This window comes from Chitinophaga sp. Cy-1792 (assembly GCF_011752935.1).
Classification (GTDB): domain Bacteria; phylum Bacteroidota; class Bacteroidia; order Chitinophagales; family Chitinophagaceae; genus Chitinophaga.
This window is the reverse complement of record NZ_VWWO01000002.1, coordinates 865,072-922,742: the sequence shown is the minus strand read 5'-3', so window position 1 is coordinate 922,742 and position 57,671 is coordinate 865,072. Positions and strand designations below refer to the sequence as shown.

At 48.6% G+C, this 57,671-nt stretch carries 29 protein-coding genes (2 of these 29 only partly in view); 1 reads left to right on the top strand and 28 read right to left on the bottom strand.

Annotated features, from left to right (window positions below; all coding sequences use genetic code 11):
• The 4 genes from F3J22_RS17915 to F3J22_RS17900 all read right to left on the bottom strand — a co-directional run.
• A protein-coding gene (locus F3J22_RS17915; protein ID WP_167019315.1) for a RagB/SusD family nutrient uptake outer membrane protein crosses the window boundary here: on the bottom strand, positions 1-1,165 show its 5' portion. The gene continues 521 nt to the left of window position 1, outside the view; only the first 1,165 of its 1,686 coding nucleotides appear in the window; its start codon is at positions 1,163-1,165; its stop codon lies beyond the left edge, outside the window.
• Between the two features lie 41 nt (positions 1,166-1,206).
• Positions 1,207-4,548 (bottom strand): TonB-dependent receptor, encoded by a 3,342-nt coding sequence (locus F3J22_RS17910; RefSeq protein ID WP_167019314.1) that lies wholly within the window; start codon positions 4,546-4,548, stop codon positions 1,207-1,209.
• Between the two features lie 240 nt (positions 4,549-4,788).
• Entirely contained in the window at positions 4,789-5,985 is a 1,197-nt protein-coding gene (locus tag F3J22_RS17905) for a FecR family protein (protein ID WP_167019313.1), read from the bottom strand.
• Between the two features lie 89 nt (positions 5,986-6,074).
• Complete coding sequence (locus F3J22_RS17900) at positions 6,075-6,686, bottom strand: RNA polymerase sigma-70 factor (protein WP_167019312.1); 612 nt, start codon at positions 6,684-6,686, stop codon at positions 6,075-6,077.
• Between the two features lie 327 nt (positions 6,687-7,013).
• Here F3J22_RS17900 and F3J22_RS17895 point away from each other — a divergent pair, with 327 nt between their 5' ends.
• Positions 7,014-7,970 (top strand): AraC family transcriptional regulator, encoded by a 957-nt coding sequence (locus tag F3J22_RS17895; protein ID WP_167019311.1) that lies wholly within the window; start codon positions 7,014-7,016, stop codon positions 7,968-7,970.
• On the opposite strand, the gene F3J22_RS17890 is transcribed toward F3J22_RS17895, so the two are convergent.
• From F3J22_RS17890 to F3J22_RS17770, 24 genes are all read right to left on the bottom strand, one after another.
• A complete protein-coding gene (locus F3J22_RS17890) occupies positions 7,971-10,268 on the bottom strand; it encodes a DUF5703 domain-containing protein (protein WP_167019310.1) in 2,298 nt (765 codons plus the stop codon).
• Positions 10,265-13,582, bottom strand: a complete 3,318-nt coding sequence (locus tag F3J22_RS17885) for a glycosyl hydrolase (protein WP_167019309.1) — start codon at positions 13,580-13,582, stop codon at positions 10,265-10,267. The genes F3J22_RS17890 and F3J22_RS17885 overlap by 4 nt, the downstream gene beginning before the upstream one ends.
• A gap of 9 nt (positions 13,583-13,591) precedes the next feature.
• Entirely contained in the window at positions 13,592-14,695 is a 1,104-nt protein-coding gene (locus tag F3J22_RS17880) for a glycosylase (protein WP_167019308.1), read from the bottom strand.
• 2 nt (positions 14,696-14,697) lie between these two features.
• Complete coding sequence (locus F3J22_RS17875) at positions 14,698-16,698, bottom strand: glycoside hydrolase family 127 protein (protein ID WP_167019307.1); 2,001 nt, start codon at positions 16,696-16,698, stop codon at positions 14,698-14,700.
• On the bottom strand, positions 16,695-18,845 hold the full coding sequence (locus F3J22_RS17870; RefSeq protein WP_205195404.1) for an alpha-L-rhamnosidase C-terminal domain-containing protein: 2,151 nt from the start codon (positions 18,843-18,845) through the stop codon (positions 16,695-16,697). Before F3J22_RS17870 ends, F3J22_RS17875 begins: the two co-directional genes overlap by 4 nt.
• A gap of 13 nt (positions 18,846-18,858) precedes the next feature.
• Positions 18,859-20,436, bottom strand: a complete 1,578-nt coding sequence (locus tag F3J22_RS17865) for a sodium/solute symporter (RefSeq protein WP_167019305.1) — start codon at positions 20,434-20,436, stop codon at positions 18,859-18,861.
• Positions 20,433-21,566 carry a Gfo/Idh/MocA family protein gene (locus F3J22_RS17860; RefSeq protein ID WP_167019304.1) on the bottom strand — a complete coding sequence of 378 codons (1,134 nt, stop codon included), beginning with the start codon at positions 21,564-21,566 and terminating at the stop codon, positions 20,433-20,435. The genes F3J22_RS17865 and F3J22_RS17860 overlap by 4 nt, the downstream gene beginning before the upstream one ends.
• A gap of 11 nt (positions 21,567-21,577) precedes the next feature.
• On the bottom strand, positions 21,578-23,485 hold the full coding sequence (locus F3J22_RS17855; RefSeq protein ID WP_167019303.1) for a right-handed parallel beta-helix repeat-containing protein: 1,908 nt from the start codon (positions 23,483-23,485) through the stop codon (positions 21,578-21,580).
• Positions 23,486-23,583: 98 nt separating this feature from the next.
• On the bottom strand, positions 23,584-25,785 hold the full coding sequence (locus F3J22_RS30570; protein ID WP_240155123.1) for a sugar phosphate isomerase/epimerase family protein: 2,202 nt from the start codon (positions 25,783-25,785) through the stop codon (positions 23,584-23,586).
• Positions 25,786-25,800: 15 nt separating this feature from the next.
• Complete coding sequence (locus tag F3J22_RS17840; protein WP_167019302.1) at positions 25,801-29,601, bottom strand: family 78 glycoside hydrolase catalytic domain; 3,801 nt, start codon at positions 29,599-29,601, stop codon at positions 25,801-25,803.
• Entirely contained in the window at positions 29,598-32,351 is a 2,754-nt protein-coding gene (locus tag F3J22_RS17835; protein WP_167019301.1) for a glycoside hydrolase family 2 TIM barrel-domain containing protein, read from the bottom strand. Before F3J22_RS17835 ends, F3J22_RS17840 begins: the two co-directional genes overlap by 4 nt.
• Complete coding sequence (locus F3J22_RS17830; RefSeq protein WP_167019300.1) at positions 32,348-33,874, bottom strand: glycosyl hydrolase family 65 protein; 1,527 nt, start codon at positions 33,872-33,874, stop codon at positions 32,348-32,350. Before F3J22_RS17830 ends, F3J22_RS17835 begins: the two co-directional genes overlap by 4 nt.
• On the bottom strand, positions 33,871-35,694 hold the full coding sequence (locus F3J22_RS17825) for an exo-alpha-sialidase (RefSeq protein WP_240155122.1): 1,824 nt from the start codon (positions 35,692-35,694) through the stop codon (positions 33,871-33,873). The genes F3J22_RS17830 and F3J22_RS17825 overlap by 4 nt, the downstream gene beginning before the upstream one ends.
• Entirely contained in the window at positions 35,691-36,611 is a 921-nt protein-coding gene (locus F3J22_RS17820; protein WP_167019299.1) for a glycoside hydrolase family 43 protein, read from the bottom strand. Before F3J22_RS17820 ends, F3J22_RS17825 begins: the two co-directional genes overlap by 4 nt.
• A gap of 10 nt (positions 36,612-36,621) precedes the next feature.
• Positions 36,622-37,983, bottom strand: coding sequence for a glycoside hydrolase family 140 protein (locus F3J22_RS17815; protein WP_167019298.1), 1,362 nt, complete (start codon positions 37,981-37,983; stop codon positions 36,622-36,624).
• Positions 37,984-37,985: 2 nt separating this feature from the next.
• Positions 37,986-41,111 (bottom strand): DUF6298 domain-containing protein, encoded by a 3,126-nt coding sequence (locus F3J22_RS17810; RefSeq protein WP_205195402.1) that lies wholly within the window; start codon positions 41,109-41,111, stop codon positions 37,986-37,988.
• A 38-nt stretch (positions 41,112-41,149) separates the two neighbouring features.
• Positions 41,150-42,793: a polysaccharide lyase gene (locus tag F3J22_RS17805; protein ID WP_167019296.1), complete on the bottom strand. Its 1,644-nt coding sequence runs from the start codon at positions 42,791-42,793 to the stop codon at positions 41,150-41,152.
• A gap of 44 nt (positions 42,794-42,837) precedes the next feature.
• A complete protein-coding gene (locus F3J22_RS17800; protein ID WP_167019295.1) occupies positions 42,838-43,758 on the bottom strand; it encodes a hypothetical protein in 921 nt (306 codons plus the stop codon).
• Positions 43,759-43,782: 24 nt separating this feature from the next.
• Positions 43,783-45,597 carry a RagB/SusD family nutrient uptake outer membrane protein gene (locus F3J22_RS17795; protein ID WP_167019294.1) on the bottom strand — a complete coding sequence of 605 codons (1,815 nt, stop codon included), beginning with the start codon at positions 45,595-45,597 and terminating at the stop codon, positions 43,783-43,785.
• Between the two features lie 31 nt (positions 45,598-45,628).
• A complete protein-coding gene (locus tag F3J22_RS17790) occupies positions 45,629-48,820 on the bottom strand; it encodes a SusC/RagA family TonB-linked outer membrane protein (RefSeq protein WP_167019293.1) in 3,192 nt (1,063 codons plus the stop codon).
• A gap of 352 nt (positions 48,821-49,172) precedes the next feature.
• A complete protein-coding gene (locus F3J22_RS17785) occupies positions 49,173-49,919 on the bottom strand; it encodes a DUF3826 domain-containing protein (RefSeq protein WP_167019292.1) in 747 nt (248 codons plus the stop codon).
• A 173-nt stretch (positions 49,920-50,092) separates the two neighbouring features.
• Positions 50,093-52,519: a glycoside hydrolase family 2 TIM barrel-domain containing protein gene (locus F3J22_RS17780; protein ID WP_167019291.1), complete on the bottom strand. Its 2,427-nt coding sequence runs from the start codon at positions 52,517-52,519 to the stop codon at positions 50,093-50,095.
• Between the two features lie 14 nt (positions 52,520-52,533).
• On the bottom strand, positions 52,534-54,939 hold the full coding sequence (locus F3J22_RS17775) for a family 78 glycoside hydrolase catalytic domain (RefSeq protein WP_167019290.1): 2,406 nt from the start codon (positions 54,937-54,939) through the stop codon (positions 52,534-52,536).
• 13 nt (positions 54,940-54,952) lie between these two features.
• On the bottom strand, positions 54,953-57,671 hold the 3' portion of the coding sequence (locus tag F3J22_RS17770; RefSeq protein WP_167019289.1) for a glycoside hydrolase N-terminal domain-containing protein. Its footprint extends 59 nt past the window's final position; the window shows 2,719 of its 2,778 coding nt (coding positions 60-2,778); its start codon lies beyond the right edge, outside the window; its stop codon occupies positions 54,953-54,955.

The following is a 57,671-nucleotide window of genomic DNA, read 5'->3' as shown; positions in this document are numbered from 1 at the left end:
GCTGCGAATCAAGGCCACCCTCGTACATTTCAGCCATGTTGGAATGTCCGGCTTTGTACCTGTCCTGGAAGAAATCCGGGCGGCCATAAGGCATACCATCGGAAATAATATCCTGGTAGAAACGGGGATCACGGTTGCTGTAAGGATGCTGTGGGTCATACCCGGAAGATGGATCGGTAATATCTTTTCCATCGGCGGTACCGAAGGCATCTACCAGGTTCTGGCTAGGTGCAAAGGAAGACCAGCCATGGTAGCCGCATGGCGCGAGGAACATTTCCACGCCCTGGAAAGAACTCCACTGGTATTGCTTGTTACCAAGTCTTACCATGATCAGCTCTGTATTAGGTACGGTACAAACACCTACATAGCTGCCGGTATACAACTGAAAGGCAGAGAGGTCTATCACTGCTTTGGCTGCATCTGCTGCCAGCTGCCATTTAACTTTATCGCCGGTGGGATTCCAGAACGGACTGGCAGCGTATAGCAAAGCTCTTGATTTAAGTGCCATGGCAGCGGCTTTGGTGGCACGGCCGTATTCAGCGGCACCGGTAGGATAGTTTAGTGGCAGTACAGCAGCGGCAGAATCACATTGTGCCGCTACAAATGCAACACAATCATCAAAGCTGCTGCGACTAAAATCATATTTACTGTTGAGATCAAAAGGTTTGGTTACCAGTGGCACACCACCATAATCACTGATCAGCTTAAAATAGGCATAGGCACGCAGGTAGGTAATCTCTGCTTTCAGCCTGTTACGGGTAGCGGCATCGCCGGGAACCCCATCTATTTTTGATAAAAAGAGATTACAGTCCTGTATTCTTTTATAGGTATCTGCCCATATATCGAAGTTACCCAGGTTATCAGGCGTAAGGGAACCAGAGTTCATAATGGAAGCATTATAGTCGTCGAAGCGGTTATAAGCCTCATCTGTGGCGGATGACAATGCCCAGGTACGGTTGGTGAGGTTATCCCAGTAATGTCCGGGGCCGGGTAATACATTGTATTGAAAATCGGCAAAGGCTTCCGCCAGTTTGAGATCTTTCCATACGGAGCCATCGGAGAAGGAGTCCAACGGTACTTTATTCAATACATCTTTCTGACAGGCCACTAAAAAGGAAGTGGCAAACAATAATGCGGTACCTATTTTCCAGTATATTCTTTTCACTGTAAGTAAGTTTAAATGTCCGGGAATCTTATAAAAATCAATTACAGGCCAACGTTGATGCCGACACGGTAAATCCTCGTCTGCGGATAGTTTACGCCTGTAACGTTATTGGTTTCAGGGTCGCGGTTGAATTGTTTCATCTTATCAATGGAGAAAAGATTGAATCCGCTTACAAATACCCTGATATTATCTATACCAATATTTCTATATAAGCTCTTAGGAATGATATAAGAAAGTTGTGCTGATTTCAAACGAAGGAAAGAGGCATCTACCAGCCAGAAATCGGCATACACCGAGTTTCGCGGATCTTTTGAATTAAATGCTCTCGGATATTTAGCATCAGGATTTTCTGCTGTCCAGCGGCCATCGTATAACCATTGTGGCGGCGCTACTACAGAGCCCTGCATCTGCGGCAGTATCAGCTGCTTTGCTTCTGTTTGTCCGGCCCATACCAGGTCCAGTGCCAGTCCTTTGTACTCCGCACCCATGGTAATACCGAATACGACTTTAGGATATGCCGATTCCGGGATCCTTACCTGGTCGTCGTAGGTGATGGCGCCATCATTATTTTTATCTACGATCCAGAGATCGCCAGGGGCAGCACCTGCCATATGCGGCGATTTGTCTATTTCTTCCTGTGTATGATAAATTCCTTTGGTCTGAAATACTACCCATGAATCAATCGGTAATCCGGTAGATTTCTGGTAGTCCGGAATATTCGGCGCTTCATCACGGAAGAGCACTTTACTTTTCGCATAGGTGAAATTCACGCCCACATTGTATTTCACATCGCCGGCCTTATCGTTATAGTTGACGATGAAGTCAACACCCCTGTTCAACGTTCTCCCAATATTCTCTGCCGGCAACGTCAGACCGGAATAATAAGGCACGGAAGCATTTCTTTGTGCGAGGATATCTTTACGGAGATTACGGAAATAATCTACGGTAACATTCAGTTTGTTATTGAATAAGGCGGCGTCTATACCGAAGTTCCTGGTATCCTGTTTTTCCCAGGTGATGTCTGTATTAGGAACAGATGCCAGGTACAGCGCAGTAGCTTCTGAATAATTAGGTCCGAAATACGTATAGTATTCTTTTGGATAGGCAGAATATGACGAGGCCATATTGCTTACCAGCGAATACCTGGCCAGGTACATATATTCCGCTACGGCATCACTTCCCATGATACCCCAGCTGGCACGCAGTTTCAGGTTATCGATAAAATGTATATTGTCTTTGAAGAAATTTTCCTCAGAGATGCGCCAGCCCACGGATGCAGATGGAAACATGCCCCAGCGGCTGTTCTTAGGGAAGTTAAATGAACCGTTATAGCGACTTACGATTTCTGCCAGGTATTTATCCGCATAGCTATAGGATATTCTGCCGAGGTAACTCTCACGGCCATACTGACTGGCACTACCGGAAGCATTCTGGTCCTGGGCGCTACCGGTAAACAGCTGGTCCAGCTGGTCACTTACCAGGTTCTTTCTGAAAGCAACTGTATTTTTATAGGAAGATACTGTTTGCTCATAACCCACAAATGCGTTGATATTATGTTTGCCATAAGCGCGTTCGAAAGCGAGTTTGTAGAAATAGGTATTCTCGCTGTATATTCTTTCGTCCTGCGTCAGGCTGAGGATCGCGGTGCTTGACTTCTGGTTGTTATAGGTATTGGTAGTAAGACTATACGTATAGGCATCCCACGGCTTCGTGAAGTTCTTTTCACTTCTCAGGCGATAATCAAAGGCTGCATATCCACTGAGCGACAGCCCTTTCACGATGCGTGGCAACTGCCAGTCGAAGCCTACTTTTGGCTGCACGGTAAGATCCGTTACATTGTCGTAGCCCGCCGCTGACGACATCATCAGGTAAGGGTTGCGGCCGTTGGAGATACCCGCAGAAGGATCGCCGTTCGTCCAACGTACAGGGATAAACGGATACATACTAACTGCTTCGTGCAGGATGCTGCCGGCGCTGATAGCTGGATATTTCCGTTCTTCTTTTCTTGCGGCAATATCGAAGGTCAGCTTGAGATTTTTAGAAACAGATGCATCGATATTGGAGCGCAGGTTATAGTTCTTGAAGTTTTCATCACTGTTGCTCCAGTTACTTTGCTGGGAGAGGTACTGACCGGAGAGGAAGAATTTCACTGCTTCACTCCCACCCCTGATGGAAATACTGTGATTCGTTTGCGGTGCGTTCTGGCGGTATACGACCTTCTGCCAGTCGGTGCTGGTATAGTTGGGATCGTTGCCTGCTTTGTATTTGTCGATATCCGCCTGGGTATAAGGCAACGTGTTGCCCTGGTATCCATTCAGTTCATTGTAGTAGGTCATATACTGCCAGGAGTTTACGCGGTGGTCCATCCTGGTGAGCTGCTGCAAGGCATAGCTGCCTTCATAGGATATGCTGGGTTTACCTGCCTTTCCTCTTTTGGTGGTAATGAGAATGGCACCGTTGGCAGAGCGTACCCCGTAAATGGCTGCTGATGCGTCTTTCAGCACGGTAACACTTTCGATGTCGTTAGGATTAAGCCTGTCAATATTCCTGTCCGGGATACCATCCACAATGATCAGCGGATCAACGCCACCACTGAAGGAGTTGAACCCTCTGATATACAGCGAGGAAGCATCATCGCCGGGGCGTCCGGAGCGGTTATTGGCAATTACGCCGGGAATATGGCCGGCAAAGGCATTGGAAACATTCGCAGAAGGAACCTTCGTCATCTCTTCGCCTTTCAGGGTAGCAGTGGAACCGGTAAGGGTGGCCTTTTTCTGTGTACCATAGCCCACCACGACTACCTCCTGTTGCTGTGATAATGACCGCTTCAATACTACGGTCACGAATACACTTTTTCCGATAACAACTTCCTGTCTGTCCATACCCAGAAAGGAAAATACCAGTACACCGGAAGATTTATCCGGGACGTTGATGAGGAACTCACCATTATCTTTTGTAACGGCGCCTGTAGCCGTTCCTTTCAGCTGTACACTCACCCCGATGAGCGGATCACCTTTTTCATCGGTTACCCGGCCACGGATAGCGGTGGCAATGGAAATCCGGTCATTTTCTGCTGTTGCGGAACTGGCGCCGGGCTGGCGGATGATGATGGTTTTATCAATGATTTCGTAGGTAACCGGCTGATGTTTAAAACATAACTTCAGCACTTCTTCCACAGGGGCATTTTTAACATCTACGTTTACACTGGTGGCATGTTTTAGCAGGCTATTGTTGTAAACAAAATTATATCCTCCCTGTTGGCTGATCTCTCTGAATACCGTCTGTAAAGAGGCATCTTTTAAGGAGAGGGTAATGGTCTGGGCATTGGTGGCGGCATGTGCCTGGGTGAGCAATACCAATATCAAAAACGTAGTCAGCTTCATTGTCAATCTGATTTTGGCCCATAGCCGGTTTCCCGGGTATGGCTGTGTATCACGACAGTCTTTCAAAAAAGTGGAATTACAAAGAACATTTTGCATATTTTTGTTGGTGTTTGGATGTAAACAATTAACCAGTCCGGAAAAGATTGCATAGTTGTGCTGATCCAACAATCCACCGGGAGTGCCGCGAACACTACCCGGTTTTTTATTGTATCAGGTTTTTATGTTATGAAGATGCTGGTATTACTTTTTCACGATTATTTTTTTATCATTGATCACAAAATGAGCGCCGCCGCTGAGTTCCAGGAAATGTAACAATTTAGATAAGGGAACATTCCTGGACATTTCCATACTATAGGTATCTGTTATATTATTTTCAAATACTACTTCCACATCATACCATCGGCTTATCTGGCGCATAATCCCCTGCAGGTTTTCATTGTTATAGGAGAAGCGGCCATTTTTCCAGGCCATGAGCGTGGCAATATCTGCATGGGCGATCACCTCAATACCATCGGTAACACGTGCCTGCTGCCCCGGATTAATCACCACATTTTTTCCGTGGTATCCTACCATCACCTTACCTTGCAGTAGCGTCGTGTTGACGCTGCTCTCATCCGTATATGCGTTGACGTTAAAGCTGGTGCCGAGCACTTTCACTTCTGTACCTCCTGCCATTACTTTAAAGGGCTGGGTCTCGCTGGCAGCTACTTCAAAATAAGCCTCACCGGTCAGCTCCACGAGCCGCTCCCTGCCGGAAAAAGCAGTGGGAAAATGTATCGAAGAAGCGGCATTGAGCCATACTTTGGTACCGTCGGGGAGCATCACCTGGAACTGGCCACCACGGGGGGTGGTCACCGTATTATATACGACAGGGGCTGCATTGTTTTTAGTGGAATTATAGGCCAGTTCGGCGCCGAGCTTCAGGACTGCAGCGCCTCCCTGCGTAGCCACGGTGCCTTTGGCAGCATCATCCAACGTTATGTGACTGCCGTCACCCAAAGTAAGCACGGCTTTATTATTACCAGGAAGCACCTCTTTTTTACCACTGGCATTTTGCGCCAGTTCATGGCTGTTTTTTACCGGCCGGAGATATTGATATACCCCTGCGCCGGCGAGTACCAGGAAAGTGGCCGCGATGGCAGCTTTCCAGACCATACTCCATCTGCGTACCGACCGCAGTGTTGCCATATTCTCACCGGAAACACCCACTGTGGCCAGTCCTGCCTGTTGCCGCACCTGCTGCAATATCCTGTCCCGCCTGTCCGGAGCCGCTACTCCGGCATACGCACGGCTTTCCAGTGCCGCTTCGATCGACAGCAATAGCTGCTCATCATGCGCTTCACTGCGCAGATAAACGATCAGCTGCTGTAATTCTTCCACAGAAATAGTATCATTGAGATACCGCTGGAAAAGGTGATTGAAATTTGAATGGTCCATTAATAAACAGACAACATTTTGTTGCCATATCTATAAAGACACCAAAAAAGGAAGCAGGTATTAGTAAAAATTAAAAAAATTTTCAGGCCTCAGCGAATGGCATTGGTGAGGAAGTAAGAAATGAGTGCCATTTCAATAACAGCGTGGTTTTTCAGGTAATCCCGGATAGTATGCAGCGCTTTGTTCATATGGCTTTTCACGGTATGCACAGAAATATGGAGGGTGTTGGCAATCTCCTCCTGGCTCATTCCCTGGTACCTGCTAAGACAATAAATAGTATGCTGCTGGGGAGAAAGCTGTTCTACGGCCTTAGCTACCAGTTGCTCCAGTTCATTGGAAAGCAGCTTTGCATCCGTGCTTTCTGTGGCCGGTACCACCGCCTGTATATATTCCATTAAATGGTCCGTAAAAGAGACGGATTTTATTTTCCTGCGGAAAGCGTTATATATCTGATTACGTGCCACCATAAAGAGGTAGCCTTTGAGGTTATCTACTGCTGCCAGCTTTTCCCTGTTCAGCCAGAGTTTCACAAAAACTTCCTGGGTCATCTCTTCCGCCATATCTGCCGATTTGGTCAGCGCAAACGCTACCCCGTAAACTGTGTTCCAGTTATGGTCAAAAAGTAATGTAAAGGCTGCCTCATCGCCTTTAGCCACCTTTTCTAATATGGCCGATTCGTCGTATTGTGGAACTGCTGGCACCTTAAAACAGTTGATGCTATTAATTTATCAGGGGAACCAGTTGGATATTCCGCCTATAATTTTGGTTGTTTATCTCTATTTTATATCAATAACGGCAAAAATCTACACCGGCATTTCGCGAAAATATTTCATTGCTATCGGTTATTACCGGCACAAAATAATTAAAATATTGATGCTGCCAATGGGAGAGCGTTTTTACCGTTAAAAAATCTGCCGGGCAGGTTTGACCTTAATTCTCTTGCACATCTACCTAATAACTAGTATTTTACTATTGCCGGCACCACGTTAGCCGGGATACACAATTACCACCTAACTCTAACCACGTTTATGCAACCAAACAGCAGCCAGCAGGCAGAGAAAGAGAGCGGGAACAAAAAAGGCTCGCACAAAAATATCTGGTATGGTACCGGCCGCCACCGGATAGAAATTCCTAAAACCGTACTGAAATCCAGGGTACTGAGCAACGACCTTATTAAATCCCTGCATATACGCTCTACAGGCTATTATCCAAAGGCCAAAGACCATTATACCTACCGCAGGAAAGGATTGCCGGAAAACTTCCTCTTCTACTGCGTAGATGGACATGGTTGGTACCAGGTAAAAGGGAAACGCTATGAAGTAGGTCCCAACGAGTGTTTTATCCTGCCACCCAATACAGAACACGCCTACGGCAGCAGTGAAGATAATCCCTGGAGTATATATTGGGTTCACTTCGGCGGTGAAGCGCTCAACGAATTCAATAACATGCAGGCCGTCCAGAAACTATTCGAGCCAAATTATATCAAAAACAACGGGGACATCCTCCCACTGTTCAATAAAATATATCAATCGCTGGAACTGGGTTATAGTCTGGACAACCTCGTATATGCCAACATGGGCCTGGTGCAGTTCATTAATCTTTTCATTTATAATACCCGTCATTACGAGGCCACGCTCACAGACAAATCCGATTGTATAGACAATGCCATCCTCTATATGCAGCAGCGCATCAACGACAAGATCTCGCTGACGGATCTGGGCAAACAATATAATTATTCGGTATCCCGGTTTTCTAATTTGTTTAAGCAGAAAACAGGCTACGCTCCTATCGATTATTTTGTGCAACTGAAGATGCAAAAGGCTTGTCAGCAGCTGGATTTCACGGACCGTTCCATTAAAAACATTGCGATGAGCATGGGATTTAATGATCCCTACTATTTCTCCCGCCGCTTCAGGGCGGTAATCGGGATGTCGCCGAAGAAGTACCGCCAGCTGAATAATGAGCAGCATAAGTCGCCCGCGTGATTACTGCAACATAACCTCCACATCTTTTGCACGTTCCTTCGGTTCTACCACCAGGTTTTCGAGCTGACCATTTTTTAGTGTAGCCGATACCGTGGTATTGTAAGGAGCGTGCAGCTTAAATCTCACATCTATATCTGCCGGCCACCCGGCGAATAGCAAAATACGCCTGCCATCTGTTTGCAGCAACATTTCCTGCAAACCAATCATGCCACTGCCACCCCAGTTGTGGTCAGGCACCCAATCGAAACCAGGCCCCCAGAAGGCCGGAAAGCGCCTTGGCCCGGAGGCCAGCTTCTGCTCCGTTAGCTCCCAGGCAGCTTTACGGAGGCCAAGCCGTGCCGCCCAGATATTATCCTGCTTCCATCCTGCATAACTGCGGAAACGAATAACGTTGGTGTCTTGCGCCCAGGTGTTCAATGCCGTATCCAGTCCGGGTTTGCCCACACCATATATCCCCCACGGATATACGGGGTATAACTGTGGCGACTCAACGTTATTAATCCTTTCCCATGTACGGGCTGGTGCAATGGTGGTGACGCCATACTGATCGGTATAGTTTATACCAGGAATACGGTTCGCAAACTCCGTCCAGTGACGTCTTTGTGCAGTATCCAGGTAGGCTGCCGGCAATTCCAGCAGCCGGGAAGTGACCGTGCGCAATGCCGCTATGGTAGATGTGGAATTATACGCCATCTTAAACGTTTCCGCACCGGAGCCCGGGAAGAGAATCAGCTTACCTTGCCCGTCGAGGGACTTACTGCCACGTTGCCTGGCGAGGTACTGATAATGCTCATCAAAAAAACGCAGACAACTTTCAATAAAAGGAATGGCCTCATGGATATCTTTACCGGTATACCGCTCTTCTTCCAACATCATCAGGCAAAACTCCAAAACCGTATCCCACTCATATTCCAGCCATGCATTATATTCTATTCCTTTATCAAAATAAGGCGGGCGCTTCTGCCCATATTCTGCAAAATCAGGCAAACCGTAGTTCTCCATCTGCTCTGTAAAGCAGGCCCCTGCATGGTTCCAGTATACGCTTGAACGCAACTCTGCATTATGCAATATGCGTAGATAGAATTTCAGTTGTGGCTGCAACATTTCCCAATCACCTGATTTTATCATAGGAAAGTATACGAGGCGCTGGTTTTGCGCGGTATGCAATCCGCCGCCCCAGTTGCGGTAATCAGGGGTCAGCTTCATCGCCGTATCAGTATACACAGGATCTACGGTGAAGAGGCCGCCATTGAATTTCGTAGGCCATTCACCGTTAGCATTACATGCCAGCATATACCTGAATAGCTGATAGTTTCTTCCTATTTCAAAAGTATTGGCCTGCAGGGTTTCTATATAGCTGTTGCTCCTGAATGCGCGCCACCAAGCCATATTCCGGGCAATGATATCTTTATCATCTGCCTTTACTATCAATGCGGCTAACTGCTGCTCCCACCGGCGGATATCTTTTGTTTGCAGTGTTGCCAGTGCCAGCGTGAGCTGATGACTGGTAGCAGGTTTGCGGGAACTTAGTTTCCAGCCCCTGAAATCTGTATTGGCATAAACGCCATCGTAAGTACCGGAAGGCACAAAGTTTTTTCCATAGAAACAACCACCAGCGGCCAGGTAGGCCAGCGGGTTATACAAACTGTCTTTCACAGCATCCATACCCTGCTGGGCCACAGTGGCGTCAAAGATGGTGGTGGCAGTATTGTGATGACAAAAACGCACACCATTTGTTGTAAACGATATACTGTCTTTACGGATAATATTATTTTTCGGTGCCGCCCATTTCCAGGAGTTACCAAAGTTTTCCCTTGGGGCCACGATGCGGTCCTGGTAACGCCAGCTTTCATAGGCCGCTGTAACGGCTACCGGCTTATCTGTATTCACTTCAAAATGTGCCACCGGCTGCATTACATCTGCCCATATCTTCACGGATGCACGAACACCATTGCTAATACCAGTAACGGTAACATAACCTTCCCGGAGGTGAAGCTGTTGTTGAAACACCTTGCCGGCAAAAGGATTGGGACTGAGCCTTATCCTTAGCCGGCCACTTTTCAGCATACCGTTATTTTCATCGAAACTGCCACTCCTGGCCACATAGACCATCAGGTCGTTTTTTTCCACCCAGATGTTCATGCCGATATCGCCGCCACCACAAGGCATAGATGCAGCTGCATTTTCACTGGGCGTATTCCAGGTAATATCATAATCCTGGCGCCACTGCGCCGATGCAGCATTACATAAGCCGCACAAAACCAGCAGCAGCCAATATTTTAAGGTAAATAGCTTCATTCTATCTTCAATTGTACATTTCCGGTAATACCTGCCGGCGCCAGCGTTTCATCTTTAAAGCGGTAAGGCGCGGTGGTATAGGTGATACGCTTATTTTCCGGGAGATAATGATCGCCGATTAACCTGTTATGCCAGGTATTGGTAACCGTCATCTCTATTTTATTCGTCCCCGGTTTAATTGCCTTCGTAATATCTAATTCATATGGCGGCGTCCAGCGGGTACCACAATCTATTCCATTAATTGTCACTTTGACAATATTAAATATACTGTCTATACAGAGATGAATTTGTTTTTTTTGATGAGTTGTAGCGATGTTGAAATTACTTCGATATACTGCTGTACCCGAATAGTATTTTACTGCCTGATCAGGGAATTGTGTCCAGCTGATGAGGGAATCCAGTAGCAGCGGAGCTGCCGGGCCACCATTGGCAGTATCAAATTGCAGTTGCCATGGGCCGGCTATTGGCTGCAGTTGTTGCTCCACTACTTTTTTGTCGTACTTTATTTTTGTGGTCAGGGTATCGTGGGAAAAAACAACAAAAAGCGACTGCGCCGGTGCCAGCGTAACAGTAAAGCGGGTCCCCATCGGGAGGCTGATAACAGTCCCGGGCATGTACATTTCTCCGGTAATAGGGTCCAGCACAGTAGGCGTCCCTTCCCACCTGAAGCGAATATCGGCCTTTTGCGTATAGGCAGTCTGGTTACTTAGGAAATAGACTTCCTCCTTTGCGGTACTGCGATGGGTCCAGGCAATAGCCCCTGCGGAATCGCGGACATTCACATCCTTCAACCCTTCCAGTACAGCAGCGGCGGCAGACAATGGATGCACATTTTCCTGTTGCCAGATCTCTTTAAATAGCTGTTGCAGTATAATATCATCATCTTTCAACCCTATCCCCTGTACCATACTGGTGTCCAGCAGGATATTAGCGCCTGCCTTTGCCAGCTGCAACAGCTTCTGCGCCACCGGCACCGACCAGCGGCCTGCATCCGGCATTAAGGGATGCCGCTGCGGGAAAACCAGCTGCCAGTAGGCACCACCACCAGGCAATACCACCCGGCCATTCTTTACTGTCATTTGCAGCAATGCATCGGGATTGAAGCTATCATAGGCATAGCCATGCAGGGCGTCTATCCATTTCTCCGGATCGGCCATGTTGGCGGAATGCGTAACCCCTTCCGGAATACTGCGCATAGGCTGCCCTTTATTCGCTAGTCGCTGTTTTTCACTTTCCACACGCGCCTCCCCAAAAATCTCCGGGAACGTATTCACCAGCCTATCGGGCGTCAGCGAGCGGCGTGGCAGCTCCTCACCTGTAAATACCGCGATGTCTGTTACCGGATGTCCCAGCTGTAATAGCGACTGACAACGGGTGATATAGTCAATCCAGGCTTTGCTTTGCTTAAACCAGGTCTGGTCGCGCTGATAGTACAGCCCAACACCATCCAGCGTCATGCCGGGGCGCTTGTTAAGCCAGGGGTTATGTGCAAATACATGCATCACCATGCGGTTCACGCCCAGGGCCAGGTTACGGTCGCCAGTGATTTTTAACGCCCCCGGATGTTCGTTCCAGTCCATGCGCAGCGTGGTAAAGGCTTCTGCCTGTACAATATTTTTACCATAGAGATGTGCACCGCTGATAGCATCCTGCATATCATTGGGTTTATCGTGGGTAGGACTGTTATTCCAGAACTCACCCATAGGGATATCCGAATATTTATAGTGCAGTATGCCGTCGCCCATCATCACCGGGGCAACGCTTTCCGTGCTGAACCGACATCCTTTTTCATGTGCCCTTGCTGCCAGTGTTTTAAAGAAGACTTCACTGATCAGGTCAGCAATCGTTTGCCGGACATCATGCAATACCTTTTCAGATACAGCAGCGCTTTCAACAGGAATGCCTGCCATCAGTGGCAGGTAAGGCATCAGATCATAGCCGCGGCGCTGCCGGAATTCCGTCGGAAACCGATCGGTCCAGTTCTGACTACCGCACTCCCAGCTGTCTACATACAACACCTTCAGCACCTGGTTCGCCAAAGCCGGATCGGTATTTTCAATTATTTTTGCAAACCAGTTATCAAATTGCTTGTTGATGGCTGCGGCGCTGAACTTATCACATTCCAGTCCCTTGCCGGCGCCACCGGTATAGTTCACTTCTCCTGTGGAGGTATGCCCTATACGTACTATCATCCAGTGGCCCGGCGGCGCTTTCCAGCGAAGTGTTCCATCCAGACTCAGTTTATCCGTCAGCGTTAGGATGTTTGCAAGGGGGATAGCATCTGTATCGGTTACCTGTGTAGCAGTCGTTATGGGAGATGAACGCCAGATGCTCCCGTTTTTTCCTTCATAGCCATTGATGGCAGCTTCTTCGTTCAGGAAGATGCCGGTTACTTTCAGCGTGGGCTTCCACTTCGCTGCGTCGAGGTCTTCGGCGCCGGGCTCCGCTCCTGCCTTTTCATATACCAGCCGGAAATATTTTGCTGTGGTGGCAGGTACGCTGTACGTATATCCCTGTACGTTATCCTTCCAGCCATGGCGCGCCGCGGTAAACTTAATTACCGTACGGAAGTTTGCGCCGTTATCGCTGCTTTGCAGTATCAGCCGCTGTGCCGGATAGTTGTTACTACCGGTTTCGATCTGTACTGACCTTACGGTAAAAGGCTGCTGGTAGCTGTATTGTATCCAGCAATCGCTTTCAGATTTAAAGCTTTGCCTATTTCCTGGAAGGGTGAGAAAATCAGCGCTGGTACCCGTGCTGGTGGTTACGGCTGGTTTTATAACAGACGGTGCTTCTTTTAACGGGTAAGCATATACGGCAATATCTTTATAAAATCCTTCCCGCGTAAGCGGTTGCTCCAGCTTAATAGCAGTAGTTGCGGGAGAGATATAGTTTTTTGTCCATACCACCTGCTGCATTGATTCCTCCGGGCTAATCCACGGGCCGCCGGCACAGGAGAAGCCATCGCTAAGGTGCATTCCCAGTTGCAGTCCCAGGCGACTGGCTTCCTGCATGGCATAATGTACCAATGCAAACCATTCCGGGCTCAGCTGCCTTGCCACCGGGCCAAAATCCACAGCTGCGCTGGTATCCTGGATAGTTACCAGGTAGGCGCCACCAATCCCCGCCTGCTTCATGGCTGCCAGGTCGGCACGGATACCTTCCTTTGAAACGGCGGCATGCATCCAGTACCATAACAACCAAGGCTTTGCTTCGGCCCCTGGATAAAAAAAGGCTTGTTTCACGGTCTGTTGCTGCGCATAGGCAGGTATACCAACAACCAGACAAATTATCCATCTGAAAAAATACTTCATTGCAACTGTTTATTTACCGGCACTGAAAGACACCCTGCTGCTGCCCATATCCTGCGATACAGCCACTGCAATCCCTCTGTTGTCTTTACCATCTACCGCACAATAAAAATGATATACTACCCCCTTATGCTTTACCACAAAGCTTTTATGTGCATATTTCTGATCAAAATCAGCCCCCGGCTTTACCAGGTCCGGGCCCGACCAATCGGTCCAATGTACCAGGTCATAGCTGGCAGCAAAGCGGTTAAAGGCATCTTTACGCTTATCCCAGAAAGCCCCGAAATAAAACATCACCCATACCTTTCCTATCTGCTGGATCACCGGATCGGCGGTAAGTCCCACAGGATGGCTCATCACCGGATCCGTTTCATAACGTTGCCAGTGCAGCATATCATCGGATACGGCCATGCCTATACGTTCAAACCAGCGGTATTTAGGCTTGTTGCCGCTGGTATCGCCATTGGCATTGTAATACATCACAAAAGGATGACCGGTTGTTTTACTGTCGTCCCGGATAATACAGGATTTAAAGAGCTTTTTATTCTCCCACCAGCGAACATCCTTGTCTGTGGCGGTTAAAACCGGATGGTCTGTTCGCTGCCATATATGCGGCACCGTTATATCCTTATTCGTATAGGCCATACCGATAGCCAGCGGCCCGGATTCGTAGCCGCTTTCATCACCGCCGATATAACTCATCCAATATTTTCCCTGATAGGACTGTAGTTCATACGAACCGCCCCAGGTATAATCCTGCAGGGCAATATAGCCTGCCTTTTGGTTTTTATCCCAGTCGTGGCCGGTGCTGTCAGAGAAAGGCAGCACCCGACCGAGCGGTTTCCATTCCAGCAGATTCGCACTTTTCGCCAGCCACGTTTCATATCCCCTGCCATCGAAAATGATATAGGTCATGTACCAGTATTTCCCTTTTCTGAATACAGAAGGACAATCCGCCTTGCGGCCGCCGTCAGGGGCAATTACCAGCCCGTATTTATAAGGCGTTTTCACCTGTTCGTAGATATCCTGCATCACAGCCGCCGGCACCTCCTTTTCCTGAGCGAACACCTTGCTGCCTAGCAATACAATTATTATAAAAATGCTTATTTTCTTCATAATTATCTGATTAATGGCATCCAAACAGTCATATCCGAAGCGCCTCTGTTTGCCCAGGCATAGTAGGGAATCAGGGTAATAGCTGCCGGTTGATAATGCGTATTTACGGGTCGGTAAAGCGTATGATCCCAGCTTTGCGACTGCCGGCGCTTCGCCTGGCCTTTCAATACGGTCACTTTGCCGCCGTTGATGGTTTGCTCACCGGTATGCCACTGCATATTGGCGGGTATCATCACATCAAAGACGGAACCCGCCTGCTGATCCGTCGATTCTATACAATATACCAGCGGCCCGCGTCTTACCGCTACCTGGTTACGCGTTTCCTCTACCAGCGGATTGGACTCCAGCAACGTTACCGGCATATCCAACTTCAAGACTATCCGGTCGTTTTTTTTCCATTGCCGCCGTAAGGCTACAAACCCCTGCTGGCGTGATGCCTGTGTCACAGGACTACCGTTAACCGTTACCAGGTAATGGTTACACCATCCCGGAATCCTGAGAAAGATAGTAAAAGGTTCAGCAGGAATTTCTGTAATCTGCAACAAAACATTTCCATTCCAGGGGTAATTACTCTCCTGTGTCAATTGTATACAGTGGTTGCCTTTCCAGGTTTCAGACAATTGATTGCTGCCATAAAGATTGACATACAATCCCGATGTATCCAGACTGTAAGCATAGTCACTCACCTCCGCAATAGTGCGTACTGTGTTTGGCGGACAACAATTGGACAGGCCGATATAAGGCTGGCGGCCGCCCTCCCAGCGCAGATGATAGGGATAATCCCTGCTGGCGGCCAGCGGATTCGTGTAAAAGAATTTTGTACCATCCATACTAACGCCACTGAGTACACTGTTATACAACGCCTGTTCCAGCACATCCATATATTTAGCCTCGCCGCTAACGAGGAACATACGCCAGTTCCACAGCATATTGCCAATATTGGCGCAGGTTTCGTTATGCGCACTGAAATTGGGCAGCTGGTAATCACGGCCATAGGCCTGGTGCACCTTTTGCACCGTATCAGGGTTGTACGAAGTTCCATCCACGGATACGCCATCATACAAGGCGCCACAGCCACCGGTAACATACATCTTGCTATTTACCACATTCTCCCAAATCTTTTGCAATGGCCGCAACAGCGTACTGTCGCCTGTTTCCGCATATACATCTGCTACGCCTGCGAAAAGATAATTTGCACGCACGGCATGTCCCACTACTTTATTCATTTCCCGGAAAGGCGCACGATCACTGTTATCGTCTGTACCCTCAACGGTTCCGCGGATATCAACCAGTTGTTTTACCAGGGTCAGGTACTTTTTATCCTTTGTAGTCCTGTAAAGTTCTGTAAGGCCCATGTAGTGCGATGGACAGATGGCATTGCGTGCCTGCTCCGGTGTGGCGGCACTATAAAAGCCGATGAGAAAATCTGCTGCTTTAGTGGCAATGTTCAATAATGATTTTTTTCCTGTAGCCCTGAAATGCACACAGGCGGCCGTCATCAGGTGACCGAAATTATAGGCTTCAAAACTGAGCCGGTCATCAAAGCCACCGGATTTACCTACAATGATATTTTTCGTATAGATGTAACCGTTGCTTTGCTGCGCTGCCCCAATTACTGCAATGGCAGTATCCATCCACTCGTCCAGCTGTTTGCTTTTAGTTACGGCATACACGGCGGCTACCGATTCCAGCGTTTTATAAAAATCGCCATCATGGAAAGACGGGCCTCTGAAATGCCCGGTATCCAATCCTGCAGCGATCCTGAAGTTTTCGAAAGCATAGCAGATGGTATCGCTGGTGTAGGTATGCCAGAGCTGCGGCACCATGGTATTCCGGCATACGGCAAATCGTTCCGCCCAGAAACCATTTGTCCAGTGTACAGCCTGCATGGCAGCCGGTCGCAGCTTCGCATAGGGACTTTCCTCCGTATCTACCAATGGCTGCTGACTAAATCCTACGCCTATACGCAAAACTAATATCCCCACCAATATCACTCGCTTCATAACGCCGTATAATTTATAACATAATCTCTCGCAGGCTTAATGGTGATCTCATAATTATTATCTCCTGCACTAATCACCTCAATATCATTACCTGCCGGCATTGTTTTACTCTTTATACGCAAAGTACCCGTACCTGCCGGTGCGTGCACTTTTATCTGCTTTGTGCTGACATCTACCAGGATATTGCCATCCGGCGTAGGCACAGCGCCTTTCATCCATTGCAGGCCACCCAGCTCCGGTTGCACCAGGTAGGTTTTATAACCGGCAGTGAGTGGCTTTACGCCCAGGTAATATTTGCCCAGTAAATAAATAGGACTTGCACCCCAGGCATGGCAAAGACTTTTTCCAAATGGCCTGCCATACATCGCATAGTGATCTGCACCCGTTAAACCCGGCTTATACTCTTCCCAGAAACTGGTAGCACCCAACTGCAGCATACCGCCCCAATAGTCTTTCATTTCTTTCAGCACATATGCCTGCTCCCCCATGGCACATAAGGCTTCCAGCTCATAGAAACGCATATACGGCGTAGTGATTTTCTGCACATCATCATTGAGCAAAACAGATTTTTTAACCGCCTGCTTTTGAGCAGCATCGAAGTAATCAAAGAAGATAGCAAACATATTCGCATAGCGTGTAACCGTTTCCGTTGGCTGCCCGTTTATACGGCTATGCACCAACGCATTTTTCTGGCTACTCCAGTAATAATCGAATAGCTTCTTACGTAGTGTGGTAGCCAGTTCCCCATAATAGACCGCTCCGTCTTTATCGTTGACCAGCTTCGCGCACAGCGACATCGTTTCCAGACTTCGTGCAAACAACAACTGCTCAAAGCTGATAGCGCCTTCTTTGCTCAGTCCTGCGGCCCAGTCAATAAATATCCAGTCTCCCGGACGCCACTCCAGCAGCCCGTCTTTATTCCGGCGTTCCAGTACCCAGCTGATGAGTGATTTCATGCGCTCATAATTCTGACGCATAAATTGTTCATCTCCCGTATATAAATAATAATCGTATATACCCATGAACCAGTAAAACGTATAATCCATGATAGTATTGATATGACTCGTCACAGGATCCTTACCACGTAAGGCATACAGCGTGCGGGTAACAGTGGTATTATCATTCATCAGGTAATAGTTCATCAGGTCGCTCTGGTAGGCATCGCCGCTCCATATCCACCGGTCACGCTTGATACCGTCAATAAAAAACTCACGGCTGCACAGGTGCAGGGTATATTTCGCCACGTCATAGATTTTGTTCAGCTCCGGATCGGAGCAGCTGAAGCTACCTTTATCCGGAAGATCTGCATATTCATATAACATGGAAACAGAATCCAGGACTACGTTTCCCTCTTTCACTATATTTACAAAACGGAAAGCCTTCGACAGCGGCATCACGGAATCTTTTTTAACAGGCAGATCAACCGTAAGCTGGTCCAGCGTTTCCGCGCCTGCCGTACTCAATGCTTCCTCCTTACTTTCGCCATAGTAAATGGTAAGTTTGCCTTTACCACGCAGGCCATGCAGCTTAATATAACCGAATGTTTCCTTTCCGAAATCAGTCAGCCCTGAAGTGGTGGCAACGGCGCTTTTCCGCACCACTGGCAGCTTATACGCCGATGGCGGCTGCATAGGGTCCGCAAATTCACCAGTGGCGGCATAATGATAGGTAGTAGCAGAAACATCCGATGCCTTACCGGTTTCATCGATCCATTCCTTATCTTCAATGGTAACGCGCCAGCTGGCATCACTGCAGATTGTTTTTCCTGCAATCCATACAGAAGGCACGGTTGCCTGGCTGAATACTTTTATATTAATTTTATGTTTACCTGCCGGCACCCATACTTTTTCAGGGGTGCCGGGTATTAAATTCCCATCCAGCTTTACATTATAGGTGCCTTCCGCATGAATGGCAATTTGCTTGGGTTCTTTCAGTTCCACTACTTTATGAAATTCTACCAGCACATAATGGCTGTCCATCTTCCAGAATACCGGATAAAAACTACCTTTTTCTGTTCTTCTGTTCTGCACTTTATTACTCAGCCAGATATCAAAATCACCCGGATACCATATCCATCGGGCCTTCTGAGCAATAGCCACCTCCGTAAACCCTAGCAGCAACAATAAGAGAACGACTGGTCTTTTCATTATATAACGTGGTTTAAAATCCATTAAAGAAGATATGTAGGGAGATCATCACCATGATCAGGATTATCCAGGAGGTCCATACCCGGCGCGTAGGCCGCTGTAAGGACGGTTGTACTGTGGCAGTGTCGGAGATAGTATTATCCAGTAAAGAAATCATCATTGCCAGCAATAACAAGAAAAGGAAAATATAGAAAGAAAGCAACAGGTAATGTGGCCACACCGGGTATTGATTTTTAGGGAATATCCAGAGATAACAGATACCAGTACCCAGACTGATAGCCGAGCCCCAGGAGAGCGTGAAATTCACGGCCCTGCGGGCAGTGCGTTTCCAGAAAACAGCCAGCAGAAATACCACCGCCAGCGAAGGTGCGATAAAACCCAGCACCGCCTGGAATACATCAAACAAATTCAACCCTTTGATACTATCAATCGCGATGGCCATGCCTATGGCAAACAGGCACCCTGCCAGTACCGTCATCCTACCAACGCGTATAATTTGCTGCGTTGTGGCCGCAGGATTTATCTTTTTAGCATAGATATCTGTGGTAAATACCGTACTGAGTGCATTCAGCGATGAACCGATCGTTCCTACCAATACAGCAATCAACACCACGATAACAAGACCGTTCAGTCCGGGTGGAAAAAGATTGGTAACCAGCGTCATATATGCTTCGCTGGCATCGTTCAAACCGGGATATAATTCAAAACAAATAATGCCGGGAATGATAAACAGCGGCAGCGATAATATCTTCAGCCAGGCGATGAAACTAACCCCCAGCTGCCCCTGTTCCAGGTTACGTGCACCGAGTACAGACTGCACCATTGCCTGGTCCGTACAGAAAAATGCAATGGCAGACACCGGGTAGCCCAGCAATATCGCCGGCCATGGGTAAGCCGTATCACTAGCGGGATGTACCAGGTTCCAGTAACCTGCCGGCGCTTTATGGAACAAGGCGGAAACACCACCTACCTTATGCACGCCAATCACCGTCAGCAAGGCCGATACCAATATCAGCAGTATCATCTGGAATACGTTTACCCGCGCAATGGCTTTGAGTCCGCCTGCAAAGGCAAACAGGCCGGCAAACAGCACCAGTGCTATCACCGACTGCCACATGGGAATACCAAGGATTTGCCGCACCAGGAAGCCGCCGGCAAAGAGCCCGAGCGACAACCACGAAATAAGGATCTTTATCAGCGCATACCAGGCAAGGATATTACGGGTACCGTCGCCATAACGCTGCCCCATAAATTCGGGCATGGTCGTCACCTTGCTGGCAATATATCGCGGCGCAAACACCATTGCCAGCAGGAAGAGGAATATGAAGGCGTACCATTCAAAGTTTCCGGCCACAATACCGGTAGAATAGCCAATGCTGGCGAATGCCAGCAGCATGGATGGCCCCACATTGGTACCCCACATATTAAATCCGATGCTATACCAGTTGAGAGAATTCCCAGCCAGAAACAGGTTTTCATCTGTCTTCTTCTGCCCGAAACTGGCCTTATAGCCAATAACCATCAGTACAGCCAGGTAGCCTGCAACGATGCAATAATCGATGGCATGGAGTTTTGTCAGCATACTGTTCATACCTCCGAAGCTTGATGATGAGCACTGCCTGCCACTCCGGAAAGATGCGCGCTTAAAAGATTCTCCGGCAAACCATAACTATGCAGTAAAGTTTTCAGACCAACCGGTTTCCCGGTTTGCAGCGAAAGGTCCATTGCCTGCAACAATGCTACGGTACCAATACCTTCCTGTATATTCGGCCAGGCGGTATAGTTATGTTCGATGGCATCCACGAAATATTCGATATAGTTCTGGTATTCGCCTGCATGATGTGTCTGCCCCGGGAAGCGGAAATAATACTCGAGCTGGGTATCTCCCCAGGTAATTACCCGCTGCTCGCCGGTACTATCGGTAACGGCATAACGTAGTTCGTGGTAATCGGCCTGACTAGCACCCAGCGTGCCACGCAGTACGCAGCTCATACCGCTGTCGCGGCTGGTGGGCTGTGTAGGCCCGGTATAGGAACCGCTCACCCGCGCCACACGGCCATCAGCCGCCTTGAAGATAAAATGCATGGTATCTTCATTTTTTAATCCGGCCTTTACACCATTGGCACTGATCATTCCATACCCCATCACTTCTGCAATATCCGGCAGATACCAGCGGATAAAATCTACCGGATGACTCAAACCGCCATACAACCACTTAAACGATTTTTCCAACGCCCACTTCTTCTCCAGGAACCAGCGGTGGTCTGCATTATAATGGCTCTCCACGGTCATCAGTTCACCAATAACACCTGCTTCAAAATCTGCCCGCTGCTTTTTAAATGGTTCAAAAAAGCGACTGCTTTGTCCTACGAAAACCTTCCTGCCACTACGTTCCTGCAATGCTATCAGCTCCGCTCCATGTCGCAGATCATCGATAAAAGGTTTGGTACAGATTACGTGCTTATTGTGTAGCAGTGCCATTTTCACATGCTCATAGTGCAGATGGTCAGGCGTATAAATGGCGATGATGTCTATCGTTTTATCATTCAGCATTTCCTGGTAATCGGTGGTATAGTCGTAGGCTTTAAACTCGTCTGCCCGTTGCCTGCACAGCGCGACATCCTTGTCACAAATCATTTTTAATTCTACTTTCTTACTGTGGATGGCAGCGGAGATAGTGCTGCTGCCTTCTCCCAGTCCTAATATACCAATGGTAAGCATATTTGTAAATGTTAGTGATTGATAGGTTGGTTGTCCGTTACCGGTATTATTTTTTTAAGCAGATGCTTATAGTTTGCCTGGATGCCCGCATTTATTTTCACAGAATCTGCCACCATAGGCCCATTATTTTCCCATTGATTCCCGGGACCGTTGGCATTGCGCATCACCTTATCTGCAGGACTCCAGTTATTCTTCACCGTGATATATGCGGAACCTTCATCCAGGTAATAATAAAACCAGTGTTTGGGATCATGCGGATAAGGTGCTTTGTAGATATCGTTGATATAGTTTTCGCTGATCACCGTGCCGGGCATGGCCGACAGCGTATAGATGCCACCCACGTCATAAACATGCCTGGCATAATGATGGACTTTATTCGCATACACGCTATTATTGCGCATGGCGTTGACTGCTTTCGTCCATCCCCAGCCTATGCAGATACCGGAATAAGGCACTTCGCTTACTTCATTATGTGTAATATGAAAATCGCGTACATAGCCGGCGCTGATGCCCACGCAGCCCCAGTCTTCATTGGCGACCCTGTTTACGAGGTTATTGGTAACAAGTATATCGCGGCAAAGCTCTCGTTCATCCGTTGGATCATAGGCCAGATGTGTTTCATAGGCTTCTTCTGAAAACACACCTGCCTGAATACCTGTACCGGCAATATCCCTGAAGAGGCAGCCGGCAATGGTATCGTAGCGGGTGCCCTGTTTCAGATCAAGGCCGGTAGCGCCCATATGTTCAAAGTTGCAGCCGGTAATACTGCAATGCTGTGCATAGCGCAATGTGACGGCGCCGGGCTGTCGTCCTATCCAGGCCTGGTTTTCGAGGCCAGCCTTTGCGGCAGTGCCGGGCTGTTTCAGCTTATAGGCATCCAGCAGGTACATGCCTGCCTGTAGCGGCACATGGCCTTGCTGGCTGGGACGTATCCAGCCGCTATGTGCAAAGGAAATATTACGTATATGCACATCCGTTACCGGCGATTCAGGGGTACCTTCAATGCGCATCAGTGTTTCCAGCTCCGGGATAACGGCAACGGCTGTATGCAGTTGTTCGTTGGTGCGGGGCCAGTAGTATAGTTTTCTGGTGCTGATATCATAATACCATTCACCGGGTTCGTCCAGTAATTGTATGGCATTGGAGAGATAAAAAGCGGAGTTACCGGTTTCTTTCGACAGCCATGGTGCGGGCCATGGGTGTTCACTCTGGATTTTACTTTCAGGCTGAAAAAAGTGCAGTGTGGCGGAATCGCCCGCGGCCTGCATCGTAGCCACCCGCAGGTTGGCAACGGCCCACCATTGTTGAATAGTCATTTCAAGCCCCTGTATACTCCCGTTACGCAAGGCTTTGGGCAGCGGTACCACACACGACTCATCGGCCTTGTTCCAGTTGAGAATACGATTCAAGCTGTCGCCGTTCCTGTCGCGGGCACGCACCGCCTTCACATCATTGATCCATAGCTGCCGGAAGCCCGACAGACTCAGTTGATTATAAGGCAGCTCCGCCACCCACAGGTGCTGCCTGGCAGCAGGCTGGATACCGGGAACATTGTAATCTAACTTCTTCCATCCGGAAACGGCTTGTCCGCCGCTGAACACCGGCTCCTCACCTGGTGCGGCTTCAATAATAGTAGGACTCTCCGGCGTTCCACCATCTTCCGGCCTTATAAATACGGGCTCGTATAAACGATAGGTACCGCCGTGGATAATGATATGTATGCCACCTTTTGCCCCGGGGTCATGCAATCGTCGCAGTTCCCTTGCCTGCCGTAAAGCAGCGGCAGGTGTTGCCATAGGAAGCTCGCGGGTGCCGGGATTGGTATCCTTACCGGCCGGACTAACGTGGATATCAGCAGCATATGCCTGTAACTGTATCAGTACAGAAACTGCCAACAAAAATGTACACACTCGTTTCATCTTGGTTGTTGCAGAAGCAGTTATTGAATACAGTTAAATTTAGCGTGGCATCGGCTGCCGGAAAATGTTAGTACTGATTATAATGATGGAGGATTTTACTATTCTTCCTGGAAGATGCGTTTCAGGTAAGCGGTGTTGGCGCCGTAATTGTATTTCGTATCCCGAGGGTTACCGGCGTCCCTGCTGCGTTCTATCACCAGCCATCCACTCCATCCCATTTCATCCAGCGTTTTCTTCACCAGTGGCATATTCAGCTGCGGATCATTTTGCAACCAAACGCTGTCTTTGTTGGTGGCGTGTATCATGCAGATGCGCTCGCGGCCCAGCACCTTCAGTTCGCTGATCAGGTCGCGGCCTTCTTTTAGTGGGTTGGAAAAGTTGAAATAGATCTTTATTGCGGGAGAATTAATTTCTTTCAGCAGCTTCACTTCCTCTTTCGCATCCAGCGCGGTTTCTATACCAATTACTACTCCCGCATCTGCCGCCATTTTGCCGGCAACCTTCAACCGTTCCACTACCGCATTGCGGACTTCAGGGTTCTTGCGCAGGTCGCATTGCACGCCCAATGGCAGGAAAGCCGTTTTTACGTGCATACGCTGCATGGTTGTAATGCAGTCGGCAATAGATTGCTTATATTCCTCTCTGCCGCAAAAGGACTGTGCATAGTAGCCTGTCATGGCAAGCGCGTATATTTCCACATCATTTTCCTTCGCTGTTTGCAGGAAAAGATTGCTGACAGAATCTATCAGCAGCTTATTATCAAACGTAGGCCTGTTACCGAGTCCGCCCATATCCACCTCAATACCGTCAGCTCCTAGTTGGGCAGCCAGGGTAATAGCGCCGGGTTTCTGACGCTTGAGCAGCATCAGGTCTATGAGACCAATTTTATAACGCTGATTTCGTTTAGCCGCCAGCGTGGCATCCTTAAAAACCGCTTCCAGCTGTGCAAAGCTTTTGACAGCATGGGCTGGCAACTTTTCACCATTGTCACCAAAAACGTAGAGGGCTTTTTCCGGTTCCACGGTGATGCTACTTTCATTGGGAGTGCCATTGGCGGCCAGTATGGCGGCGGCATTCAGCCCCAGCTCCTTTGCCATGAATTTATAGACAGCGGTTCGTTTATTGATACCATAGTCGTGGCCCTCTGCCGGCAGGTGCACATTTTGCACCGCTTCTTTTTTACCATACCAGCTATACATCTTTTGTAAATAAAGAAAATCATGTTCCGGCATTTTATCTGTCCAGTCGCCACCATCGCTGACAATGAGTTGCGGCCTCGGGGCAGCCATGGCCGCTATTTCCACGTTATCTGTTCTGCCACCGCAGGCATGTACGGGCATACCACTTTCACAGGGGCATCCGCCATAGAAATAACTGGAGAGGGAAACCACCGGCGCCGCAACTTTAATACGTTTATCCAGCGCCGTTAGCAAGGTAGTATGCGTACCACCGCCACTACCACCGGTAATGCCTACACGTGAAGTATCGGCATTCTTCAGCGACAACAGGTAATCCAGGATACGAATACCGCCCAGCACCTGAATAGTCATAGCCAGACTTTGCTGATGGTCTTCCGGCTTAAACTGTAACAGCGATTCCCCCCATGCGAAAAGGTCGTAACTGAATGCCATAGCGCCCATTCTGGCAAAGGCGGCACAGCGCAACTGACAATCTGCGCGATAGCGCTGCTTTTCCCAATGCCCTTCCGGGTTTAATATCACCGGTATCTTACCGGAATATTTAGCAGGTTTATAAAGAGATCCGTTTACCCATACCCCGGGAAGAATTTCCAGCGCCACATTTTCCACCGTATAGCCATTGTATTTTCGTACGGGCGTTACAATTGGTGCTGCATTTGGAGATACCGGCATGGGAGATAACTGTAAGGCCGCCATCATGCAGGGTTGCAGCTGCTGCTTACGCTGCTCCCACTCCTGCAGACTGTTATATTGACTGGCAATACGATCCAGCTCTGCCCAGCCTTCTGCTACAGGCCATCGATAGTATTCATAATTGCCCAGTTTAAACTGGGCAACGCCATCCTTCTTCGCTTTCATTTCCAGCGGCTGGAGGATGTTATTCAATGTAGCTTCCGCGTCCTGCCGATATTTCCAGTCGGCATAACTCACCCACTTACCAGCCACCACACTATCTGCATATTTGATCTTCACATGAAATCTCTTTTCTACTTCACTCAGCACCTGCTTCAGTGGTTTACGGTAATGGTCGTCAGAAGTTTGTGCAGTAGCGGGTTTCAGGAAATAAAGTAATATAGCAGCAGTGAAAATATATCTCAGCATAACAAAATTTTAAATTTATTCTTCAGCGGAACTGGCAGCATTATTGGCAATTGTGCCAGGCCATTGTTCGTTTACAACAGGCTGTAGTTGCAGTTTTGCAGGATCAATTACCACATGCTTAATACGTTCCCGGCGCCATGTATACACGATATGCACCAGCCCATCTTTCGTCTGAATAACAGAAGGATAGGAATACTGACTTACAGGAGCATCTTCCAGCACAACGGCGGCACTCCAGTTTTTACCATCTTTGCTGATGGCTACATTTAGTGGCGTGCGGGCCCCTTTACCACTTTTCAGTTCCGGCGCAGGTTTCACGTGATTGTATACCAGCAGCTGCCGGCCATCTGCGAGCGTTACTGCATCCGTACCGGAGTTATTATTAGGCAATGCGGAGGCGGCCACCGGACTCCAGGTTTTGCCATGGTCGCTGCTCCAGCTTTCGTTTATTGTCCTGTTTTTGCTACGGCACATTACCTGCCAGCGGCCATCCGCATAGGTCAGCAGGGATGGTTGAATAGCGGTAATGGTTTTACCATCATTGAAAGGAGGTGTTTTCGTCCAGGTTTTACCATAGTCGGTGGTTATTTCCAGGTGTACCTTCCACCCATCTTTTTCTGTACTGGAAGGACAGATTAATTTCCCATCGAGTAATACCGGCTTATTTTTTATAGGCCCCAGGAAGCCTTCCGGCAGCGCTTCACGCGTACTCCAGGAGCGGCCATTATCGCGGGAACGCATCATCCAGCCTGTCCAGCCGGCAACGTTAGGCCCGATCTTATAAAACAGCAGCAGTTCTTTCTCCGGTGTGTAGTACAATACAGGATTGTAGCAGGCATAACGGGTGCTATCGTTCAATACACCATCGGCCACTTTCAGCGGAGCTGTCCAGGTACCATTTTTAAAGTGGCTGGTCCAGATGCAGACATCCTTATTTCCTTCCTTCGTACCACCAAACCAGGCGGCTATCAGGCCATCATCCGTTTCAGCGATGGTGGCAGCATGGCTTTCCGGGAAAGCAGCACTGCGGAAAATAAATTCGTCTCTTACTATCCCCTGTTTAAATTTAAATGTTGACAGCAGCTGATAAATCCCGGAACGAAGCTCCAGTACAGCATAGCGGCCTTCCATGTGTAGAAAACGTAGTCCGGTGGCTTTTGTCAATGGTTTACCGCTCTCTGTTATGCCAGCGCTGTCGGTTGCCGGAATATATACAAGGGCAGAAGAATTCGCCGGAATACTGATTTGCCAGGAGAAATCGGGTATGCGTTTTTTCCAGCTGCTGCGAATCTCTCCATATACACTGTTATAGGTCGCTTTCACGTAATCAAGTCCATCGATGATCTCCGGCTTCATGATGATGCGTTTAAATGCCACCTGCGCCGTATCAGATTTGATACCGGCCAGATTTCCGTATAGCCATATCAGGTAATCCCCTAGCAACATCACATGGTTCTGGGAATTCATTTCAGGATTGGCCGTATTGCCATTCCACAGCTCCCAGATGGTGGTAGCGCCATGTTTCACCATATATCCCCAGCCCGGATAGGAATCGTTACTGGCCAGCGTATAGGCAATATCGTTATGACCGAAATTACTCAGCCCGCGCAGCAGCCACTGCGTACCGATGACGCCCGTGCTGATGTGCATCTTATCTGTAATCCTGATTTTCGTATACATACTGTTAAACACAGCCTCCCGCTGATCGTCAGGCACCAGGCCGAAATACAGCGGCAGCAGATTGGCAGTAACGGTGTTATTGTCGTAGTGCTTTTTATCTGCATGATAGAACTTTTGATTAAAGGCCGCTTTCACCGTATCTCTCAATTCCTGGTACTCCCTGATATCATCCGGATGCTGCGCGATGGTAGCAAACCGTTCCATCAGTCCAAGCAGATAATAGTAAGTGGCGGTAGACAGCAGCTGTCCGTTGGTGATGCGGGTGCTGTCTTTGGCGTGAATACTGCTAAGGTCTTCTGGAGGCACACACCAGTCGCCGTACTTATCTTTGGTCATGATACCCGCTTTCAGGTATTTCCCTTTCATATAGTCCATCCAGCGCTTCATAGAAGCATAGTGCCTGCTGATGCCGAAACTATATCCATATTGTCGGTACAGCATATCGGCCACCATGAGGTAAGTACCGGGCCAGGTAATGTTATCGGAATAGTATTTCCAGAAAGCCGGTGCTACATCCGGGATGGCACCTTCCATTGTTTGTGCGTCTTCAATATCATCGAGCCATTTGGCGTAAAGGGCAGCGTTATTAAAAAGGAAAGCCTCACCACCAGCGCCGGTGGCACGGTCGCCCAGCCATGGCTGGCGTTCATTACGCTGCGGACAATCCATTGGCATCCCCTTATAATTGGAAGCAATACCCCACCATGCATTTTTATGGATAGCATTGATAATGGTATCATTACATTCAAAAGTACCTGTGGTAGCCATATCATCGTAGAGTACCTGTCCTTCGAAGTCGGCCGGAACAGGCGTTCCCGGGTAGCCGCTGATTTCCGCATAACGGAAGCCATGATACACGAAGGTGGGTTGCCAGGTTTCAGGACCACCACCTTTTAGTATATACTTATCCGTTACTTTCGCATCGCGCAGGTTGGCCGTATATAGTTCTCCGTCAGGTTGCAGACTTTCTGCGAATTTCATTGTCACGGTATCCCCCCGTTTGCCATTCACCTTCATTTTCAGCCACCCTGCAAAGTTCTGGCCCATATCAAGTATATATCTTTTATTACCCATCGGTTTAATAGCAATCGGGCGTACGGTTCGCATAATTTTTACCGGCGGGATCATTTGCGCAAACAGATAAGCCTCCGGCGGTGTCAGCACCTCTGCCTGTAACCAGCGGCTGTCATCAAACCCTGGCTGCTCCCAGTTCTGCCAGGCTTTAGTGGCATCATATTCTTCGCCGTCATATTCGTTATTACTGCGGATAGGGCCGTCTACATTCAGTTTCCAGGTAGCATCAGTAATGATCCGTTGCTGCTCGCCATTGACATATTCAATATCGAGTTGCAGTATTAATTTGGGATAGCCGAAAGTAGCAATTTTGATAGGTTTATAGTTCTGACGCATGCTAAAATAGCGTCCATTGCCTACCACAGCAGTTATCGCATTCGTACTTTTTATTTCATCTGTAACATCAAATGTATTGTAGAGGATTCTTTTACCATAGTCGGTAGGCGCAGGTGTGAGGCCATCGCTGTTGATACGTTTGCCGTTGATGGACAACGCATAAACACCCAGTCCGGAAACATATACCGTTGCGCGTTTCACGGCTGCTTTCGCGGTAAAAGTCTTTCTGAAATAACGGGCCGACAACCGCGACCACTGTGAAATGCTATCATATACAGCCGCATGGTCATAGCCTATCCAGGCAGCTTTCCAGTCTGTATGCCTGAGCAGGCCCATACTCCAGCTGGCGGTACTGCTCCAGGCTGCCTGCCCCTTATTCGTCCATGATTTTACTTTCCAGAAATATTGCTGCCCGCTATTCAATGGCTGCCCCGTATACGGCACCTGGATAGTTGCACTACTTTTCACCATTCCGGAATTCCAGATATCGCCCTGATTTTTGTCCAGCAATATTTTGGAAGATGCCACCAGTACCTGGTAGCCCGTTTGCTGTATATCACGTTGGGTGGCCTGTAGCTGCCAGCTCAGCCGTGGCAGGGCTGCATCAATGCCTGTCGGATTTATCAGCGACTCACAGCGTAGGTTCGTCACCGTTACCTGTGCAGATAAGACATTCCAGCTACAGAAGCTTACCAACAGTATGATATAAAAAATTATCTTTCTCATCTTCCTGAAAAATCAAAATATAATGTCATGGATAAAGCCCGTGCAGGCTCCTTTTCATAGTCGTAATAAATATTTTTCATGCCCATAGGGCCCGTGGTTTCATTGCGTTGTGTTTTGGTACCAATACTGCTGATACCCTGTAAAAACGATATATCTCCCGGCGGAAACAATGGTTCATAGTTATGCCACTGGTCCGTTTTCCAGGCAGGAGTAAACAAACGCAGGAATACGCCTTCTGTGGCATTCACCACTTTGAAACTATTCTCTTTCATGTGAAACTCCGCCCAGTAAAGGTTGGAGTAATAGCCTTTAAACTCAGGGTATATCCATGGCCATTCTCCCGTTTCCGTATTATTGTACGGCTTCTCCCAAACACCTAACTGCATGCCTTTCTGACGGTTCTTCCATACCCGGTAAGGACCATCCCCCATGTATGTCACGCTGGTGATATCTTTCTCCGGAAAACTAAAATTCGCACCTATATAATTCGTAAAATATGCACCGGGGAAATAATGCAGGTCCAATCTGACCCAGCCTGACGGATAGATCGTCCAGCGAAGGGTATTATAGGAAGTCTTTCTGTCAAACTTCGACTCAATAATAACCTGCCCATTCTCTTCAATTACAGTAATCGCCTGAAAATTATTCACGGCCTCCGCCAGCAATGGGCCATTCGCAAAAGGAATAAGCCCCTTCGCATTCTCAACTTTAGTTAACCATCCTGACTTACTATTAAACACCATTGAAATATCCCCTACACTTACCTTTATCAGTGAGTCTGATTTTTCTGTAATTATTTTTTTATCTCCGGAGAGATGAACCAGCTGTGTTACCATATCAGCGGGACGATGCACCGGATAGGTATGTGTCATAATTTCACGGCCACGGCTATCCGAAACTTTCAATTGCAACACATCATAGGTCGCCCAGTCTGCAGGAAGATGCAGTTGCAGCGTTCCCTGCTGTGACGGTGCGATATCAGGTGCCACCGCCAGGCCAATCACTTCCTCTTGTGCCTGGAGCCGTTGCAGCTTCCAGGAGAAATGGCATTCCTTCAGGTTCGTATAGTGGTAACGGTTCTCTATTGTAAAGCTACCGTCGAAGCCGGTGGCTATTTCCCGACGGGCAATATGTACCGGGCTCCAGATTTCCTTTATGGCAAAAAAACTGCCTTCTTTCTCATGATGCGGGCCTAATATGCCATCGGCACCGCGGAATTTATCTGTATCCAGGGAATCATGCAAATCCTTACGTACCACACCCTGATCGGCAAAGTCCCAGAGGAAACCGCCGGCACTCAGCGGGTCATGCCACATCATTTCCCAATAGTCTTCTAACCCTGCCCCATGGCCGCCATCAAACTGACCATGCAGAAACTCTGTAGGCATCACAATCTCGCGGCCATTATTATAATTGCCGATACCATAATTATATTCTCTGTAATGCTGCGTTTCTATACCATTAAACAGTTCCCACGGATGTACCAGTGGCCGCTGTTGCATATCCCATGCATAAAAGAGCGAGTCCAGATCGCGGTTGTGGCCACCCTCATTGCCATTGGCCCACATCACGACCGATGGATGATTCCGGTCATGCACCATCATTTCCTTCAACAACTTAGTACCGGTGGGTGTATCATAGTGGCCATGCCAGCCTGCCAGTTCATCCAGTACAAACAATCCCATCGAATCGCAGACCTCCAGGAAGTGCTCATCAGGCGGGTAGTGACTCATGCGCACAGCGTTCATGTTCATATCTTTAATGAGCTGCACATCCTCTATACTATTGTTACTGCTCATAGTACGCCCCGTTTCCGGGCGGAAAGAATGCCTGTTTACGCCTTTCATCTTCACTTTTACACCATTTACGTATATCCCATCCCGTTGCCGCAGCTCTACGGTCCTGAAGCCGAAAGTCTGGCTCACCGTATGTTGCAGCTGTTTATTTTTATATAGGGAGAAAATAACCTTGTACAAATACGGCGACTCCGGATTCCACAGCACCGGTGATGCAAAGCGGGCATTTACCACAAACCCTGCCGGGCCTTTGGTACCGGCACTACTGCCGAAAAGCTGCCCCTTGCTGTCGTATATGGCAGCAGCCAGACTATCAGCCTCCTGCGAAGCCGCTATGCTGGCGGAAAACAGGCCATTTGCACCCGCATTGACACTTACATTACTGATATGAACAGCCGGCAACACTTCGAGCCAGACCGGGCGGAAAATGCCACCGAATATCCAGTAGTCGCCGCGGCGCTCCGCCGCATTCACAGACTCGTTCGCGGAATGCTTATCCACCTTTACTTCCAGTATATTTTGCTTACCATATTTCAATAAAGCCGTAATATCATACCGGAAGGCATAGAAAGCGCCCTGGTGCACCGCTCCTGCGGATCTACCATTGATCTTTACCGTTGCATCTGTCATTACCCCTTCAAATACCAGGTTGACCGCCTTATTTTTCCATTGTGCCGGAACATCGAAGGTGTATTTGTACAGGCCGGATTCTTTGCCCCTGACACTGTCTTTCGCAAAGCCATAGTTATACTTGCCGAAGCCTTGCAGCTCCCAGCAGGAAGGCACCGGAATCGTTGTCCATTTGCCGGCATTCATGCCCGCAGTGCAGTAAAACTGCCAGTTGACTGCATGATCCGGCCCGGTGCCACTGAGGTATACCTTTGTCGTTTGCTGTGCCATAGCAGGCAGCAGCAGCAATTGCAATACTATAACGATGTACCAGCGTGTTTTCATAACTTCCCTGTGATGGGCTGCAATACAGGTGCAGCCGCTATTTTCTTACCATTAGCCCAAACACTCAGGCCTTTTCCTTTTTTGTATTTATTGCCGGATTTATCCCAGATGATCGTGAGATATTTCCCGTGATACAGCACGTTATCCAGGCAAAACCAATCCCAGGTGCCGGCAGGCAGCAACGGATGCACGGTGACTTCATTTCCGGCAGCAGGCCGCAGCCCAACGAGGCCGGTGATGATCAGGTCATTGAAAGTAGAGTGGTTATAGTAGCGGCTACGTTCTTCATCGCCTTTGAGCCAGTAGCCTGTTTTCTCATCGAGGTATTCTCCGATATACGGGCGGCCGCGGTAATACTGTGATTCTACATAGGTTTGCAGCAACTGAAAATAGTTGCTGTCGGCAATATAAGGCTGCCCACTGCTATTCAATAGGTTGGCCAGCGCCGTTAACGTCTGGGAAGTGGCAAATGGCCATACGGCCCCATCCCACTCACATTTGCAGCAACCATGACTCCTGAACGCAGGATGGCTGCGGTCTGCCGTAGTGATACCAAATGGTGCACAAAAAGTACGGGTATCCGTAAGACTGCTCCAGGCAATGTTATAGGCAGTATCCGGCAAATGGAAATACCAGGGAATAAAGCCGATTTCTTCTTTTACATTCGATAAAGAATCCGCTTCTTTCAGCACTTCAAAAAACTGTTGCGTTTTATTCCAGAGCCTGTCCTGCACCAACTGCTTTATCGTATCTGCCTTAGCGTTATACAATGCCGCTTTCTCCGGCATACCACCAAGATCAAGCATAGCAGCCAATGCACGGGCATTGCCATACATATAGCTATTGACAGACGGCCGCGCATTCTTTTCTTTACGGCCACCGGAAATAGTTTCCTCCATCGCATCACGCACATCGTATTGCCAGAACAAGCCGGAAGACAGGCGCCTGTCCTGCTCCCATGCATTGTAATCCTGTAGCAGGTCCGGCAGCATATCTTTCACAAATGCGACATCGTTGTTAACGAGGTAACGATTGTAAATAGCATCTATATTCCAGCTGCTGTAAAAACGTAACTTCTTCAAAGGCCCACCATTATTGGCCCTGTACCATACCCGCAGGTTATCATTCATATACACCGCATGGTGCAGCCACCTGGATTCATAAATATGATGCCCCAGCGCACTCGCAATAAGGTTATATTTATCGGCATAGCTCCGCTGTATCAGGAATTCTGTAAACACATATCCTTTTTCTGTTTTTTTCAGATGCTTGCGCAATGTCCACCAGCGGTAATAAAATAGCTCTTCAAAGTTTTGCTGCGGGCAATCAAACAATGGTATATTCTCCTGCATCCATGCCCAGGCGCTATCATTTGGAATAGCCTGTTTGATATTCTCCTCTTCCATGGTATTGAAGTAGGAAACATAATGTTTGTAGTCGGCAAACTTCAGCAGCATAGGCTTAGACTGCGCGGCAACCACACCGGAAAACAGCAGCAGTATCAGTAATAGTTTCATTTTCATGGCTGTGTAGCTGTTTTCAGGTAATGAATCAGGTAGCGGGCTTCGGGTGCTTTGCTGTCGGGCGCCGGCAGGTCATAGTCCTGGTCCGTATGGGTATCCGCATCAGGGAACCTAACGGTTTTACCCGTACGAAAAACGATGCGGTTCACCGTGGCTACCGGTGCAAAATATACATTCAGCGAAGGTTTACCATCATTGATCTTCACCGTATAAAAACGGGTGGCAGTGTTTAATTCCAGTGTAACCGCCAGCTGCTCACCTGCTTTGTACTTGCCTATGGCACGGTTGCGGTATCCTTGTTTCGTATATACGGTACCGGTGGAATCCAGCAGCAAACGCAGACAAGGCATACCTTTGGGATCTGTCACTTCTATTTCCAGGTCGCCGGTATTATCCTGTAAAGGCGTCAGCCCAAAGGAAAGCACCGTTTTCTTCGCTTGAGGAAACACTCTTTCTGCCTTAGCGTAATCAAAGGGATCGCTATCGGCCAGCGATAAGGCATTACCATCCATGGCTACTTTGCACCACAGCGGACTATAGATATTCCAGTAACGGAGGGCAGCTGTTGCAGGCATCTCTGCAAAAACCTCTTTTACATCACTGGTCTGTTTATCAGTAACGGGCACGGGTATCTTACTTATCCAGATATCTTCCTTATTCATACTGTATGTCACCCACATATTACCATCTGGTGGTGTCCCATCCATTTCCTGGATACCACGCACATATTGCGGCCCATAGCTTTTATAGGCGCCACCATAGCGCAGTCCGGCTATTTCTCCGTTTACCAGCAGCAGGTTGGTATAGTTCAGTCCATCGGCGCTGGTGCTAACGGCCAGGGGCCAACGAAATTCTGAAGGGTTATAAACGGTGGCATATCGCGCATCGGAAGTACGCTGCCCCCATATTTTGGCATTGGCATTCACGAAGCCGGGCGCGCGGGTAGGATTGTATTGCCAGGTTTGTCCTTCGTTGGCAGATATGCTGGTGAGCGCGTATTTCCACAAACCCACGGCCCTGCCGTCTGGCAGATGATAATAGCTCAGTGCCTTGAAATCCTTCCTCAGCGGGATCAACGTATCATTTCTGTCCGACTCCTCCACCATTTGCTGCATCAGCAGACCGTTGTGGAGGATTTCTTCACAGGCCATAACGAGCCCTTTGTCTTTGGAAGATTTATAAAAAGGATAACTGGTATTTTTTTCAGAGAATTGATGATTATAGCGGAGAAAATAGATAGGCCCCAAACTACCGTCTGTCTTCACTTCCCGGATCACACGGCCAATACCGTTCCCGTCATTGGGATCATCTTTCTTCCCCAGCACCACACCATAAAACCCCAGTGCAAACAAGCGTTTAGACTTCGCCGTATAAAACCCGATGCGCTGGTGCATTACCGCAAGGGTATTCTGTGCGGTATCTGTGTGCCCTGGTTTTACAAAACCATCGGGCACCTTGTATTCCGGGAAGATGACTACCGGCGTTTGCCAGTGGTAGCCATCTTCCGAAGACGTCAACAGCGTACGGCCTGGTGGCACATGCTCTCCCACCGGATTGCTCAGGTATTCCAGGTAAAAACGATTGTTCCAGTAGGCCAGCATAGGCGCATGGTTGTAGGTCCAGTGTGTAACACCTGTATCCGCCCTGTTGGCACGTAATACCTGGATATTATGTACACCTATGGCCGGCGGTAACTGGCCATGGTGGTAATCTACATTTGATAACGTGGTTCCGGTATACCTTACCGTATCCTGTGCAGTGGCCAGTAGCGGCAACATACACAAGGCAGGCAGTAAGTAATTGATCGGGTTCAGCTTCATGATTTGTTCAGTTGTTTCAGCAGGTCGCGTACTACTTTTCTTTTTACCGGCACAATCGTTCCGTGCTTATGTCCGGATGGTATAATAATTTTTTTAGATGGCGGGTGAAACGTAATAAAATCACCCGTTTCCACTGCCTCATATGTTTTCTGGCCATAGGCATCAAAGTAGATCAGCCATTGATGGCCAACTTTCACTACCGATGGCCCTTCTGTCAGTTTAGTCGTAAAGGCTGGAGAGATATGCTCCCAGGGGCCAGACAGCTGTTCAGCAGTGGCCACTTTGAGATCCCTTTCCGGCCGGGTATTATCTTTCAGCACCAGCACATATGGCTGATTTTTCCGTGGCACTATAACGGCATCGATTACACTAAAACCGGGATCAAGGAATAATGCTGTTTTGCTGAAGCTGACGAAATCCTTTGTAGCCGTATAATACAGCCGGTGGTTATTACTATCTTCTTCCAGTCCTTTCGGAAATTTGCCGGGAATACATGATGCCCACACTATTTTGTAGTCCTGTTTTGCTTTATCATAAAAGATTTCCGGCGCCCAGGTATTCACGGCGTCCGTGCCTTCCATTACAGGTACCAGCTGTTGTGCAGACCAATGCAGCAGGTCTTTTGAAGCAGCATAACCGAAACCTTTATCATTACGCCAGCTGCTGGTCCATACCAGGTGAAAGGTTCCATCCGGCCCCTGCACCATACTGGGGTCGCGCATTACCTGTTGCCCGCCTACCTGCGGCTTCAGGAATATGGTATCCATATCTTTCCACGTATAGCCGTTGTAGGAATACAGTAAGCGTAATCCATCTGTAGCCGGCTCATGAAATCCTGTAAACAGATATGCCTGCCGGGAACAGGAAGTCAGGCCTGCCAGCATTCCGATCAGTATATATAGTATCCGTTTACGCATATACGAACAATTATTTATCAAGAATCAGTACCCAGTCGCTGCCATCTGCCCTGCGTGCCGGAGGTGTATACTTCGCTATGGCTGCGGTTTTAGCAGGAACAGCATCACGGGGATTACCCGTTGCCGGATCGTACCACTGCGCTTTTGAAGGCACAAACCCCAGCTGTGCCTGGTCTACTTCGAAAGGTTTGCCGGTATACGTGTATACGTATGCGTAGTTACTTCCCTTAGTGGCCACCAGGTGTTCGTATTGTTTTCCATTGTTGTGCGGCAGCAGTTCCGGTGCAGGTGTACGATCGAAGTAGCTATGGGAGAGCATCAGTAATTTCAGGTACAGCATCTGGTCTGCGCCAGCACTTTTCACCGCATCTTTCCAGTTCATATTTACGCCGTAGTTGGCGCCTGCATCGCCTTTGGTGTGAAACTGCATCACGGCATTTTCGCCATAGGTAAAGCCTGCGCCGCCGGCAAATACACTCCAATAGCCGTAGCGGCGCAGGTCTGCGGCTGTCCAGCGGGCAGCCAGACTATCATGCAATCCATGCGGGATATTTTCGTAGGAAGGTTCTCCATCCAATACCGGCTTCACTGGCTGCAACTGGTAATCTTTTACTACGTACTTCCAGTTATCTTCTCCGAAATGATTTTTTTCGTTTGCGCTGGTATCCTGCGCATAGGTGCGGTGACCACTCTGGAACATATTAAAATCCATCCAGGCGGCATTTTTAAACCATTCCGAAGAGGAATAGCGGCCACGTGGATGGTAGGTTACCAGGTGCGAAGGATCATATTGCTTCAGTGTTTCACCGATTGTCTTCCAAACCTCCTGTCCTTCCGTACCACGGATATCACCACCATTCACCCACAGGATATTTGATTTGCTGCCATACCTTTCCGCCAGGAAGCGCGCGTAAACCCTTGCCTGTGCAGCGTTTACGTACCCCGATTTTACATTGCTGCCCCATACCGGCACCAGCGCGATATAGATGCCACGTTTGGCCGCTTCATCTATCACAAAGCTGATATGGTTCCAATAGTTATCAGGATCCGCTGAAACCCGCGGCCGGGATATATCTCCATTGATCAACGCCGAATCGCCGTAGGCATTTTTCGCCTTTCTCACATCATGCAACACCATCACCTGAATAACATTGAATCCCTGCTTCTTCCGCGTGTCCAGGTATTTAATAACATCTTCCCTGTTACATTTCACGAACAGCAGCCAGCCTGTATCTCCTAACCAGAAGAAAGGCTTACCATCAGATGTTTCAAAAAAACGCCTGTTCTCCGAAACCTTTAAAGGCAAAGGTGTTTGTGCCTGCAACGCAGAGGCACCTACGAATATTCCTGCTGCCAGCAACCATTTTTTCATATCTATATTTTTTTCAACCACAAGACCCAATTGCCATTGGCCGGCTTGTTCAGTTGTATGGCTTTACCGGCCTGCACTACTGCTTTATCTGCCATTAGCTCGCCGGTATTGGTATTGATCCAGCAGACAGTATATCTGCCTGTACTTTTTGTAAGATCTGCGTTAATACTATTGCTATTTGTGTAGATGATCATCCCGGTATTGTCGTCAGACAATATCCACTGCCCGTTGGTAGTGGCAACAGGCTGCATGGTTGCAGCTGCCTGTAAAAAGCGCTTATCCTTTACTGTTAGCACCGGCAACGAGCCACCAGCCATTAACACCGCCCAGCCATATTTATCCCAGGCATCGGCGGAATACAGCACCACCTTTTCCGGGAAGCGCAGCTTATATTCCAGCACTGCCCTGTATACCTGTTCTGCCGAGGTGCTTTTTGGCTTCAGCAAGCGTGCATGCTGCCGCGGCGTCAGGCTCTGGCCTCCCTGCGGCGTATAGGCGGTGCCGTTGGCCTGGTAATACCAGTAGCGGATATCAATGACATCAATCAGCTTATTGAATGCCGGGTCGTTGAGGATAGCATCCTGTACATCTTTGGTGACACTGAGGCCTATCATGGGATGCTTGCCCTTTTCCACCTCCCAGCTACGGATAGTGTTCAGCCAGAACTGCACAAAATGCAGGGGACCGGTAAACTCTTCTGCAGTAAAATGTATTACGCCGCTATTATCAGCGAAGTTGTCGAGGCTCTGGCGGATGAAAGCCTGGTGCAAGGCCCTGCGTACCGGATGGGTAGTATCATAGAACTGTTCTGCCATGAAGATGCGTTTATCACCTGCATACGGCACGGGTTCAGGAAATCCTACGTTGTTGATGTTATTGGCAGTGCGCCATGGGAAGTCGGCGTAATGCGCGCCGGCTTCGATGATGTTATGTTGAAAATACATCTGGTGTACCAGCAGCAGCCCGCGCTGATCTGCGAGGTCAGCATATTGTTTCAGGCGATGCCAGTACCAGTAATTGTATTTAGTAAGATCATATTTGCTGAGGCCATCCCAGGCGCTGTCCTGGCCACTTCTGGCAAAGGGCAGCTCATAAAACGGCGTCCATACCTCCCCGTTCATACGGCGTATACGCTCGTGGTCATCCCGGCGGCGATCGTACCAGAGGCCATAGTTCTGTTCCACGGATACAGTATGCGTCAGGAGCATGGTATCTGTTAAGGTTTGCAGGTCGTCTGTCCAGCCGCGGCCTGTCCTTCCCGGCACGAAGCGTGTAACCGCCGGACCGGCAGCTTGCCTGGCATAGGTTCTGGCACTACCATTCCACCAGGGCACGCTGATACGGCCCCCACTGGCGATCGCGCCATCGCTTACCAGCCAGCCATGCTGTATATGTATGGCAGCTGTCGTACCAGGCTTTTCCATCGCCGGAATAGTTCCCAGCTGGTCAATCGTTTTTGCGCCATTGGCTGCAATATTGATTTTATTACGTTGTGGTGCTTCGTAAATAAATTCCTTTAATGTTTTGGCGGGGTTATAGGCGGCTTTGGTTAGCTGTGCTGCCACGGCCACAGCAGGACTGCTGCTGGCATCTGTGGCTATCAGCATCAGCTGCCGGGATATATCGGCAACGCCTGTACGCTCTTTCAACTGCTGATAATACAGACTCCGTGGTTCAATACTATTGTTGGACTCACCCCAATAACCATCGCCTGCAAACTGGCTCCAGGAGCCCAGCGACCAGTTCTGTGCACCTGGTGGTGCATAGCAGTCTATACGGGCAGCGCTGCAATTCCACAATACGGAGTTGGCGATATTCCATCCCGCGCCCTGTCCGTCCTGGCCGCGGTTCATGAAGCTGATGGCATTACCATCTACATTTACTACATCAAACAACACACCGGAGGCCCAGCTATCGAGGCCGCCGCTGAAACCATACGGGCGTACAGACTCACACTGCACAAAAGCATTCGGGCCGGGGGTACAGAATCCTGTCCCGAAATCATGTATGCCATTTTCGGCATAACAGCGCTGGAACAGCGTTTGCTGCCCGGCGGTAAAAAATGTATTTCTGCGCTCTCCTCCTATTTCCGATACGGGTTGCTGGGAAATACAATCCTCTACGGTAATACGCGACGCATTTTCATATAACGCCACGGCACTACCAGCGAAGTGTGTAAACGTAACCTGCCGTACCCAGGCATCTGAAATATTATCCATGGTGATGGCCATCCAGCGATGATCTTCATCCTTCGGATTATCCGTATCTATAGCGGATACCAGCTGGAGATTTTCCACGCCACAATTATCAATACGGCCAGGCCAGCTGAAAGTAGTCAGGGTGGCATATCCGTATTTCTTTTCTATGGCAGTCGTTAAGGGCGCATCCAGCGAAATGCTGTTATGGTCGTTCACCGCGATTTTTCTTATCCAATTGATATTGCGTTGTCCGGGCTTCCATCCCAGTGCGGTGATGCCACCACCGAAATGATCCATACCTAAATCGTTGATCCAGGCTGCGGTGCCTGTTCGGGTAATCACCGCCAGGTCGCCGGACTGTAGTCCTGCGGTGCTGGCCACCTGCACAGTGCGTGTATTCACAGGTGCATAATCATCTGTAATGGTGGTATTGCTTTTTATCACCTTATCATCTTTACCGGCCAGCCTGATAAGCGTTTGCCGGTCTTTACCGGCGCCCGTGATAACAGTACCTCCTGCGGCAAAGCCGCTACCACGCAGCACCACACCGGGGGTATGCAGCAACAGGCTCCCTTCTACCAGGTAGTTACCAGGTTGCAGGAGTACAGCACCACGCCAGCCCTCTTTGCTAAGAGGCAGCTTGCTCACATAATCGATGGCCGCCTGGATGCGTCGGGTAGCATCACCACTTTGCAGGGACACTACCACTTTCACCGGAACCTCCGGAATGGGGGTCTCTCCTGCCTTGTAGCCACTATACGAAAAGTCGGGGATACGGTTACCAGCGGAATCCGGCGCATATTGCAGTCTGCCTTGCACGAAGGCTATCGGCGGAACGGGTCTGGGTTGCTTCTGTGCATAAGACGAAGCCGCTGATAGCAGGAACAAACCCGCTATCAGCGCCATCTTTTCTGATAATAACAATCGCACCTTTATCATTGCTCTATTAAAAATCTAATGATCATTCTTTATTTGGCAGGCGTTACATTGGCTACCGGCACTACACTATCCAGGTATTCTTCGATATTCGTATAGCCGCTACCGGATTTAGACAACTGCGATGCATCTGCTGCATTGTTAGGATTCAATCCTTTTTTCTTTTCGTAGTCATCCGGCATACCATCATTGTCGCTGTCTTTGTACGGTGTACCTTTATACTCCGGATAACCACCTACCTGGCTTATATCCGCGATGATGCCAATTTTATAGGAGTCCAGCGGCAAACGGCGGTATTTAAACTGTGTTTCCGGCGCCTTTACATTCGGGTCCCACTCAATTTTACCTGTAGTCACCTGTTTTACGATACGGGTATCCACCGGATCACGGCGTGGCAGTGTGGCGCCGGCATTTGCCAGCACAAACTTTTTAGCCTCTTCTGCAGGTAAAATTTTAAACGATGCCATTGGCAGCGGCGTATTCCACCTGATGAATTCCGTGTATTCGCCGGCGTTACCCAGCTCTTCTACCTGTACGCCCCCGTTCCAGTTATCTTTGGTGATAGCCGGATGTCCCTCCATGACATTGCCATTAACGTAAGCACGTCCGTAGACTTTATACTTCAGCTTACTGCGGCCGCTTTCAGGCTTCAGGATACGATGACCTACATTATTATCAGGCGTAGCCGGCCCTGGCTTGAAGTAGTTATTGATGATATTGAACTGTGCGCGGTAATCGCCACCATCGATGCTACGGTGCACCCAGTTAAAGACAACGTTGTTCACGAAGTTGAACACGCCATTCCAGCCCACAGAAGGGTTTCTGCCGGCATTGTTGGCCCAGAGGTTACGCATAAACGTACAGTTTTCGCCACCAAGGGTACTGCCAAAGGCATGGTTCCAGGTATCCAGTGCCTCACCAAAAATAGAGTTCTGAATAGTGATGTTCACCGTAGGGAATTTATCCTCGATTTTTCCGGTGCTGTCGTTATACATATGACGGTACATGCTCATGTTCTCGTCCAGGCCCCAGGAGGCTGATACGTGGTCGATCATGATGTTACCTACCGGGTTACCACCGATGGCATCATCCCTGCGGCCTACCCATGTTTCGCCGCGGCGGAAGCGCATAAAGCGGATGATCACATCGTGCGTATTCACCCATACACTTTCTCCGGCCACACAAACCCCGTCGCCGGGCGCTGTTTGTCCGGCAATGGTGACATAAGGTGCGCGGATGATCAGCGGCGTTTTGAGGCGGATAATGCCCGCTACGTTGAATACAATGGTCCTTGCACCGCCCTGCTCACAGGCCCAGCGTAAACTACCGGGGCCATCATCGTTGAGGTTGGACACCACAAATACTTTACCGCCACGGCCACCGAAGGAGTATTTACCACCACCTTCAGCGCCAGGGAATGCTGCTATGGCTGCCTGTGGCAGCTCATCAACACGGGAAGCCCATGGAATATAGGGCCTGCCATGTTTCGCCTCCTCCTGCACAACAGGCCAGGCAACAGCCCAGGCCGAATCAGAGTGGCTGGTAGTGGCACGCATCAGGGAATCGGCCGCATGCTGCACCTCAGCAGGGATTTGCGGATACTGTGCTTTTACATTCGATGCAACACATAAACCAACAGTTGTCATCAATGCCAGACGGAGAACTTCTTTTTTCATTACGACTGTTTTCATTTCACCGGAAGATTATAGAAAGATATTAGTTAGCGTTCAACTTTTATATCAACATTTATGAAGGAATCAGCTGCACCGGAACTACCATTTGTATAGTTGATGGTCATACAGCCTGTTTTGCCGGCAGCTGTCTGGAAGAAAATCAGGTCACCAGCCACCACATTTACAATACGTTTGATTTTACTGGCAGATAAGTTAGCTGTTTTTGCCGCGCTGCGCAAGCCTCCACCAGACAACAACGTATTGAAGGCCGGCGATTTGGTGCGGTTGATAAGCGTCTTGCTTTTTGTCCAGCTGCTGAGATCATAATACGGTGTGGCAGCCTGTGCGGAATCCATATTATACACCACAAATTTCACGTCATCGGCGGTATTCGTTGGCGTATAGGCTCCTGTAGTATCATAGGCAATACCCAGATCAATCTTTGCTGAGTTGGCCGCTCCGGTGGAATAGCTGTAGGTATCTCCCGTAACTAAAGATATATAGCAGGGATTTACCTTACCTGTGGTATCCGGCACTCGCAGGAATTTGTAGGTATAATAATAAAAATCAGGATTGGTAGTAATCACGATATCACGGGAACCAATATACGTACCGGCGGAATCATGCGCCACAATCCTGTACAGGAAAGGGCCGCTGGCCGTATCCGCTTTCAGTGTCTTAACGGCGCTGTAGGTAGTCGCCATTGTTTTAAGTGTATCGCGTACCACAAAGGCGGTCTGGTTCACCGGATTTTTCTGTATGCTCACAAACTTCATCGGCACTTTGGTCGCAATCGTAAAATCAAAGGTGATGCTGTCGCCAGGATTTACAGTCATAGGACCTGTCACCATTTTATCACCGCCATTCAGCGTTACGGTGGCAAAATTTCCATTCACAGGATCTACCTTTTTTTCGCAGGCGGTAAAGAGACCGAGGATAAGGGCAGCACCAGCAAAATATTTTTTCATAACTATGTTATTTACAGTTATCGTTTATTGATAAGGGTCGAATGTGCCGCCCAGCCAGCCATTGGTTTGCTGGATGATAGGCGTTCTGGTGAAAGTTGTCGGCAACGGGTATACGTAGTATTTATCCGGCAGACTAATCGCGTTGGTACCTTCCAGGGAAGCCGGGTTCACCGCCAGCACCCTTTTGTAGGTATCGGTATTGTTCAGGTTGAGGGTATCACGCGGCTTGATACCGGAAGGATATACCTTATCCAGGTATATTTTTGTGGCATCCGTTCCGGTACCGCCTACATACGGCGATACAGGCGAAGGAATCATCGACATACGCGGTGTGATGAGGCCCAGGTTGCGGGTCCTTCGCAGATCGTAGTAGCGCATACCTTCAAATGCAAATTCCACCTGTCTTTCATTCAGCAGCAACGAGCGCATGGAAGCCACGTCTGTAGCCACATCCAGTCCATAATCATAACTCCCCTGCACAATCCCTGCACGTTTGCGGATCATACGCACCATATCTTTCGCCTCTCCTAAATTGCCAATTTCATTGGCACATTCCGCCAGGTTGAGGATCACTTCTGCAAAGCGCATTTCAATCCAGTCCATACCACTGCCGCCACCGCTGTTGGAGTTGTAGGCCGCCGCCGTAGCGCTGATGCTGGGGTTACAGATACGTTTGCAATAAAATCCGGTAACGATAGAAGACCCTGTTTCTTCCAGCACCCCTTTATAGGTATACTGAATGCGGCCTGCCTTCTGGCTCAGCGGCCATACATCCCCGTTATAGGAAATGGTGGCACTGAAGCGCGGATCGCGGTTCTGCCAGTATAAGGTAGCATTGTACCCTGATCTGGCATCAGTAACCGGCAAACCATTGCTCATCGTATATGCCTGTACGAGGTTCCAGGTAGGCTGGTTAGAACCGCCACCACCATTACTTTCAGAGCTGGGGCGCGTCACCTGCTCGTTGTTGGTGCCGAGGTCTTTGGAGGTAGTATATTTTCTTACTATTAATATCTCTTTATTATCTTCTGTGATAAAAAGATTACCATAATTAGCCAGCAACGTATAGCCGTCAGCGATACCTGCATTGTAAGCCGCTTTGCTGGCCTCATAAGCAGCCTGCCAGCGTGCAGCATCTTTGCCGATATTAAACTGCGGACTGGCCCAATACAGCAATGCCTTTGCCTTTACTGCCAGCGCCGCCGCCCTGGTAGCACGTCCTATGTCGTTGCCCGTCCAGGTGGCGGGGAGAAATGCTGCGGCAGAATCACAATCCGCGGCGATCTGCGCGATGCATTCACTTGTTTTGGCACGTGGCACCTGCAAATCATCATCTGCCTGCCCCTGTGCATGTAATACCAGCGGCACACCACCGTATAGCCGTACCAGTTTGAAATAGGTATAGGCACGCAGGAAAAAGAATTGCGCCTTCAATATATTACGGGAATCTTTTGATATGCCTGTGCTGCTGTTCAATCCTTCAATACCTGTATTACATCTGCGTATATCAGAATACCTGTTGGTAGTAATACCGGTAGATGATCCGATATCTGTTACAGAATTTTCTGTCAGACGACCATACAGAAAATCAGAATTGATGTTATTGGTTTCATCGGAGGTATTGTGTATTCCCCCGATAGTAGGCCATTGCGGGATCACCAGTGCATAGGTCCTGTTCAGGAATAAGCCCACCGCCCCTTCACTCTCCCACATCTTGGAGTCGTCAATACCATTAGGGTCCGGTATCTCAAAGAAATTTTTATTGCAAGACGCCAGCAGTAAGGCGGTGCCGACTCCTGCAATGGCTAATGATCTTGATATATAATTCAATAATTTCATAATCGTGGTTGTTAACGTAAGAAAGATCTGTTTACAAAGTGGCACCTATACCGATGGAAATAGTACGCAGCGTTGGATAGGATGCAAAGTTGCTGGTGTATGGATCTTTATATTTGTAAGGATTGATCAGGCTCCATAAGTTGGTACCGGTGAGCATTACACGCAGATCAGGAATTTTATACCTGTTAACCAGTTCCTTAGGCAGACTATAAGACAACACGGCATTGTTGATACGGCACTGTGTTCCGTTCACTGCCCAGAAGGTGGAATTCTCTTTGATCAGTGGTGCATCTACCCGCGGATATTTTGCATTGGGATTGTCCGGCGTCCAGCTGTCTTTCCAGAAGGAAGGCCCGTTCTGTGTGGTGGTGGGGGCTTTCCTCGCCTCTGAGTCGTAGAACACCTTACCACCTACGGAGAGGTTAAGGTTTGTTTGCAGCTTAAACTGTTTATAGTTTACACCCAGCGTAATACCAAAGCCTACCACCGGTGAAGTACCATTGTTGTACATTAAGGTCACATCATAATCATCTATCTTACCATCTCCATTAACATCTGCATAATTCATAAAACCAACCTGTGGCTTCTGGCCACCAATGGTGTAATTCGGATTCTTCGCCAGAATAGCCGCCAGCTCAGCATCTGTACGGATTATGCCGGTAGCGATATAACCATAGTTATTGCTGTTGTAGATCTTCGGATTACGGCCGATAGGATTATCCAGCGAGTTTTTGCCGTACATGCCAAGGTCGGCAGGACTATAATACTGCTGCAGTATCATACTGTTGGTGATGGCAAAGTTAATATCAGCAGAGAAGCCCCAGTTACGGTTGATATTATCGCGGTAACCAATGGCAAATTCACCACCGTAGGCAATCGCCTTACCATAGTTTTTAACGGCGGTAATCAATCCGGTAGACATCGGCACCACGCTTACATCCAGCTGATTGAAAGCATCATAGGTATAACGGTGATAGATATCCGCAGTTACATATAATTTGTTTTTAAGGAGATTCAGATCGAAGCCCACATTCATCGTGCGGGCCTTTTCCCAGGTAGCTTCCGGATTAGGGTATACACTCGGGTCGAGCCCGTTGGTACTGGCATTTCCAAACAACATACCGGTTGTCTGGGTAAACCTGTTTACATATGTTTTATTGGCTACGCGGTCCTCTCCCACAATACCCACCATGGCGCGCAGTTTGAAGTTATCGATAAACGGAAAACGCTCTTTAAAAAATTCTTCTTCACTCACCCTCCAGCCTAAACCCACCGTCGGGAAGAAGCCCCAGCGCTTATCCGGCGCGAAGTTGGAGGATGCATCCATTCGGCCAATGAACTCTACCAGGTATTTATTTGCAAAGGAATAATTCACGCGGCTGATAAAGGAACGCTTCGCAAACTGTGTTGCCTGCGGGTTTCGGATAACAGACTGCAGAGAGGCAATGGTGGTAGGGTCATCGGAGAAAGCCCAGAATTCGTCTACGCCCATTACCAGCTGTTTGGTTTTGGTAAGAAAAATATTGCGCGCCTGTGCCTCGCTCTGGTCCATGGCTACGAGCACACCGAAATCATGCTGCCCGATCGTACGTGCATAGTTCAGCGTTCCAATCAGCTGATAGCTGCTGGACACAGTAGTACCTTCCGACATCTGATCATTATTGGCTATAGTCACCCATGGGGTTTTAGCATCGATGGAATCTGAATACAACAGGCCATTGTTACTAAATCCCGGCTTCACAACATTGGCCACCTGGTAGGAAGGATAGTACTGCTTGTCCATGTTATTACGATTCAGCAATCCCAGCTGCACTTTGGCGGTAAGGCCTTTCACCCAGTTAGGCTTGTATTCCAGGGAAGCATTGGTACTAAGGCCCTGGGATTTGGTGCGGGTGTAGTTGCCAGAGTTCAGCAGTGCCAGCAGGCTCCAGTTGCCCGGAGGATTAGGGCCGTTAAAAGCCACCGGGAGTCCCTGTACGGTTACCGGCACCCATTTGGGTGTCAGGTACAGGGCGCGGATGGTTTGGTCATCAGTTTCCGCATTGGCGCCTTTAGCGGTACCCCTGGACTCTGTATTGAAGTCGGAAGAGAAACTGATGTTTGCTGTTAATCCATCAATGATTTTCGCATCCATCGCACCACGTATACTGTATTTCTTTACATTGATATTACCATAGTTACCATCTTCTTTATAATAACTACCACCGGCAAAAAACGTTACACGGTCAGAACCACCGGAAACATTCAGCGTATGGCGCATTACATTTCCTGGATTCCAGAAGTAATCGTACCAGGAGCGGTTAGGCATCGCTTTTAACTTTTCCAGGTCTGCATCAGAGAAGCGGCTGGTATAGGCGGTATTGTTCATGGCCCAGCCATCATTCAGCAATTTGCCGTGTTCGTATGGCGACAACGTTTTTGTTTTCACCGCTTCTGTAGAACTACCGAGATAACCGTTATAGGTAATTTTAGGTTTGCCCAGCTTGCCTTTTTTAGTGGTGATCAGCACCACACCTTTTGCACCGGCAGCACCATAAATGGCCGCAGAGGCATCTTTCAGGAATGTAATATCTTCTATCTGGCTCGCATCCAGGTTTTCAAAGAAATCCGGATTCGGCGACTGACTATAGGTAGTTGGATTGACGATGATACCGTCGATAACGTACAATGGCTGGGTAGTGGTAGCAGTAGATCCGGGGAAATTAATAGAGTTGCGGATATTGATGTTGGTAGTAGAACCGGGTTTACCGGAAGAATAGCTGACACTTACACCCGGCACCCTGTTGATCAGGGCACTGCCCAGGTTGGCCACTGGCAGGTCTTCTACTTCAGAGCCTTTGATATTGGCAATGGCGCCAAGGAGATCGGCTTTTCGTTTAGAACCATAACCAACCACCACTACTTCGCCTACACTTTTTTCGGAGGTAGACAACATAATAACTGCCGGCAAAGACGCCGCCCTGGCTTCATAGAAGCTGTAGCCCAGGTGCGTGATCATGATCATGGATTCGCCGGAAGGTACTTTCAGGGTAAATTTACCTTCAGCATTGGTGGTGGTGGCAATCGTATTATTTTTCACCCTGACGGTGGCGCCAATAACCAGCTCACCTGTTTTCTGGTCTTTAATGACGCCGGTAATCGTGCGTTCCTGTGCCACAACATGAAGTGTGCCTGCTAATAAAAACAGTAACAGCAACGGTTTAAAGTAACGTATGCAATTCATTAGCGTTTGTTTAAAATAAAATAGCAAAGAGTTGAGTTTGGTTGAATCAATAGACAATCGAAAGTCCTTGCTGCTGCCGGTATACACGACATGCAGTATTATTTCATAAATGGAATTCTACCTGTAGTTACGATGGTTTTCATCTCAGCGAATACTGTTACTACTGCTATAATCGCTGGTCATTTTTCAAAGACGTGGAATCTTTGCTATTCATGTCCGATAATGTGCTGTTAATGGCTGACTCCTTTTAATCATTATCATCCCAGATGGATTTAGTCCGCATGCAGTTCATCATTTCATCTATATCGTGGAAAACCAATGAGGTCAGGACAAACGTGGATGATGGATTATTTTACCTGGTGTTCTTTTTATCTTTCAGGCGCTGTTGCCAGGCATCGGTTTCTTTTTTCAGGTCGTAGCCGGCAGCAGCCAGGTAATTATTGATCCTTCCTTTATACTTCCCGAATACTTTATGCTTATCGTCTGAAGTACCTTCATCCATGGCCAGCTCCCGGGCTTCCAGCAGCCATGCATAGATCTGTTCCTTTTGTACAGCAGTAAGGCCAGGCAGCATGTCCTGGTAAGCGCCGTAGGTAACCGGCAGTACGCGGTAGGTCATACCATCTTTTACCTGCTCTACCTGCTGCACAGTCAGTTCCGAAGTCAGATTCCCTATAAACTGCTGGTGCTGTTTGCGCAGGGCAGCATTTCTTATTCCTTCCTGCTGTTTTATCGCAGTGTCTCTGGCAGCGCCGGTGGCGCCTCCCCCTTTGATGGCAGTAACGGCACTTTTGTATTGTTCATGGATGTCATTCAGCGCTTCATATTGATGGACGATTGTGTTCATCACGGTATGATACCTTGAGCTGTCTGTAATACCTAAAGGCTGTACGATCTTGCTGGTTCTTTCAGTCAGCATTTTTTCATACGCGGGGTCTGCCTGCGCATGACCATGCAGCGAAAAAAGCAAAAGTGCGCAACTAAAGGTAGATGAAATAATTGTCGTTGTAACATTTATCTTACGCATACCTGCAGCGGATAGAGAACGCAGGGGCGTATTAATGGTGGCACCATTCATAACACGGAATACCTTTTTCATGTTGCATCAGTTTTTCTGTCAACAAAAAAACAGTGTGGATGCTGTCTTTTTTTCACTGGATTAAAGATAGCGGCAACTACTACCTTAGTCAATGTGTGGTTTCACTATAAAGATGGAACATTTTACTATTTCCAGTATAAAATATCTCCGGGAACGATTGCGTAAATTTTTTACTACTCCGGACGGATAGTAATTACTGCCGGTTTAAGACCTGCGCCGGTTGCCCGCAGACGGATAGTACCTTTTTTTCCGTCAGACTGAACGATCGCCAGTGCCATCCCCTTCCAGCATTGCCGTGATGGACTTTTCAGAGAAATGGTATCTGCCTGGTACCCATTATCGGTTCCGGCAATAATGCCAGGTCCTTCTATGGTGAAATGTACCTGATTATCAGCGTACGGTACGGGGTTTCCTTTGGCGTCCGTTATCTGAAGGGTTACATAGGAAAGATCTTTGCCGTCGGCCTCAATAACCGGACGATCTGCCTGCAAGGCAATGGCAGCAGGCGCTCCGGCGGTTTTTATTTCCTGTACCAATACCTGTTTGCCATTTTTGCGCGATACCGCTTTCAGCGTTCCCGCCACAAAAGGTACTTTCCAGACCAGGTGTAAATCTTCCGGCCCCTTAGACTGAATACCCAGCGATTTACCATTCAGGAAGAGCTCCACTTCATCTGCATTATTATAATATACCCACACATCCACCACCTGGCCAGGTTGCCAGTTCCAGTGCGGGAATACATGTAGTACCGGCTTCGTTGTCCATTCCGACTGGTACATATAATACACATCTTTCGGAAAGCCCGCCAGGTCTATGATACCGTAATAGGAACTACGCGCAGGCCATGGGTACGGTATAGGCTCTCCCAGAAAATCAAATCCGCTCCATACAAACAATCCCGAAAGATAGTCATGCTTCCTGATGATCTTCCACGTAGCCTCGTGGGTACTGCCCCAGTATGCCGACACCTGGTCATATGCCGATACGGTATAATCAGGATTCCCCTTCTCCACAATCTTCTGCGGTGATTTTGCCGGCCAGAAATAAGTACTGTCTGAACGCTGGTCATAATACCCGCGGGTAGCGAAGGCCGACATATTCTCTGTACCTAAAAATATCTCTCCCGGATAATATTTATGAAAATCTTCATAAACCTCCTGGTGATAATTTAATCCTACCACATCCAGCGCATGTGATTGATAGATAAAATTTTTCAGCGGATTCCATTCACTCAGCGCACCCGTAACCGGCCTGGTGGTATCGATCGCCTTGATGATATCCACCAGTTCCTTACCCAGCGCAATACCGCTACTATCGAACTGTTCGCGGATCTCATTGCCGATGCTCCACATAAATACGGATGGGTGGTTTCTGTCGCGCAGCACCATTGCTTCTACATCGCGCTTATGCCAGGCAGCAAAATCCTTGTGGTAATCGTATTTGTTCTTTTTCTTCTCCCACATATCAAATGCTTCCTCCATCACGAGGAAGCCCATTTTATCGCAGAGGTCCAGGAACTCCGGCGCCGGCGGGTTATGGGCCGTGCGGATCGCATTGCAGCCCATCGCCTTGAGTATTTCCAGCTGCCGCTCCATGGCGCGGACGTTTACCGCAGCACCCAATGCGCCGAGGTCGTGGTGCAGACAAACACCTTTTATTTTCAATGGCTTGCTGTTCAGGAAAAAGCCATGCTGAGGATCAAATCTGAAAGAGCGTATACCCGTTATCGTTACTACCGTATCCGGTTGCATCTGGTCCTGACTAAATATGGTCAGCACTTTATAGTAGTTCGGCGCATCCGGCGACCATGGCTTTAGTACAGCACCTGCAAAATCAGTGGTTCGTATTATTTCTTCTTTATCCACCAGGTAGTTTTCCGGGGAGATGACCGAATCGACTATTTTACCAGCAGGATCACTGATTTTTACAGCTGTAGTATATTTAATTTTTTTTCCGGTATGATTATATATAGATGATTGTACGCGAATAAATCCTAAATCGGTATGTGAAAGCGAGTCCAACACATAACGGGCATCTACTACAATACCATTGCGGCGGTAGCCCGCCTTGCCCTTTACCACCAGGCGTACATTTCTGTAAATACCACTGCCGGTATACCAACGGGAATTGGGCTGCCCGCTGTTGTCCACCTTTACCGCGATCACGTTCGGGGCTCCGTATTTCAGATAGGGCGTCAGCTCATAGTCAAAAGAAATATAGCCATTCGGGCGTTTGCCCAGGTAATGCCCATTGATCCATACTTCACTGTCGCGGTAAACGCCATCAAACTCAATGCTTACTGCTTTGTCAGCTTCAGCGGCCGGTAGTGCAAACGTTTTACGGTACCAGCAAATACCTGTAGGTAAAGCACCGCCCTGCGTAGTGGCAGGGTGACTGGCAGCAAAGTTTCCTTCTATGCTCCAGTCGTGGGGCAGGTTTAATACCCGCCACGAGGCATCGTTGTATTGCGGGCCAATGGCCAGACTATCATCTCCCAATAAAAATTTCCAGCCGCTGTTAAAATCCTGCTGTGCCTGTATTGACTGCAGCTGCAACAGGCATATTAATAAGAGAAGATATTTGAGGGAGATGATTTTCATTTGTAAGATAGTTTTTACTGCACGGTGAATACATATTTTCCGGAACTAACGGGAATGAGCGTACGGCCATTTTTAACAACAACCTTTTTCAGTCGCTCGCCGTTCTTCGTCACAGTAGTACCGGGTTTGACAGGAATACAAATCATGGCATCTGCACCAAACGGGATTTCTACGGTGAGGTTAAATGCATCAGCTGTTTTTTCCCAGTTAGAGACAATTGTGCCCGACGGACTTCCATAGTTACACGTAGCCCATTTAAGATCTCCTACCGGAGAAGGCTTGATCACAATATGCCGGAAGCCTGCTGACTCCTCCGACTGCTGAATACCGGCCACGCCGGCATAGAACCATTCCATCAGGTGGCCCAGCATGAAGTGATTATTGGACACAAATTCATATGCCTGCCAGCTTTCTGTCAGGGCCGTGGCCCCGTGTTTTATCTGGAAACCATATCCCGGCACATCGTCGCGGGAATTCATGTCAAAGATCACGTCATTTTTATCACTTTGCTGCAAGGCCTGCAATACATAACGGTAACCGATATCGCCCGCCGTGAGTGCATTATTTCGTGTACGGATATCCGTTATCAATGCATTCAACACCGCATTGCGCTTACCTGCCGGCACCAGGTCCATATATAGGGCCATGGCATTGGCAGTCTGGCTGGCAGAGTCGTACTTCAAACGTACCGGATCAAAGAAGGCTTTATTGAATGCTGCTTTTACCTGCACGGCCTGCCTGGCATACTTTGCGGCATCCTGCTTTTTCTTCAGCAGTGTAGCCACCTTCACCATGATGGTCAGATCGTAATAATAAGTAGCCGTTGCCGTTATACCCATTTTCGTCATCTGAGAAACGCCAGGGCGCTCAGGCCCTATATCGAACCAGTCGCCCAAACCATGAGAGATAATATTATTTATGCTGCGGCCCTGCAGGTAAGCCACATACCCCTGCATCATTTCGTATGACGCTGCCAGCGTGGCTTTATCACCATACCAGCGGTAATTGTTCCAGGGCACAATTACGGAAGCACTACCCCATTCCGGCGACTCATCAAAAGGCGGAGTGAACTGTGTAAACTCCGGTGCTATCTCCGGAACCTTCCCATCCTGGTATTGTGCCTGCTGCATATCAAAAACCGTTTTGCGGTTATGGGCTGCCACATCGTAGTTATAGGCTACAGATGGCCCCATCAGGTAAGTCTGCTCCAGCCAGCCCAGTTTTTCACGGTGCGGACAGTCTGTAAAAACCGAAACAGTATTACTGGTGATAGCATGATCTATCAGGCTATCCGTCTTATTAAATAATTCATTGGAACAGCGGAAAGATCCTATTTTAGGCCCCGCGCTGGTGACAGACTGGTTAATGATCTCCGCAACTACAGGAGCAAGTTTACCACTTATTACCGGGATACACTCCACCTGCATATAACGCTGACCATAGTACGTAAAGCGGGGATGCCATGTTTCAGGCTTATCTTTCGTACTACCTTTCAGGATATAGGTGAGGTAGTAGGGAGATCCGCTCGCCTGCTGATATACCGTACTATCCGGATTTATCAGTTCAGCAGGACGAATACGTACAGTATCGCCCTTGTTTCCCCAAACACTGATCAGCGGAATGCCCGCAGTATTCTGTCTGAAATCATATACCGTCGTTTTTCCGGAAGTCCAGCTACGTGGATTACTCCACCTGGCCGCCCAGTGAATGGAAGGTCCTACCTGCGCCACAAGCGGCACAGGAGTAGCTACCAACGCGCGTTTCCATTGTCGCGCATCGAAGCCTGGCATATCCCAGCCTTGCTGCTCCAGCGTAGCATCATAATCTTCTCCCCCATAAATACTGGAAAAATATATTGGTGAAGGCGTTGTTTTCCAGTTTTCATCAGATACGATATCTTCTGTGCTCCCATCCGCATATTCCAGCTGCAAACGCAGGATCATCTTAGGAAAACCAAACCCACCGGTCATCTTGCGGTAACGCTGACCAGGGATATAATAGAACCCATTTCCCAACATCATGCCGATGGCATTATTCCCCTGCCCGATTTGCCTCGTTACATCATAGGTGACATACAGGGATGCTTTACGGTAGTCTGTCCAGCCAGGCTCCAGGAAATTATCACCGGTTTTTACACCGTTGATCGTCAGTTCATATTGCCCCAGTCCGGAAACAAAGGCGGTTGCATGTCTCAACGGTTTACTAACGGTAAACTCCCTACGAAAAAGTGGCAGGATATCCTTTCTTGGCCCCCAGGCTTTTTTACCATTGCCGTGTACCAGTGGTACTATGATAGCCGTATCGTGTATATTTTCGTATGCAATCCATCTGGCATGTTTCCAGATCGCAGTATCCGGCTGCTGCGCCAATACAGGACTGCTGATCATCAATAAGAGTAAGTAACTCCACCATTGTTTCATAGTCGGGGATATTTTATATTTTTTCCAGTTGGCCGTTAAAACAATATACACCATTTTCAGTAGTAGCCAGTTCCATCACCTTCCCCTTATAGCGCAGTACCAGCGGTTGCCCGGCTTTCGACCGTACCTTTAAATTTTCAAGTACCCCTTTTTTCCATTCCATATCTATCACAAATCCTCCTCTTGCACAAATACCTTTAACAGTACCGTCCGGAATTTCCGCCGGCAGTGCCGGCAGAATATCGATATAGCGCGTATGACTCTGCAACAGCATTTCTGCCATGCCGGCAGCACCGCCAAAGTTGCCATCTATCTGAAAAGGAGGATGCGCATCAAAAAGGTTAGGATAGCTGCCGGCGCCACTGCTGGCAGGTGTCAGCAACATGCCAATCATTTTATAGGCATGTTCCGCATCTTTAAAACGGGCCCAGAAATTTATTTTCCAGGCCAGACTCCAGCCTGTGGCGGCGTCACCGCGAAACAGCAACGATTGCCTTGCAGCGTTTACCAGCTCCGGTGTTTCTTCCATATTAATTTCATTACCAGGATACAGCCCCCACAAATGCGATACATGCCGGTGTTTATCCTGCGGGTCATCGCTATCCGTCAGCCATTCCTGCAGCTGTCCGTATTTACCGATCTGATTCGGCGCAATTCGTTTATACTTCTCCGTTAATATCTCTCCAAAGTCTTTATCTACACCTAATACTTTACCCGCGGCAATCACATCTTTAAATAAATTCCGGATAATCTGGTGATCCATCGTCGGGCCCATCACCAGGCCGCCATGCTCCGGCGAATTCGAAGGGCCACTCACCAGCCATCCTGTGGCAGGGTCTTTTACGAGATAGGCATTAAAAAATTCAGCCGCCTGCTTCATGGCAGGATAGGCGCGCCGGCGAAGAAATGCAGTGTCTTGTGTAAAGAGATAATGTTCCCACAGATGCTGGCACAGCCACGCAGCACCCGCAACCCATATCCCGTGGTTGGAAGCGTTTATCGGTGCGGTGCCACGCCACAGGTCCGTATTGTGGTGCAATACCCATCCCGGTGCGTTGTAGTAGGCCTGCGCAGTATTGTGCCCGGTCACCATCAGCTCGTCGATCATATGAAACAATGGCTCCTGCATGGGCGAGAGGTTCAGCAACTCCGCCGGCCAGTAATTCATTTCCAGGTTGATATTGGTGGTATACTTACTGCCCCATGGTGGCGACATCTGATCATTCCAGATTCCCTGCAGATTGGCAGGCTGTGTACCCTGCCGCGATGCTGATATCAGCAGGTAGCGTGCATACTGCATATACAGCGCCACGAAAGGTGCATCCGCAGCTTGTGTAAAGCGTGTAATCCTTGTATCGGTAGGCAGCGTATCGTTTGCAGCAGTACCGAAATTAATGGCAAACGTATTAAAGTATGGCTGGTATTCCCGGATATGCGCCGCCTTCACCTGTTCAAAAGTTTTCCCCGATACCGCCCGGATAGCCTGCTGACAGGCAACTTCCGGCTTCCCGCTGCAATCGCTATAGTTCACATAACTCGTAGCAGCTGCTACATATATAGTGGCAGCGTCTGCCTGTTGAATTTCAATACTATCGCCTAGTACCTTCACCTTTCCGCCAGTGGCTTTCACGAATAGTGTGCTGCTGGCCGTCAGTACACCTTCCCGCACTTTAAATGTTATTTTGACAATTGATTGCTTCGCATCTGTTTTTATAATAGCCCTGTGCGAACTACCTAACCGCACCACCGTACTGATAGCGCCTTTTCGGCTGGCGGTTAAATGCATCGCCAGCACCTTATCAGGCTGACTGACGAGATATTCGCGGGCATACGTTGTACCATCAACGTTATAAGTCACATTGGCGGTGGCAGTGCTCAGGTCCAGCGAACGCTTATAGTTTTGTACTGTACCGGTATGGTTAAACGTCAGGAAAATATCTCCGAAGGGAAGATAATTAGCCTGGTACTTCCCTACTGCCGGCGGCTCATCGTTTACTATATAGTATTTCCATTGCCCGTGGAGAGATACCAGTGGAATAGACTGGTCAGGAAGATACAGACCGATATGTCTACTGGTATCTTTATAACCAGTAATACCACCCTTATCGGTGAAGTTGAGCACCAGTACAGCCACCGTATTTGTGCCAGCATGCAGTACACCGGCCGGCACCTTGTATTTACGTGGATCTGTATTATTCCGGGAACCTACCAGCTTTCCATTTACATAGGTGAAGTCTTCATCACGAATCCGGTTCAGGTCGAGTACCAACTCTTTAGCCGCTTCAGCGGCAGACAACTCAAATGTTCTGCGTAGCCATACTGCACCATCCAGTCCATCGAAGCCCACGGCCTCCCAGCCGTCATAGGAAGGCACCTTCATGGTTTTCCAGGCATTCTCCGGGTAGTCATTACTGTTAGATGCCTTCATTTTGCTCACCCAGCTTTCTTTAGCATCCTCATTACTCTTGAGGCCCATAAACGCTTTCTCTGCAAGGGCTTCCGCAGCAGCCTGGTCACCGTGAAACAGCAGCTGTCGCAGGGTATCGAGGTATTGGTAAGCGCCCGGCCGGTTGTAGTTTCTCGGACCACCCGTCCAGAGCGTTTCTTCATTAAACTGAATATGTTCCTTTTCTATGCCCCCAAACACCATCGCCCCTATGCGGCCATTGCCTACCGGCAATGCCTCCGTCCATTTCACCGCCGGTTGATTATACCAGAGCTTTAACTCCTGC

What these genes read in the sequence shown, in the direction of transcription:
- F3J22_RS17905 (WP_167019313.1), bottom strand. Translation starts at nt 5,985, where the DNA reads ATGGACCATTCAAATTTCAATCACCTTTTCCAGCGGTATCTCAATGAT.
- F3J22_RS17880 (WP_167019308.1), bottom strand. Translation starts at nt 14,695, where the DNA reads ATGAAGAAAATAAGCATTTTTATAATAATTGTATTGCTAGGCAGCAAG.
- F3J22_RS17895 (WP_167019311.1), top strand. Translation starts at nt 7,014, where the DNA reads ATGCAACCAAACAGCAGCCAGCAGGCAGAGAAAGAGAGCGGGAACAAA.
- F3J22_RS17775 (WP_167019290.1), bottom strand. Translation starts at nt 54,939, where the DNA reads ATGAAACAATGGTGGAGTTACTTACTCTTATTGATGATCAGCAGTCCT.
- F3J22_RS17865 (WP_167019305.1), bottom strand. Translation starts at nt 20,436, where the DNA reads ATGAACAGTATGCTGACAAAACTCCATGCCATCGATTATTGCATCGTT.
- F3J22_RS17825 (WP_240155122.1), bottom strand. Translation starts at nt 35,694, where the DNA reads ATGAAGCTGAACCCGATCAATTACTTACTGCCTGCCTTGTGTATGTTG.
- F3J22_RS17840 (WP_167019302.1), bottom strand. Translation starts at nt 29,601, where the DNA reads ATGAGAAAGATAATTTTTTATATCATACTGTTGGTAAGCTTCTGTAGC.
- F3J22_RS17870 (WP_205195404.1), bottom strand. Translation starts at nt 18,845, where the DNA reads ATGAAAAGACCAGTCGTTCTCTTATTGTTGCTGCTAGGGTTTACGGAG.
- F3J22_RS30570 (WP_240155123.1), bottom strand. Translation starts at nt 25,785, where the DNA reads ATGCTGAGATATATTTTCACTGCTGCTATATTACTTTATTTCCTGAAA.
- F3J22_RS17855 (WP_167019303.1), bottom strand. Translation starts at nt 23,485, where the DNA reads ATGAAACGAGTGTGTACATTTTTGTTGGCAGTTTCTGTACTGATACAG.
- F3J22_RS17835 (WP_167019301.1), bottom strand. Translation starts at nt 32,351, where the DNA reads ATGAAAACACGCTGGTACATCGTTATAGTATTGCAATTGCTGCTGCTG.
- F3J22_RS17815 (WP_167019298.1), bottom strand. Translation starts at nt 37,983, where the DNA reads ATGAAAAAATGGTTGCTGGCAGCAGGAATATTCGTAGGTGCCTCTGCG.
- F3J22_RS17805 (WP_167019296.1), bottom strand. Translation starts at nt 42,793, where the DNA reads ATGAAAAAAGAAGTTCTCCGTCTGGCATTGATGACAACTGTTGGTTTA.
- F3J22_RS17800 (WP_167019295.1), bottom strand. Translation starts at nt 43,758, where the DNA reads ATGAAAAAATATTTTGCTGGTGCTGCCCTTATCCTCGGTCTCTTTACC.
- F3J22_RS17830 (WP_167019300.1), bottom strand. Translation starts at nt 33,874, where the DNA reads ATGAAAATGAAACTATTACTGATACTGCTGCTGTTTTCCGGTGTGGTT.
- F3J22_RS17890 (WP_167019310.1), bottom strand. Translation starts at nt 10,268, where the DNA reads ATGAAGCTATTTACCTTAAAATATTGGCTGCTGCTGGTTTTGTGCGGC.
- F3J22_RS17785 (WP_167019292.1), bottom strand. Translation starts at nt 49,919, where the DNA reads ATGAAAAAGGTATTCCGTGTTATGAATGGTGCCACCATTAATACGCCC.
- F3J22_RS17780 (WP_167019291.1), bottom strand. Translation starts at nt 52,519, where the DNA reads ATGAAAATCATCTCCCTCAAATATCTTCTCTTATTAATATGCCTGTTG.
- F3J22_RS17790 (WP_167019293.1), bottom strand. Translation starts at nt 48,820, where the DNA reads ATGAATTGCATACGTTACTTTAAACCGTTGCTGTTACTGTTTTTATTA.
- F3J22_RS17885 (WP_167019309.1), bottom strand. Translation starts at nt 13,582, where the DNA reads ATGAAGTATTTTTTCAGATGGATAATTTGTCTGGTTGTTGGTATACCT.
- F3J22_RS17910 (WP_167019314.1), bottom strand. Translation starts at nt 4,548, where the DNA reads ATGAAGCTGACTACGTTTTTGATATTGGTATTGCTCACCCAGGCACAT.
- F3J22_RS17860 (WP_167019304.1), bottom strand. Translation starts at nt 21,566, where the DNA reads ATGCTTACCATTGGTATATTAGGACTGGGAGAAGGCAGCAGCACTATC.
- F3J22_RS17795 (WP_167019294.1), bottom strand. Translation starts at nt 45,597, where the DNA reads ATGAAATTATTGAATTATATATCAAGATCATTAGCCATTGCAGGAGTC.
- F3J22_RS17875 (WP_167019307.1), bottom strand. Translation starts at nt 16,698, where the DNA reads ATGAAGCGAGTGATATTGGTGGGGATATTAGTTTTGCGTATAGGCGTA.
- F3J22_RS17820 (WP_167019299.1), bottom strand. Translation starts at nt 36,611, where the DNA reads ATGCGTAAACGGATACTATATATACTGATCGGAATGCTGGCAGGCCTG.